Raw genomic sequence first — 56,634 nt, 5'->3', positions numbered from 1 at the left:
TTGATATCATTGATGAAATCAAAGTCGTAGTCGTCACCGTAGCCGATGACGTCCACCACCTTGGACCCGCCGGCCACCAGCTGGACGAGTTTGTCCTTCACCGCGCTGAAGATAGCGGCGGCATCCAGGTCCTCGCTATTGTAGCGCGTCACAATGCCGTTATCCGCCAGCCAGGCCTTGAAGCTCTCGATGTACTGGCCAAAATTGGTCTCATCGTGATAGCCATAGGTCACAAAGATGACCTGGTTCTTCTGAGCTGCCTCCACGATGGAGGTTGCCGCGTAATAGGTGGCGGCCTCATAGGTGGTGTGGTAATCGCCGTTCATCATCACGTCATAGGGGGCGATGTCGTCGGTGGTGTAGTTACCACTCTCCTTGTCCGCATAGGACAGGCCGTAGGCGCCGATGTCCTTGCCGTTCTGACCCAGGCTCCACACGTCGGAGAACACAGGGCCGGGCTTTCCGTCGGCGTAGCGCAGCTCGGAGAAGTCGCTGTTGGAGTTCCACCAGAAACCGTCGTCAGTAGCGCCAGCACTGGGATAGTAGGCCTGGGACATGGCCTGGCCGTCCTCATACCACATGCGGGCAGCACCGTCGGAGAGAATAATCAGGTACTTGTCTGCAGCGGACACGGTGGTGTCTCCATCCAGCATGGCCTGGGCGGCCTCCACGCCGGCCTGCAGGTTGCTGCCGGAGCGGCCCTCCTTGCCGTCATAGCTCTGATCCGTGAGCACAGCCTTGAGAGCAGTCACGTTGGCATCATCAGAGAGGGGCAGAAGCTCCTCGCTGGTATACAGTACGGGCACATACCCGCCGAAGATAACCACGCCGACCTTGACATTCAGGTTTTCATAGGCGCTCAGGGTGTCCAGCAGTTCGGCAGCCGCGGCAGCCAGGGCATCCTCGTCGGTGCTGGTGGAGCCATCCAGAACAAAGGCCACATCCAGATTGCCCTTGGTGCCCGCCGCAGGCAGGGCCAGGGTCACCTGGGACTCGTAATTGGCGTCCAGGTTAGCAGCGGTCTTGGACTTGGAGATCTCCCAGTCGGGGGCCTCGGGGTCGCCGGGCTCCACGGGAGCCAGGCCATGGGCCGCCTTCAGAGCCAGGGTTCCGGTGACAGCCGTGCCGTAGCCGGTGAACTCGTAGGCATACAGGGGAGCGCTGTGGGCGGACCAGCGGTGGTCCGCGCCGTCCTGATACCAGCCGTCAATGTCGTCGGTACAGTCGGGGTCGCCGTCCAGGGCCCAGTCGGCGCCCACTGCGCCGAAGGTGATGGTGCCGGCATCGCGGTTGTAGATATCATCACCAGCAGCATCCGCATGGTTGTTGTACAGCAGCACGGTGTCGGGAATCGTTACGCTTCCGGCATTGCAGATACCGCCGCCGGTCTGGGCCGCATGGTTGTTCATAATCTGAGTATCGTCGGGCAGAATCAGCACGCCGGCAGCGCCGTTGAAAATACCGCCGCCATTGGTGGTGCGCTCGTCGTTGTTGTTGATGCGGAGAGTGACGCCGTTTTCAAAGGTAAACTTGCCGTAATTCTCCAATCCATTGTGCTGATTATTGAGAATGTAAATTTCCGCACCACTCTTTACCAGAGAGACGCCGCTTGCGCTGCTTGCGCGTATACCGGCACCGCCGCCCTTGGCGGCATTCCCGTTGGCATTAATGACGGAAGTACCGTCTACTGTCATATTTCCGGAATACGTAAGGCCGAAAAGTCCGTTGTCATTGCAGTTAACCGTAGAGTTCTGAATTGTTACATTACCGGCGGACAGGCCGTGGCCCGCATTGTTCTGATAGGTAATGGTGGAGTTGACCGCGGTAAAGCTGCCGCCGTTGGAGGCGTTGGAGGTGCAGTTCTGCACCGTGAAGGTGGAATCCTCCACACGGATGCTGGGGCTGTTCACGTAGCCCCGGTTGGTGCCGTCAATCAGGAAGGTGCTGTTGCCGGTCACATTGATGCTGGACTGAGCAGTCTTATCCAGCTGGATGCCCTGGCCGGCGGTTCCCTGCGTACCTACACCAAGAATCTGGAAGGTGGATCCATTGGTTACATTGAGCACAGCGCCCGCATTCATGTAAATGGCATTTCTGGTGTTGGTAGTCCGGCTGTCAAACACGAAGGTCAGACTGGCTCCATTGGTGACATTGAGCGTACCGCTCAGGGACAGCATCAGCCAGGGGGAAGTGCCGTCGGAAATCCACTCCACTTCCACGCCGTCAAAGGTCAGAACCCGGGTGGGATCGCCCAGTCCAAAGCACATCCAGCCCTCGCCATTGCTGGTGAGCTGCTTGTCAATGCGGATCTTGTAACCTCCGGTAAAGGTCAGGGTCTTGTTGAAGCCGGTGTCCAGCTTGCAGTTGGCCAGCAGTTCAATGGTGGCGCCCTCTTCCGCCGCCGCCACGGCCGCGTCCAGGGTGGCATAGGTGGTATCCCCAATCTGAGCCACCGCCTGGGCCTGGTCGGCAACCGTCACTGTCACAGAGAGATTGCCGGCATAGGTGTAGCCCTCACCCAGGGCCGCGGTAAAGGTATACGCACCGGCAATCCAGCCATTATAGCCTCCCTCAGCGGTACAGGACCAGGTGACAGGGACATCCTCAGTCACAGGCTCGGAGGTGAGCTCCACTGTGTTGCTGAGCGTCTCAACCTCAACGGGAGCCTCGGTCTCGACAGGCGCCTCGGTCTCGGCGGGTGCCTCAGTCTCGACGGGCGCCTCGGTCTCGACAGGCGCCTCGGTCTCGGCGGGTGCCTCAGTCTCGACGGGCGCCTCGGTCTCAACGGGCGCCTCGGTCTCGGTGGGCTCCTCAGTCTCGGTAGACTCCTCAACCACCGTCCCGGTCAGCGTAGTGGGCAGCTTCGCCAGAACATCCTCCAGCTCTGTGCCATAGTCTACTGTCGGGCTCTCAGGCAGCGCCACGGATTCCAGCTCCACAGCGCCGGTCTCGGGCTCATCTCCCGCAGCGGCAACCCCCGCGGTAACCATGCTGATGGTCATGCTCGCAGCCAGCAGCATTGCAAATATTCTCTTCAACTTTGTCTTTGCCATGTTCCGTTCTCCTTTCAAATCTTTATGGAAATCGGAATAAATGGCGGCTGGGCTGCCCTGGTTCTCACTTTAGGCCCCTGGCTTTGCGTCCCGCCGTTTCCGGCGGTTTGCCGTTTTCATGTATTCCTCGCTTTACTGTACCCCCGCCGGGTACCTGCATCTCTCCCTTCCAAGGTGCCGTTTCATTTCAGTCCAGCCCTTTTTTACGTCTTTCTCCCAGCCCATTTAGCCGGCTCTCTGTTTATAAAATGTTTTGTCCAACTGCGTCGAAGAAAAAACAGGCATCCCTGTTTTCATTTTCTACCATATCACACGTTGGTTACATTTTGGTCACATCTCATTTTTTCTTCAAAAAAATATTTCGCCCGCCGGGAACCCCCGGCGGGCGAAAATCGTGTCAAATTCAGATGTTGTCAGGCTTTTACACCCGCTCCGCGCCGGTGATCCAGCCGCTGGCCGCCACAATATCCCCCTGATAGAGCACGGCCAGCTGTCCCGGCGTAGGGGCACGGGCAGGGGACTGCATCTCCAGCACCACGCCAGCACCGTCGGCCACGGCCAGGGCGGGCAGCTCCGTTTTGGAGTGGCGCAGCCGTACCGTCACCTCCAGAGGCTCCGGCAGACCGTCCACAGCGAGCCAGTTCATGTCGGCGCAGTACACCCGCCCGGCCATCAGGTCGCTGCCGTCAGACAGCACCACCCGGTCATGGGCCGGGTCAATCTCCGTCACATAGTACTTGTGGGGGCCGGACACCCCCAGCCCACGGCCCTGGCCCAGGGTATACCGGTGGATGCCTCCGTGGCGGCCCAGTACCTTGCCGTCCCTGTCCACAAAGTCACCGGCAGGGGGCACCGTGCCCCGGTGCTCCAGCCAGGCGGCGTAGTCCCCGTCGGGGATGAAGCAGATCTCCATGGAGTCCGGCTTATCCGCCACCGGCAGCTCTGCCTGGCCCGCCATGGCCCGAACAGTTGGCTTTTCGTAATCGCCAAGGGGGAAAATTACCTTTTGTAATATGTTTTGGGGCAGACGGGCCAGCATATAGGACTGGTCGTTGGCGGTCAGGCCCTTGCGCAGCAGCACCCTGCCATCGGGGGCAAGGGCGGTGCGGGCATAGTGGCCGGTGGCCACCTTCTCCGCGCCAATCTCCTCCGCCAGGGCCAGCAGGGCGGGAAATTTCACCGTGGGATTGCACCGGGCGCAGGGCAGGGGGGTGCGTCCCGCCAGATAGTCGGCGGCAAAGGGGCCGCACACCTGCTTCTCCAGCGCGTCCCGGATGTCCGCGGTGTGGAAGGGAATACCCAGCCGGTCTGCCACGGCGGCGGCATCCGCCTGCCCCGTGCCCCCCAGGCCAATGTCCAGATACAGGCCGTGGACCTCGTAGTCCCGGCTCAGCAGCTGTGCCGCCACGGCGGAATCCACGCCGCCCGACAGGCCCAGCACTACCTTTGGCTTTGTTGTCACGTGCTTGCTCCTTTATTTATAAAAATAAAATCAGAACCGGATACTGGGGCTTGTCTCTATCTGTCCGTCGGTCCTGAGCAGGGAGGCCACCGTCTGAGCGGTGTCCTCGGGGATGGTATACCACACGGCCCCCGTGGTGTCCGACGAGGCGTAGCCGTTCCAGGCGTAGGCCAGGCCGCCCTCGTACAGGGCCAGCTCGCAGTCCTCCCACAGGCGGAACACCACCAGAGGCTCACCTTCCGCCTCGGTCTGGGTGACGGTCCAGCCGGACAGCTCCAGGGCGTCCACCAGAGCGCTGCCATCATCTAGCACATAATATACGCCGCCGGTCTTGCCCAGCGCGCCGTCGGTCAGGTTTTCAGCCAGGCCGTCGGGGGTGATACTGTCGTCCAGGGGACGGCTGAACCAGCTCAGCAGGGCCCACACGCCCACGACCGCCAGCACAGCCAACACCGCCAGGGCGATTTTGTTGAACCGCACACCCCGGCGGACCTCCTTTTCCATGCTATCCTCATTCATCACGGCAGTTCGCCTCCTTTTTCCACAGTTTACCCTGAAAATGTGGATAATCTGTGAAGAAATCGTGACGATTTTTTAAGGAGGACAGCAGTGTTTTTCCTCAGCCACGTTCCAGGGCAATCATTAAAGCCGCAATATCCGCCGGGCTGACACCCCCGGGAAACAGGTTTCCCGGGGACCCCCTGAATTCATTTACTCGGGGCGAGTGAATCGCCCCTGCGCCAAGGTTTTGCCCTTTGGGCAAAACGCTTGTACGGCGCAACGCGCCGCCCCACTTTGTGGGGCCCCCGCGTCAGCCCCGCTCCAGAGCAATCATCAGCGCGGCGATGTCAGCGGGGCTGACGCCGGAGATACGGCTGGCCTGGCCCAGGTTCAGGGGACGGATGTCCGAGAGCTTCTGCCGGGCCTCCAGCCGCAGGCCCTGGAGGGACTGGTAGTCCAAATCCGGGGGCAGGGGGCGGCTCTCCAGCCGGCGCATCTCCTCCACCTGCCGCTGCTGCCGCTCGATGTAGCCTCGGTATTTCAGGTCAATCTCCACCGCTTCGGTGACGGCGGCGGGCAGGTCGGGCCGGGCAGGGTCCAGGGGAGTGAGGTCCCCATAGGTCATCCGGGGGCGGCGGAGCAGGTCGGCCAGCCTGGCCCCGTTGGGGGCGGGAGGCTCCCCCTTTTCCGCCAGCAGGGCGTCCAGAGCGGGGGAGGGGGACACGCCGGTGCGCTCCAGCCGGGCACACTCCCGGTCCACAGCGGCGTACTTGTCCAGCATAGCCCGGTACCGCTCCTCGCTCACCAGCCCCACCTCATGGCCCACGCCGGTGAGACGGCGGTCGGCGTTGTCCTGGCGACAGAGCAGCCGGTACTCGGTGCGGGAGGTCATCATCCGGTAGGGCTCCTCGGTACCCTTGGTCACCAGGTCGTCGATGAGCACGCCGATATACCCCTGGTCCCGGCTGAGCACCATGGGCGGACGGCCCAACAGCTTCAAAGCGGCGTTGATGCCCGCCACCAGGCCCTGGGCGGCGGCCTCCTCATAGCCGGAGGAGCCGTTGAACTGGCCCGCGCCGTACAGGCCGGGAACTTTTTTGCACTCCAGGGTGGGCAGCAGCTCGGTGGGGTCCACGCAGTCGTACTCGATGGCGTAGGCCGCCCGGGTCATCTCGGCCTGCTCCAGGCCGGGGATGGTATGGAGCATCTCCACCTGCACCTCCTCGGGCAGGGAGGAGGACAAACCCTGGATGTACAGCTCCTCGGTGTCCAGGCCCATGGGCTCGATGAAGAGCTGGTGCCGCTCCTTCTCGGGGAAGCGGACGATTTTGGTCTCAATGGAGGGACAATAACGGGGGCCCACGCCCTCAATGGTGCCGTCGTAGAGGGGGGAGCGGTCCAGGTTGGCCCGGATGACCGCGTGGGTAGCGGCGTTGGTGTAGGTCAGGTGGCACACGGCCTTGTTGTCCGGGGCGGCGGCCGTCTCAAAGGAGAAGGGCTGGGCATCCGGGTCGCCGGGCTGAAGCTCCATTTTGGAGAAGTCCACACTCCGCCGGTGGACACGGGGGGGCGTGCCCGTCTTAAAGCGGCGGATGGAAAGGCCCAGGGTCTTGAGGCAGTCGGTGAGGGGCAGGGCGGCGGAGAGGCCGTCGGGCCCCGAATCCCGCACCACATCGCCCACAATGGTGCGGCCCCCCAGGAAGGTGCCGGTACACACCACCGCCGCCTTCACGGCGTACACCGCCCCGGTGGCGGTGACCACAGCGGACACAGCGCCGTTTTCCGTGCGGATTTCCACCACCTCGGCCTGCTTGACCCACAGGTTCTCCTGCATCTCCAGGGTGTGCTTCATCACCTTCTGGTATTCCCGCCGGTCGGCCTGGGCCCGCAGGGACCACACCGCAGGGCCCTTTCCCTTATTAAGGATGCGGTACTGGATGCAGGCGGCGTCGGCGGCACGGCCCATCTCGCCCCCCAGGGCGTCGATTTCCCGCACCAGGTGGCCCTTGCCCGTGCCGCCGATGGCCGGGTTGCAGGGCATATTGCCCACCGCGTCCAGGTTTACGGTGAAGCACACCGTCCGCAGGCCCAGCCGGGCGGCGGCCAGCGCCGCCTCGATGCCCGCATGGCCTGCGCCGATGACCGCGATATCAAAGGTTCCGCCGAAATATTCCATGGTTATGCTCTCTTTTCTCTGTTAATAGGTCTTTATGCCCCCGATTTCAGCACGATAACCGGCAGATGGGGCCGGTTGAACAGCCGGAAGGAGATGCCGCCGTTGCCCAGGCCCCGGGACACCATCAGGGTGCCGCCGCCGTCCAGGGGATAGAGCCCGGCGGTGTGGGTGGGGAAGAGGCGGCTGCGGGTGTTGTCAATGAGCCCGTCGGTAAAGGGCAGCCGGATGAGGCCCCCGTGGACATGGCCGCAGAGGGTCAGGTCAAAGCCGCACTGGTCGTACACCTGATAGTACTCGTTCCGGTGGGCCAGCAGCACCACATAGGGGTCCCCCAGAGCTTCGTGAATCTCGTCAGACAGCTCCTGGGGCGTCTTCTGGTCATAGGGGCCGTTGGGGTCGTCGATGCCCGCCAGCACAATGGAGTCCCCGCCCCGCTCCAGGGTCAGGTACTCGTTGGACAGCACCGTCACGCCGTACTCCTCCAGCAGGCTCTTCACCGTGCCCGCCTCCCGGATGGCCCACTCGTGGTTGCCGGTGACATAGAAGGTGGGGGCGATGGCGGTGAGCCCCCTGGCCAGCGGCTCCAGAATCCCCATCTGGTCTGCGTCGTCAATCACGTCGCCGGTGATGGCGATGAGGTCGGGGTCCAGCTCCGCCGTCTTTTCCAGCAGGATTTCATTGTCCTCCCCGAACTCCTTGCCGTGGAGGTCGGAAATCTGTACGATGCGGTAGCCGTCAAACCCCGCCGGCAGGCGGCCGGAGGTGACGGTGATGGTCTCGGTCTGAATCCGGTTCTGTTGGTCGTAAAAGAACAGTCCCCCCGCCAGGAACACCAGGACCAGAACCAGAAAAATTCGCAGTCCTCTGCGCCTGGGACGGGAATTCCGTTTTGCCATGGGATGCCTCCAGAGTGTAAAAATCGCGCTTTGCGCTTGGATTTCAGGTCTGCGGCCGTGCCGCCTTAACGATACAGTATACCACGCCCGGCTGCCCCCACGCAAGAAAAGTCGCCCGAACCCTGACGCCGAACCCTGACGCCCGGCCGCCCATTCCTTCCGGCCCGAAGGAATCAACACGGTTTTCTTAAGGTTTTCCCTCGTTTTTTAAGGTTTTGCTCTCTATCTCAGCCCTGTCAGGCGGAAAATCTCCCCTTTCCAGGCACTTTGCGGGCAAAAAAGTATTGACGCGGAGGCAAAAAGCGTGTATGATACCGTTTGTAACCAGTTTGTAATCATTTCACTCCGTTCTGTAATTTCCGGCTTTTGCTGTTTTGCAGGCGGATTCTTATTTTGACTTTTTGCTATTTTCAAGGAGGTCTGGCTCCGATGGATGAAATTCTTCACTCCCACGGCCGGCAGACAGCACCCGACGCCATCCCCGCCGAAGAGACGGCGGGTGGCGCCCGGGAGGGCGCCCGTGAACAGGGTCGCCGTCCCCTGCTGGATGCCCTGATTACCGCAGGCCGCAAGGTGGGCTCTGTGCTCCACCGGGCGGATGCCGCCGTGGCGGGGCACAAGGCGGTGGGCCCCCTGGCCTTCCTGCTGGCCGCCGGTGTCATCGGCACCGCCCTGGTGGTGGGTACCGTGTACACCCCCAGCTATGTGGTGTCGGTGGACGGCGTCACTCTGGGCGTGGTCACCGAGCCGGAGGTGTTTGAGGACGCCATGGACCGGGTGGAGGAGCGGGCCTCCGACATTCTGGGCTATGACTATACCCTGGACAGCACCGTCTCCTACGAGTTTGCCCTCACTGAAAAGGACAAGCTGTCCAACGTGGGCGACTTCGAGACCTACCTCTTCGACCAGATCGGCGAGGTGATGAAGAGCTACGTGCTCAAGGTCAACGGCGAGTTTATCGGCGCCGCCGAGGACGAGGCTTCCCTCACCGCTATGCTGGACGCCATCAAGGCCCCCTATGTCAATGAGAACACCACCTCCGCCGACTTTGTGGAGTCTGTGTCCATCACCCGGCAGTACACCCCCTCTGATGTGGAGCAGGACCTGTCCGTCATGCAGGCCCGCCTGACCGAGAACACCAACGGCCAGACCACCTACGAGGTCCAGAGCGGCGACACCTTCATGCAGATCGCCTACGACAACGACATGTCCATGTCCGAGCTGGAGGCGCTCAACCCCGATGTGGACGTGAACAAGATCTATATCGGCCAGATTCTCAACGTCCGTGAGGTCATCCCCTTCCTGTCCGTTGAGACCACCGAGACCGTCACCTACCAGGAGGCCATTGCCAGCCCGGTGGAGGAGGTCCAGGACGACTCCATGTACCAGGGCGAGACCAAGGTGCTGGACCCCGGCAGCGAGGGCCTGGCTGAGATTACCGCCGACGTGACCTACGTCAACGGCAACGAGCGCGAGCGCACCGTCACCAACACCGTCACCCTCACCGAGCCCACCACCAAGGTCATCGCGGTGGGCACCAAGGAGCGGCCCAGCTGGCTGCCCAATGGCTACTTTATCTGGCCCGTGTACGGCAATATCACCTCCTACTTCGGCTACCGCTATATCTTCGGCAGCTACAGCTACCACTCCGGTATCGACATTGCCGCCCCCTACGGCACCGGCATCCAGGCCGCTGACGGCGGCACCGTCATCTGGGCGGGCACCGGCACCGGCAGCAACTGGAGCTACGGCAAGTACGTGATTATCGACCACGGTAACGGCTATCAGACCTACTACGCTCACTGCTCCAGCCTGCTGGTCAGCGTGGGAGACAAGGTCTACCAGGGTCAGACCATCGCCAAGGTGGGTTCCACCGGCCGGTCCACCGGCAACCACTGCCACTTCCAGGTGAAGATCAACGGCACCACCGTCAACCCCCTGTCCTACCTGCCCTGACTGTGAACCAGCAAAGTCCCCTGCACCCCATGGTGCAGGGGACTTTTTTGTCCCTGTACCGGAACAATTTCCCTTTTTCCACGTCGAAAAAAGCAGAAAAAACCTCTTGCTTTTTTCGAACATTTGTTGTATTCTATATTCGAACACAGGTTCCATAATTACAGGAACAGCCCCTGGAAAGCGCAGGATAAAAAGTCCGGTTTATCGGACGAATTGTATGCTATGCTGTATCCATCAAAAGCCGGGAGGGACCGCCATGGAGACCATCTATTACAACCTGGACGCATGCCGTCTGACGGTATACGAAATGGCCAGCGGGGAGGCCGCCCCCGCGCCCAGAGATATGCTCTTCCTCCGCACCCAGCCCCGTACCCCCCAGCGGGAGGGGAAGGTGCTGGACTTTGACGCCTGCCGCCGTGCCCTGACAGGGGAGGAGACCCCCTTTGACCTGCCGGAGGACGCTGGGGAGGAGATTCCGGAGGAGGTTCCCGCCGTGGAACAGCCCCGTCAGCGCCGTCCCCGCCGGCTCCACCTGGCCCTGGACGCCGCCGCGTCCCTGGCGGTGGTGGTCATGGCGGCGGTGGTGGTGAGCCAGTTTCTCCGCCTGTTCTGAGGTCGAAACAGGATTTTTTTGCCCCATTTCCCCCGCCGTCCTTGACGGAACCGGGTTTTGGTGATACAATGTCGGGCAGAAACAGGCTTTGACCGGGAGGAGTACGCGGAGACCCGGACCTGAGAGAGACGCCGGCTGGTGAGAGGCGTCCGAAGGTCCCGCGGAAGGCGCCCGTAAGCCGTGGGGAGGAAATGCCCCGCCGGTCCCCCGCCGTTACCGGGTTCGAGTGCGGAGCGGTCATGCTCCGAATTCAGGTGGCACCACGGAGTTTTCATCCGCCCTGAGCATCCGCTCAGGGCGGTTCTTGTTTTTCCGGCCGCCTTTCCACCGGCAAATCACAGACAGAAGGAGTTTGAGTTTTATAATGAAGAACACCGAAAAGACCATGGAAAAAATCGTGGCCCTGTGCAAGGGCCGGGGCTTCGTCTATCCCGGCAGCGAGATTTACGGCGGCCTGGCCAACTCCTGGGACTACGGCCCTCTGGGCGTGGAGCTGAAGAACAACGTGAAGCGGGCCTGGTGGAAGAAGTTTGTCCAGGAGAACCCCTACAACGTGGGTCTGGACGCCGCCATCCTGATGAATCCCCAGGTGTGGGTGGCCTCCGGCCATGTCTCCACCTTCAACGACCCCCTCATCGACTGCAAGGCCTGCAAGATGCGTCACCGCGCCGACAAGCTCATTGAGGACTACCTCCAGGAGACCGGCCGCACCGACGTGAACGTGGAGGCCATGACCCAGGAGGAGATGGTGGCCTTCATCCGGGACAACAACGTGCCCTGCCCCGGCTGCGGCAAGAGCGACTTCACCGACATCCGCAAGTTCAACCTGATGTTCAAGACCCACCAGGGCGTCACCGAGGACTCCTCCACCGAGGTCTATCTCCGTCCCGAGACCGCCCAGGGTATCTTCGTCAACTTCCAGAACATCCAGCGCACCACCCGCAAGAAGCTGCCCTTCGGCGTGTGCCAGGTGGGCAAGAGCTTCCGCAACGAGATCACCCCCGGCAACTTCATCTTCCGCATCCGTGAGTTCGAGCAGATGGAGCTGGAGTTCTTCTGCCAGCCCGGCACCGATCTGGAGTGGTTCGCCTACTGGCGTCAGTACTGCCACGACTGGCTCACCAACCTGAACATCAAGGACGAGAACCTGCGCCTGCGTGACCACGAGCCCGAGGAGCTGGCCTTCTACTCCAAGGCCACCACTGACTTTGAGTTCATGTTCCCCTTCGGCTGGGGCGAGCTGTGGGGCGTGGCCGACCGCACCGACTACGACCTGAAGCAGCATCAGGAGCACTCCGGCAAGGACATGACCTACTTCGACCAGGAGAAGAACGAGCACTATGTGCCCTACGTCATCGAGCCCTCCCTGGGCGCCGACCGCGTGACCCTGGCCTTCCTGGTGGAGGCCTACGACGAGGAGGTCGTGGACGAGGCCAAGAACGACGTCCGCACCGTCATGCGCTTCCATCCCGCCCTGGCTCCCTTCAAGTGCGCCGTGCTGCCCCTGAGCAAGAAGCTAGGCCCCGCCGCTCAGGAGGTGTACGCCCAGCTGTCCAAGTACTTCATGGTGGACTACGACGAGGCCGGCTCCATCGGCAAGCGCTATCGCCGTCAGGACGAGATCGGCACGCCTCTGTGCATCACCGTGGACTTCCAGACCGTGGGCGACGAGAACACCCCCGCCGACCACTGCGTCACCGTCCGTGACCGCGACACCATGGAGCAGGTGCGTCTGCCCATCGACCAGCTGAAGGCTTATATCGAGGAGAAGATCGCGTTCTAATTTCGGGCATAAGAGAGCTGTCTCCGACGGGGTACTTTTCTCCGGCGAAAAGTACCCAAAAGCCGCCGGGGACACAGGGGCGGAAGGGCCCTTTCAGGGCCAAACGCCCCCGTTTCCCCGGACCCCTTTCGGGGATGCGTCCGGCGGCGGTGGTGTCCAACCAGCCACCGAACCTGAAAGCTGTTGCTTGCCGGTTCGGCTCTTCCGTATCGTTACCCCTCTGCCCGAGCAGCGTTACCCGCCCAGACTTGAAAGTCGCTGCGATTCATCGGCGATCTCAATGCCGCCCCAACTCTCTGCGCCGGTATTTCAGTCTGCGCCCGAACAACTCTGAACAACTCTTTTACCTTCCTCCGGAAAGTCCTTTCCAAGTTCCCAAATGTGACCCGCCGCACCGGCGGCCTGCCGGTGCGGCGGGTTTGTTTTTCCTGCCTTGTAAAAACGGAGTCAAAATTATGAAAAAATTGATGCAAAAGCTGGACCCCATCGCCAAAAATCCTGTGCTCACCCCGGTGCTGTGCGTGCTGATGGGGGTGTGTATTGGGGTGCTGTCCCTGTGGTTTGCCTGCGTGGACAACCGCACCGCCATGTTCATCAGCTACTTTACCCACCCCCTTATCGCCCTGCTCAACATCCTGCCGGTGGTATTCCTGTCCCTGCTGCTCTATTTCCTCATCGGCCGGGCCTGGATTTCCTACCTGGTGACGGCGGCGCTGACCATGGGCCTCACCTTCGCCAGCTTTTACAAGCTCACCTTCCGCAACGACCCCATGATGTTTGAGGACATCCTCCTCATCCGGGAAGCGGGCAACATGGCGGGCAAGTACCAGCTCTTCCTCAACAAGAGCATGGTCATGGCCCTGGTGCTGCTGGTGCTGGGGCTGGTGTTCCTGCTGCTCTGCGCCAGAGCCAAAACCTCCTGGAAGCCCCGTCTGCTCTGCGCCCTGGTGACCATCCTGATGGCCTTCCCCCTGTACGCCCTGTACACCGACGCCAACATCTACAACAACAAGACCCGCAACGAGGACCTCATCTCCCCCTGGTCGGCCACCCAGGTGTACACCTCCAAGGGCTTCCTCTATCCCTTCCTGTACAGCATCCGCTCCGCCTCCGACCCGGCCCCCGAGGACTACGACGCCAAGGCCTGCGAGGAGATTATGTCCGGCTACACCGACGCCGACATCCCCGAGGAGCAGAAGGTGGACATCTTCACCATCCAGCTGGAGGCCTACAACGACTTCACCAAGTTCGGCACACCTGAGCTGAACCCGGAGGTATACCGGGTGTTCCACGAGCTGGAGTCCGAGGGCTACACCGGCAACCTGGTGACCAACATCTTTGCCGGCGGCACCATCGACACCGAGCGGTGCTTCCTCACCGGCTACTCCAGCCTGGGCTCCTTCCGTTCTCCCTCCAACTCCTACGCCTGGTACTTCCGTGACCAGGGCTACTACGCCACCGGCAGCCACTCCTGCTATGCCTGGTTCTACAACCGTGAGAACATCAACGCCAACCTGGGCCTGGAGGACTACAAGTTCGTGGAGAACTACTACGGCGAGCTGACCGGCGGCGGCATCGGGTACGACGACGTGCTCTTCCCCGAGATCATCAACCTCTATGAGGAGCACAAGGCCAATGACGACCGGCCCTATTTCTCCTTCAACGTGACCTACCAGGGCCACGGCCCCTACGACACCGACCGGACCTGGTACGGGGACGGCTGGGTGGTGGACGACGGGTCCTACACCCAGGAGGAGCTGAATCTGATGAACAACTATTTCGGCTCCCTGAAGAACACCGGCGATAACCTGGAGATGTTCTTTGACTACTTCCGGGAGAGCGAGGACCCGGTGGTCATTGTCCTCTTCGGCGACCACAACCCCTGGATGGGTGACGCCAACAGCGTGTACAACAAGCTGGGCATTGACCTGGACCTGTCCACCAAAGAGGGCTTCATGAACTACTATGCCACCCGCTACCTCATCTGGGCCAACGACGCGGCCAAGGAGGTTCTGGGCTGTGATTTCCAGGGCGAAGGCCCCGACCTGAGCCCCAATTTCCTCATGACCGAGCTGTTTGACCTGTGCGGCTGGGAGGGTCCCGCCTTCATGCAGGCCACCCGGCCGGTGATGGAGGCTCTGCCCGTCATCAACACCCCCACCGGCCTCTACTTTGAGGACGGAAACCTGACCAAGGACCTGACCGACGAGAACCAGGCCCTGGCCGACCGGTACGACAGCCTCCAGTACTACTGGCGCAAGCACTTTGTGGGATAAAATTACGGCCCGCCGGATTTTGAAATCCGGCGGGCCGTGTTTTATTTCTGCTCTTTCTCCCCGGCAGGGGAGAGGATCTGATATATTTTTTCCGACACCGGCGGCTGACCTCCCGCCGCCTGCCAGCCCGCGGAAAAGGCCAGCCGCACCATGGAAAACAGATAATTCTCCGCCTCGTCGTACTCATGCCGGTCCAAAAACGCAGAAAACGCCGCTTCAAAGTCGTTTGTGTACACTGCAATCACCTCACCACTATTTTACACGATTAAACAATATAATGCAAAGAGAAATCGTGAATCATAGTATTATCTCGTATAGAGGTGATATGGTGAAGCCTTTAAAGAAAAGTGTCAGTATTACACTAGATATGCCTGTTTTGGAACAGATTCAGGCCCTGGCAGAACGGGAAGACCGTTCGTTGTCCAGTTATATCAACCTGGTGCTCAAAGCCCATTTGGAGGACCTGGAGAAGAAGAAACAGCCGTAATGTAACGACAGGCCCGCACTGTAAAAGCAGTGCGGGCCTGTCTGTCGTTTCAGCGCTGGGCGGCGGACCCGCTCGGGCAGAGACTAAATCACAAAGCAGAGACTTGGGGCGGCATTGAGATCGCCAATGAATTGCAAAAGCTTTCAAGTCTGGGCGGGTAACGCTGCTCGGGTAGAAGGGAAACGGCACGCAGGGCACCGAACCGGCAAGCAACTGCTTTCAAATACGGTGGCCGATGAATTGCACCGCCGCCTCGTCCTCGCAAGCTGCGTATCGCTCAGCCCGCCGCAAGCGGCAGGCCTCGTTCACTCCGCTGCTCGTCCTCTCCCCACACGACCCGCTTCGCTGGGCTCGTGCGGGGGCCCCATATTGTCCCCGAAAGGGGGTACCATGGGGCAACGGGCGCGTTTGGCCCTAACAGGGCCCTCCGCGCCTGTTGCCCCATGGCGGCTTTTGGGTACTTTTCGCCGGAGAAAAGTACCTCCCCGAAGGGCCGCTCCCCTCAACATTCTCGGAGAACGGATTTTTCTCCACAAAAAGCCCATACAATGTGGAAAACCAGCCGGGAACAAATTGCTCCCGGCTGGTTTTGTTGTGTATATCCGATTATTCCTCGTCCAGCTTAAGCACGGCCATAAACGCCTCGGTGGGAATCTGGACAGACCCAAGAGAGCGCATCTTCTTCTTGCCCTCTTTCTGCTTCTCCAGCAGCTTCTTCTTACGGGTAATATCGCCGCCGTAGCACTTGGCAAGCACGTCCTTACGCATGGCCTTGACCGTCTCACGGGCGATAATCTTGCCGCCGATGGCCGCCTGAACAGGCACCTCGAAGAGCTGACGGGGGATATTCTCCTTCAGCTTCTCGCACAGACGGCGGGCGCGGCCGTAGGCCTTGTCCTTGTGGGCGATAAAGCTGAGGGCGTCCACCTGGTCGCCGTTGACCAGCATGTCCACCTTCACCAGGTCGCTGGAACGGTAGCCCTCCAGCTCGTAGTCCAGGGAGGCGTAGCCCTTGGTGCGGGCCTTCAGGGTGTCGAAGAAATCGTAGATAATCTCGTTGATGGGCATGGAGTAGTGCATCTCCACCAGGTTGGTGTCCAGATACTGCATGTCCTTGAACTCCGCACGGCGCTCCTGGCACATGGGCATGATGTTGCCCACATAGTCGGGGGGCGTGATGATGGACACCTTGGCGTAGGGCTCCCGGGCCTCGGTAATTTGGCCGGGGTCGGGGTAGTTGTGGGGATTGTCCACCCGGAGCACCGTGCCGTCGGTCTTGGTAATCTCATAGATAACGCTGGGCAGGGTGGTGATGAGGTCCAGGTCAAACTCCCGCTCCAGACGCTCCTGGATAATCTCCATATGGAGCATACCCAGGAAGCCGCAGCGGAAGCCAAAGCCCAGGGCCGCGGAGGACTCGGGCTCAAAGGACAGGGAGGCGTCGTTGAGCTGGAGCTTCTCCAGGGCGTCCCGCAGGTCGGGGTACTTGGAGCCGTCCTCGGTGTAGATGCCGCAGTAGACCATGGCACGGGCGGGACGGTAGCCGGGCAGCGCCTCGGCAGCGGGCCGGGCGGCCTCGGTGACGGTGTCGCCCACCTGGGTGTCCTTCACGTTCTTGATGGAGGCGGTGAAGTAGCCCACCTCGCCGGCAATCAGCTCCTTGCAGGGCTCCATGCCCAGGGGGAGCAGGTGGCCGCACTCGATGACGTCGTAGGTGGCGCCCGAGGCCATCATCTTCACGCTCATGCCGGCCTTGATGGTGCCCTCCATGACGCGGAAATAGACGATAACGCCCCGGTAGGCGTCGTACTGGCTGTCGAAGATAAGGGCCTTCAGGGGTGCGGAGGGGTCGCCCTTGGGGGCGGGGACGTTCTTTACGATGTCCTCCAGCACCGCGTCGATGTTGATGCCCATCTTGGCGGAGATTTCGGGGGCATCGGCGGCGGGAATGCCAATGATGTTCTCAATCTCCTCCTTCACCCGGGCGGGGTCGGCGGCGGGCAGGTCAATCTTGTTCACCACCGGGAGAATCTCCAGGTCGTGCTCCATGGCCAGGAAGGTGTTGGCCAGGGTCTGGGCCTCGATGCCCTGGGCCGCGTCCACGATGAGCACCGCGCCCTCGCAGGCCGCCAGAGAGCGGGAGACCTCATAGTTGAAGTCCACGTGACCCGGGGTGTCGATGAGATTCAGCTCGTAGGTATCGCCGTCGGCGGCCTGGTAGGTCAGCCGCACCGCACGGGCCTTGATGGTGATGCCGCGCTCACGCTCCAGGTCCATGTTGTCCAGCAGCTGGCTCTCCATGTCCCGCTCGGCCACGGCGTTGCACTTCTCAATCAGCCGGTCGGAAAGGGTGGACTTTCCGTGGTCAATATGTGCGATAATAGAAAAATTGCGAATTTTGGATTGATCGGTCATAAACAAAACCTCCGGTAGGGAATCGCCAAATCAAAGCCCAGCGGAGCGGGTTTGATTTGGAAAGGACGAACAGCGGAGCGAGCGAGCTTTCCCCTTCAGGGGGAAGCGAGGGATGCGGAGCTTGTGAGGACGCTATACCTCCAATAGGGGGATACAGGTCAAATAAGAGGGATGCCGCCTTACTTCCGGTCGGTGCGGCGGAAGTTCATGCCCCGGTTAATGCGCTCGCCGGTGTTGTGGATAATCTGGAGGAGCGACTGGTAGGGGCCGGGGTAGTTCTTGGACAGGGCGTCGTGATTCATGGCGGGGAAGGAGCCCTTCTCCTTGGCGTGGAGGGCCAGGGCCTCCACATAGTCCACCTCGGAGCAGATCATGTCCGCGTCGGGCACGCCGGCGCCGAACTGGGCGGAGGGCACGGAGAAGAAGTCCTCGTTCTGGGTCACGTCGGCCCGGTAGAGGTGGCGGAAGAGCTTGTACACCGCGGTACCCAGGTAGTCGGAGGCCGCCCGGATGGCATCCCGCTTGCCCACCTTGCCCAGCAGGTCGAAGAGCACGCTGATGGAGTTGACCAGCAGCTTCTTGGACAGGGTGGCCATGATGCTCCCGTGGAGCACGTTGTCCTTTTCGGCGGAGTAGTCGTACAGCTCCTCGGCGCCGATGGTGGTGCCGTCCCTGGTGAGGGTCCGGCCCAGCAGGAAGTCGGCGGACACGTTATAGTAGTCGCAGGCCTTGATGACAAAGGCCAGGCCGGGCTCCCGGATGCCGTTTTCATAGTGGGAGAGCAGCGCCTGGGAGATGCCCAAATCCTTGGCCACCGCCCGCTGGGACGCGCCCTTCTCCTGCCGCAGGAGGGAGAGGGAACGGGAAAAATCGGAACTCATGCTTGCACACACCTTTTTCATTTCAGACGGGATTTCCGTCTTGTTTCTATATGACAGCCAGTATAGTATACCCTGTTGGAATACAAAAAGTAAAGTATAATTTTGCCCGTTTTGTGGCTTTGACCATTGAGAACCGCCGCAGGGGTGGTGTATAATAAAAGGACATAAGGGAATATTGCCCTATTTTACATGGAATGAATATTGGAGGATGATTCCCATGGAGATGTTTAACAAGCTCATCGAGACCCTGAAGGCCAACCCCAAGCGCATCGTCTTTACCGAGGGCACCGATGCCCGTATCCTGGAGGCCAGCGCCCGTCTGCTGACCGGCAACTGGCTCAAGCCCGTGCTGGTGGGCAACGTGGACGAGGTGAAGAAGGCCGCCGCTGAGCACGGCTTCAACATCGACGGCGCCGAGATCGTGGACCCCGAGACCTACGAGGGCATGGAGGCCATGGTGGAGAAGATGGTGGAGCTGCGCAAGGGCAAGATGACTGCCGACGAGTGCCGCGCCGCTCTGAAGAAGGGCAACTACTTCGGCACCATGCTGGTGAAGATGGGCGTGGCCGACTGCCTGCTGGGCGGCGCTACCTACTCCACCGCCGACACCGTCCGTCCCGCCCTGCAGCTGATCAAGACCAAGCCGGGCAACAAGATCGTCTCCTCCTGCTTCATCCTGGTCCGTGAGACCTCCACCGGCGGCGCCGACGTGCTGGCCATGGGCGACTGTGCCATCAACATCAAGCCCAGCGACGACGATCTGGTTGAGATCGCCCTGGAGACCGCCAAGTGCGCCAAGATCTTCGGCATCGACCCCAAGGTGGCCTTCCTGAGCTACTCCACCAAGGGCTCCGGCAAGGGCGAGGACGTGGACAAGATGCGTTCCGCCTGCGAGAAGGCCAAGGCTCTGGCTCCCGACCTGGCCATGGACGGCGAGATGCAGTTCGACGCCGCCGTGTCCCCCACCGTGGGCCAGCTGAAGTTCCCCGGCTCCAAGGTGGCCGGCTACGCCAACACCTTCATCTTCCCCGACATCAACGCCGGCAACATCGGCTACAAGATTGCCCAGCGTCTGGGCGGCTTTGACGCCTACGGTCCCATCCTGCTGGGCCTCAATGCCCCCATCAACGACCTCTCCCGCGGCTGCAACGCCGACGAGGTCTACTCCATGGCCATCATCACCGCTGCTCTCTCCTGAGCGTCGGAACCTGACCGGAATGAAAATGCCGGACCCCGTGAGGGGTCCGGCATTTTTCTGCTTTTACTAGCCAAAACGGCTTACTGACCCAGTAGTTGAGCCTTCTTCCGGTCAAATTCCTCCTGGGTGATGACCCCCTGATCCAGCAGCTCCTTGTACCGCTTCAGGGCCTCAATGACGTCCTCCTCGCCCTGTCCGGCGGCAGGGGCGGGCTGAGGCTCCTCAGCCGCAGGTGCGGGGGCTCCGGGGGCCTCGGTCTGACTGACGGCGTTGATGGTGTTCTGCATCAGCATGGGCGGCACGATGCCCGCAAAGATGGACAGCAGCACACAGGGGGAGGTGAGCTCGGCGTAAAGCCCCTTGCTGCGGGCCAGGGCGTCCACCCGCTGGGCGCTCTGATAGGTCCAGTAGATGGTGTAGAAGGGGATGAACATGCACAGCAGCAGCTTGGTGGTGGGGTTACGGGAGGGCGCGCCCTCCACCCGGTTCAGATAGCGGGTGGTACGGTAAATCCACACCAGATGGTAGATGCCCAGAGTGAAAATCAGCAGCAGGGCACAGGACATCAGGTCCACATAGCCCTCCGCCCGGTAGGCCATGTACCCGCCGGCGCCGTAGGTCCCCTGGCCGCCCTCACCGGCAGCGCTCATCACCGGCCCCGGTCCGGCCATAAACCGGGCCGCGCACCACAGGGCGGCCGTGCGCACCACCTCGGAGAGGATGGTAAACGGCAGATGAAAATCACCTTCGTTCAGCTCCATCTGGCCCAGCAGGATGGAAATCACCATCAGGCTGGACAGAGTGGCCAGAGCGGGGGGCAGGAACCAGAGCATGCGGCCCTTGCCGCTGACCATGAGAAAGCCCAGCACCACAAAAGCCAGCAGGGCCAGGAGATAGAGGGGGTTCCACAGTCCCATAAACAGCCTGTTCAGGCCCCTTATGTTGTACAGCTTTCCATCAAGAATAAACAGCTTCAGGGTATGGGTCGAGAAGCCTGCAACGCCTCTGGCCAGCAGCGTACAGAGCAGCAGAACGGCAATGACCGCGGGGACTCCGGCTCTGGGCTTACCGATGAACAGGAACACCGCCAGCACCAGAAAGAGGAAGGGCGGCAGCATGAACTGAATCATCTGCGCCGCATCTTCCACCAGCATATCGCCGTACACCAGGTTCACGGCTCCCCAGGACAGGGCCACGACTATTGACAGGATTCCGCCGATTATGGCGGCGGGATTTGCGCTCTTTTTCACGGTTTTCTCCTCCTTTTGACATAAAGCACACACTTACATGTCATATATAGCACAGAGGAGAGGGGGAAACAATATTCCGGCTGCATAGGGTTTTCCGCCCCGCCCGCGCAAAAGCAAAGCCCCCCGGGCGGACACGCTGTCCGCTCCGGAGGGCTGTTTTCTGGGTTTTTGCCGACGGATTAGTCGTCGGGAGTCATATAATAGGGCTTCATCAGGCTGGGCTGCTCGGTGGAGTCCTTCTGGCTGCCCCGGCGGAACATCATATCCGGGGGACCGTTTCGGCGGCCGCGGCTGCGGCGCTTCTTATCCTCACGGCTGCCGCTGTCCTTGGGCTGCTCCTGCCTGGGGGCGGGCTTTTCCGCCTTCTTCTCCTTTTTGGGCTTGGCGGGCGCCTGCTCCCTGGCCTTTTTCTCCTGCTTGGGCTGGGCCTGGGCCTTCTTCTTCCGGGGCGCCTTCTTCTCCTCCTCACGGCGGGGCGCTGCGGGACGGCTCAGGGTCCGGGGCTTGGGGGCCAGCAGACGGGCGGTGGCGTCCAGAATCACGTCGCCGTCCAGGGGATTGGGCTTGTAGAAGTCGGTCCGGGGCTGGCTGGGCGCTGCGGGCATGGTGTCCTCCAGCCGCTGCTGCCGCACGCCCCGGCGGCTCTTCTTTTTGGGCTGCTGGGGCTCCTCCACGGGCGCGGGGGCCTGGACAGCCACAGGGGCGGCCTGCTCCGCGGTCTGGCTCTGGCCGGACTTCTTTTTCCGGCGGCGGCGCTTCTTGGCAGGGGCCTCCGCCGCCTCAGGTGCGGGGACAGGCTCCTCCACCGGGGCGGGCGCGGCCTGCTGTTTGGCCTTGCGGGCCTCGGCGGCGGCCTTGTTTGCCGCGTTACGGGCACGGCGGCGCTCCTTGGCGGCGGCACGGGCCTCGGCGTCGTCGGCGTTCACCGGGCGGCCCTTGGCGTCCCTGGGGGCCTCAAAGACCTCCATGGGCCAGGGGTTGTTCTTGGCCACCGGCACCTTGCGGCCGATGAGCTTCTCGATATCCTTCAGATATTCCTGCTCGCCGAAGTCGCAGAAGGATACGGCGGTGCCTCCGCGGCCGGCACGGCCGGTGCGGCCGATGCGGTGGACGTAGGTCTCGGGCACCTCGGGCAGGTTGTAGTTGAACACGTGGGACAGCTCTTCAATGTCCAGACCACGGGCGGCGATATCGGTGGCCACCAGACAGCGTACCTTGCCCGCCTTGAAGTCGGCCAAAGCCTGCTGCCGGGCGGTCTGGCTCTTGTTGCCGTGGATGGCCGCGGCGGTGATGCCAGCCTTCACCAGGTCGCCGGCCACCTTGTTGGCCCCGTGCTTGGTGCGGGTGAACACGATGGCGTTCTTCACGTCCAGACCCTCCACCAGCCAGGCCAGCAGCTTGGTCTTGTTGCCCTTGTCCACCAGATAGACGCTCTGGTCGATGATTTCAACGGGGGAGGACACCGGGTCCACCGCCACCTTTACCGGGTTTTTCAGCAGGCCGTTGACCAGGTCCATGACCTCGGGGGGCATGGTGGCGGAGAAGAAGAGGGTCTGCTTCACGTCGGGCAGCAGCTTGAGCACCCGGCGCACGTCGTGGATGAAGCCCATGTCCAGCATCCGGTCGGCCTCGTCCAGGACGAAAATCTCCAGCCTGGACAGGTCCACAAAGCCCTGACCCTGGAGGTCCAGCAGGCGGCCGGGGGTGGCCACCAGGATGTCCACGCCCTTCTTCAGCTTATCCACCTGGGGCTGCTGGCCCACGCCGCCGAAGATGACGGCGGAGCGGAGGGGCAGGTGCTTGCCGTAGGCCTCGAAGCTCTCCTGAATCTGGAGGGCCAGCTCACGGGTGGGGGTGAGGATGAGGGAGCGGATGGGCCGTCCGGCGGGGATGTTTCCGCCCAGCCGCTGGAGGATGGGGGCGGCGAAGGCGCAGGTCTTGCCTGTGCCGGTCTGGGCGCAGCCCAGTACGTCACGGCCCGCCAGAGCGGGGGGAATGGCCTTTTCCTGGATGGGGGAGGGCTTCTCATAGCCCAGCTCGGCCAGGGCCTTCAGAATGGATTGGGTCAGGCCCAGTTCACGAAAGGTCATACAACACACAATTCCTTTGTCAAATATTTGCGGAGGGCAGCTCCGTTCAGCCCGCCGGCGTCATGGCCGGGGCACAGACCGCCGCTGCCGGCAGGCCGTCAAAAAGACACCCCCGGATGGTTCAGCAGGGGTGTCTGCGGTCCACATATCACGGCGTACCGGCCGGGGCGGCTCCGCACCGCCCCGTATCTTGATTTAGTATATCACAAAATACAGAATATTACCAGTGGAGATGCGGGGATGCCTTTACCCGCCAGACCCGCTCGGGCAAACGCTGAAATACAACGCAGAGGCTTTGTGCGGCATTGAGAAAGGTCATTGAATTGAAACTACTTACAAGTCTGGGAGGGTAACGCTGCTCGGGCAGAAGGGGAACGGCATGCAGAGCACCGAACCGGCAAGCAACTGCTTTCAGGTTTGGTGGCCGATGAATTGCACCGCCGCAGGACGCATCCTTGAAAGGGGTCCGGGGAAACGGGGGCGTTTGGCCCTAACAGGGCCCGCCGCCCCTGTGTCCCCGGCGGCTTTTGGGTACTTTTCGCCGGTGAAAAGTACCTCCCCGAAGGGCGTTCCTTTTACTCCCCGTCCCGGCGGGCGATAAGGGCCCGGAGCACGGCGGCCACCGTCTCCTCCAGGGTCTGGCCGTCGGCGTCCACGGTGATGTCGGCGTACTTCTCGTAGAGAGGGGAGCGGTAGTTGTACACGTCGGCCAGGGTCTGGCCGGGGGAGAGGGCAATGCCCCGGGTGCTCATGTTGTTGAGCCGTCCCTCCAGCTCCTCCAGAGACACCCGCAGGTACACCACGGTACCCAGCTCCTTCAGGTGGCCGATGGCCCCCTGGCGGCACACCGCGCTGCCGCCCGGTGCAATGACCGTGCCGGTACACTCCACCGAGCAGATGGCCGCCTCCTCCGCGTCCAGGAAGGGCTCCAGCCCCCGCTGGTCCAGAATCTCCTGGAGGAGGGCGCCCTCCCGCTGCTGAATGGTCAGGTCGGTGTCCAGAAAGCCGTAGCCCAGGGTCTTGGCCAGCAGCACGCCCACGGTGCTCTTGCCCGAACCGGGCATGCCGATAAGAATGATATTATCCACTTGCGTCGCTCCTTTTTAGCCGGGCAGGGAGATGGTATCCCGCTTCCGTTCTGTGCTGTAACTGTGGCTGGAGTACTCCATGGTCAGCTCTCCCGCTCCGTCGGGGATGGACAAAATCCCGGTGAGCACGGTGCTCTGCCCGGCGGGCAGCCACACCTCGTTCCAGGTCTGCCGGTCCTCGTCGGCCAGATAGACCGTGTAGTTGGGCTCACAGGTGAGCCACCACTCGTCGTCGTCATAGAAGCTGAAGTAGTTCAGACTGATCCAGGCGTCGTAGTTGCCCACGTTGGACACCTCCACCGTCACCTCCCACAGGCTCTCGCCCTGGTACTCCTCCGACGGCCCCTGCCGTACGGCGGAGGTCACATGGGCGGAGATGGTGGTGTCGTCCCAGTAGTAGTTGTTCGTGGTGGCGAAGAGGGCCACGGCGATGACCACAATGGCCACCGCCACGCCGATGAGGGTAGGCTTCTCCCAGCCGCCGCCGGCCTCATAAATCTGGTTGGAGCCGCACCGGGGACAGGTGTCCCGCCGGCCATGCCAGCTCTTTCCGCATTGGGCACAGTGCTTCTTCACGGTGCTGCCTCCTCCCGCTGGGGCAGGGTGATGGCGTATGTATGAATGGCCTCCACCCGCTCCGTCTTGTCCTTGCCGGTCCGCTCCTCCATGCACAGCGCGGCGCTGTCAAAGCCCTTGGGCACATAGAACAGCATCTGTCCCTCCGCCGGCTCCCACCAGATGAGGTCGTAGGAGACAACGGGGGTAAACCCCATATTCTTGAGCATCTCCAGGGCGGTGGAGTCCTCCAGCAGGGGGATGTAGTGCCCCCCGTCCAGGGCCAGGTAGAATTCCCCGATGGGGTACTCCCAGTCCAGAGCGCTGCCGCCGGTGACGGTCACGTCCACGGCCAGCAGGTCAAAATCCGCCCACCACAGCCGGGAGCTGGGGTCCAGGTCCACCCAGGACACCCCGTTCACCTTCACGGTCAGCTCGCCCACCTGGAAGGTGTCCGACGTCTCGGCCACGGTGACAATGGGTTCGTTCTCGGGCAGGCGGTACCGCACCACGCCCCAGGCGATGAGGGCGGCGCACACCACCAGCCCGATGACAATGAGCAGCCGGAGCACCAGGGTGCCGCCGCTGCGCTGGGCGGGTATGGTCATATCCGGCTGGGGGAAGGGCGCCTCCGGCTCCTGGGCCGGAGGCGTGGAGAACTGAAAATGGCCTGTATTTCCGCCGGTCTCCTCCCGGGGTGCCCGGCGGCCGCACTCGGGGCAGAAGTCCCGCTTGTCCCCGTCGTAGACCTTGCCGCAGTTGTCGCATTTGACTCGTCTCACGGTTGGAATTCCTCCCGTTCTCCGTCCGGCCTGGCCTGACGGCTGATTGCGGTTTTGCGCTGAAAGCAAAGTATAATAGCCGCTTCGCGGCTATTATACCAAATTCCCCCGGGAAATGGAAGTGCCCCCCTCAGCTGAGGAACATATCCACGTCGGCCACGGTGAGGCCCTCCTGGAGGGCCAGGCTCAGGCCGTAGCCGATTACCTTGGAGATGTCGGCCACCTGGCTGTCAATCTCCCTGGGGGTGACGATGACCCCCTTGCCGCTGTCTCCCAGCGCGCCCGGGTCCAGGCCGGGCCGGCCCGCCTCGGAGAGCACGTCGGCGCAGAGAGTGGCCGCGTCCACCACCGTGGGCACCCCCACGGCGATGACAGGCACCCCCAGAGTCTCCTCATTCAGAGCGGCCCGGGCGTTGCCCACCCCCGAGCCGGGGACAATGCCGGTGTCCGCAATCTGCACCGTGCGGCACAGCCGGGACAGGCTGCGGGAGGCCAGGGCGTCCACCGCCACCACCCGGGCGGGCCGCACCGCACCCGCCACTGCCGCCGCCAGCTCGCCGCTCTCCACGCCGGTGGTGCCCAGCACCCCGGCGGCCAGGGCGGACACCGGCCGGAAGGAACCAAAGTGCTCGGGCATCTTCTCCACCAGATGGCGGGTGACCAGCGTGTGCCCCACCGTCAGGGGGCCCACCGCGTCGGGGGTGATGTCCCGGTTGCCCAGACCCACCACCAGCACGCTCTCGCCCGGCTCCAGCTTCAGCAGGGCCCGCAGCTCCGCCGCCACCGCACGGGCCGCCCGGCCAAAGGCGTCCTGCTCCCGGCGCTCCAGGCCGTCCAGCTCCACCGTCACATATGCCCCTTGCGGCTTGCCTAAAGCCCTTGCCCCCTGTTCGTCCAGAATGTCCACCTGGGTCACGGCGAAGCCCTCCCGCTCCGTCTCCCGGGTGCGCACCCCCTTCAGTTCTCCGCCCTGGGCGCCCTCCTCCCAGATGGCCTTGGCCTCCAGCGCCAGGTCCGTTCTCCGTCCAAGCACTTCTTTTTCACCCTTTCTCCAAAATCAGAGACGACGCTGCCCTCTACATATGGTATTTTTTCCGTATGTAAGCACTATTTTTAGCGCCTGAGCCCTGTCTATTCAAAAAGTGGACAAATTTTTTTAATTTATTCTTGCATTTTTCCTCTTGTGCTGGTACAATATAAATCTGCTACGGGCAAACTATGCGTATATGCGTATAGCAGATACGTTAATCGTCATCGGAGGAGGTGTTTGGTTTGCCGAATATCAAGTCTGCCAAGAAGCGTGTGCTGGTCAACGAGGCCAAGGCCGCGCAGAACAAGGCCGTGAAGTCCGCCATCAAGACTAACCTGAAGAAGTTTGAGGCCGCAGTGGCCGAGGGCAACCGCAGCGAGGCCGAGGGCGCTTACAAGGTGGCTGTCAAGGCTGTGGACAAGGCCGTGGGTCACGGTCTGCTGCACCGCAACAACGCCGCGCGCAAGAAGAGCAGCATGACCATCAAGCTCAACAAGCTGGCCTAATCGCGCTAGAAAGAGCGGAATGAAGAGCCGCCTGCTGTATCAGCAGGCGGTTTTTTGTCTCTATTTTTCTGTTTTCATGATGTAATTTGCCTGAAAACGGGGAATATGCTATAATCGTGACCAAAGATAACAGGTTCCGGAGAGGGGAGGCGGTATGATGGAAGCAATCTGGGAGTCCAGTCCGGTGCGGTTTATCCGGGAGATGGTGGACATGTATTTCAGCAAAAACGTGTCCCGCTCCGCCGCTGAGCTGGCCTATTTCCTCATCCTCACCTTTTTCCCGGTGCTCATCTGCGTCAACGGCTTTGTGGGACTGCTGAAGCTGGACCCGGTGGCCCTGCTCAGCGGCATTGAGGAGTTCCTCCCCAGGGGCACCCTGGATGTGGTGGGGGAGTACGTGGGGTATATCAGCACCAACCAGTCCACCGCCATGCTGGTGGCCGGACTGACCGCCACCCTGTTCTCCGCCTCCGCCGCCTTCCGGGCACTGATGAACATCATGAGCGACATCTACGAGCGCAAGACCTACACCGGCATCTTCCAGATTATTGCCAGCGTGCTCTTCTCCGTGCTGTTCCTGGTCACCATCTACCTGTCCCTGGTGGTGGTGGTCACCGGCAGCTGGCTGTTCAACCTGGTGGAGGACTTCTTCCACCTGAGCCCCGGCGACCTGCCCTGGGACTGGCAGTGGCTGCGGTTTCTCATCCTGTTCTGCCTGGTGCTGCTCTTCGTGCTGCTGGTGTACCGCATGTCCGCCCCCAGAGGCAAGCCCCGGCCGCCCCTCCTCACCGGCGCCATCCTGGCCTCCGCCGCCCTGGTGGCCTCCTCCATTCTGTTCTCCTGGTTCATCGGACTCTCCTCCCGGTACTCCCTGGTGTACGGGTCCCTGACCTCGGTGGTCATCCTGCTGCTGTGGCTCTACCTGTGCGGCAACATCCTCATCCTGGGCAACGTGTTCAACTGCGTGTGGTACCGGCGGAAAAAGGTCCGCTACCTCCAGAAGCTGAAAAAAGATTCCTATCCCCCCGGATAATATGGTTTTAAAAGCCCCCGGATCAGCCAAAATCTGGCTGATCCGGGGGCCGTTTTGTTATTCCGTCCCGGCCTGCTCCCGGTACTCCGCCGGGTTCATGCCTGTGAGCCTGCGGAACACCCGGGTGAAATACCGGGCGTCGTGAATTCCCACTGCCTCGGCCACGTCGGACACCCGCATATCCCCCTCCCGCAGCAGCCCCATGGCCACATGCACCCGCTCCCGGGTGATGTAGTCCCGGACCGACAGGCCGGTGTTCTCCCGAAAGCTGCCGCTGAGGTAGTTGGGGTTGACGTTCACATAGGCGGCGATGTCGGGGAGGGAAATGTCCTCCCCGCAGTGGTTCTTGATGTAGTACACCGCGCTGAGCACCGTGCGGCTGAACACGCCCTGCTCCTCCACCGCAGCGCACACCCGCTCCAGCACCGGCCAGAGCCGATCCACCCACTCCTCAATGCGCAGGCAGGACGTCTCGCCGCACAGTGCCTCCAAATCAAGGCCCTTCATCAGTCCCCGGGCGGTGCAGCGGACCTGAAGGGTGTGGCGGCAGAAGGAGAGGGTATCCCGCAGGAGAGCGCGGCTGTACGTGCCCCGGAGAAGATGGAGGAACAGCTCCTCCAGCGCCCCCCGGCACCCGGCCCGGTCCCCCTGGTCCAGTACTGTGGACAGCCGGACGCAGCCGTCCATGACGGTCTGGTAGTCCGCGCCGGTGCGCAGTTCCTCCACCCGCCGGGCGGTGAGTACCTCCGGCTCCATGCGAAAAAAGCTCAGGTCGTTGAGGGCACGGGTCTGGAGATACCCCCGGCGGATGTCCCCAAAGCCGGAGAGGGGCTCCGACAGGGCAGTGGTGTTGCAGTAGCGCCTGTCACCCCGGAACATCTTCTCCTCATAGGTCCGCTGGGCCAGGGCCCCCAGCTCCTCCGCAAGGGCCTCCGGGCCAATCTCCGCCCCGGGACAGGGGCTCATGAGGACGGCAATCTGCTTCTCGTCCTCTATCATCACCATAAAAATGTCCGCCCGCCATTTTCTCTCCCGCAGCAGCTCCACCATCTCCCGGCGGATGCCGCCGTAGAGCTGGAGGTACCGGTCGGCGTCATAGCCGTAAATCCGCCAGTAAATCTCCTTGCGCAGGCCGGTGAGGCAGAACCAGAACCGGTTCAGGTCAAAGTCCAGCTCCACGCCGCACTGGCGCAGAATGGCCCGTGAGCTGCTCTCCGGGTGGTTGTGGAGGCACTCATTGAGGGCGCTGGTGTACAGATAGCTTTTGGAGATGTGGTAGGTCTCCATCCGGTTTTTCTCCTCCAGGGGGCCGAAGTAGAGCTGCTCCATGCTCCCGTCTCCTTCCTTTTCAGCATATCCCTGCTTTCCTGGTCATATCATACAGGATATTCCCCGCTTTGTGGAGAGGAGAGGGGCACTTTTCACACAGTACATGAAATTTGTCCCCCTTGTTAATAATTAAACATTCTCTATAATGGAGGATGAACAGGACCTCTGTGGTCCCATATAAGGAGGAAAGGTACATGAAAAAAGCACTTTCGCTCTCTCTTGCGGCGGCGCTGGCCCTCTCGCTCATTACGGGCTGCACCGCAGACCCCGCACCCTCTCAGTCCGCTCAGCCCAGCGGCACTCCCGCCCCCAGTCAGGAGACCGGCAGCTACACCTATGCCGACACCATCGCCTGGGACGGCCAGTATGACGTGGTGGTGGTAGGCTTCGGCGGCGCCGGCTCCGTGGCCGCCAGCACTGCCGCCGACAACGGCGCCGACGTGCTGCTGGTGGAGAAGGCCCCCGAGGGCCACGAGGGCGGCAACACCCGCTACTGCGGCCAGCTCTTCGTCTACGGCGACGAGGACGAGGAGGCCACCCTGGAGTACTACAAGACCCTGGCCGGACAGCATGAGATCCCCGAGGCCATGCTGGAGGTCTACACCAAGCAGATTGCCCACATGTACGACGTGGTGTCCGAGCTCTTCGGCATCGACAAGAGCCAGTTCGTTGACTGGACCGGCACCGCTCTGGGCGGCATGTCCCCCGAGTACCCCGAGTTCCCCGGCGCTGAGCACATCAGCCTGAACACCCTCCACGACGGGTACAGCGACGGCTTCCTCTGGCAGCAGATGCGCAAGCTGGTTACCGACCGTGCCGAGCAGATTGACGTGTGGTTTGAGTCCCCCGCCACCCACCTGATTCAGGACCCCGCCACCAAGACCATCCTGGGCGTCCAGGTGGAGCGGGGAGGGGAGACCCTCAACATCAAGGCCGACAACGGCGTGATCCTGGCCTGCGGCGGCTTTGAGAACAACCGTGAGATGCTCGCCGACTATCTGGGCATCACCAAGTCCAACCCCATCGGCGGCACCTACAACACCGGCGACGGCATCACCATGGCCCTGGAGGTGGGCGCCGACCTGTGGCACATGGAGGCCTATGAGGGCATCAGCTCCCTGGGCGGCAGCTGCATCGCCCTGCCTGAGGGTGAGCGTGCCAGCATCGCCTCCACCGCCGGCATGACCAAGGGCGCCGTGATCCTGGTGGCCGGCGACGGCAACCGCTTCCTCCGCGAGGACGAGTCCACCCGCCACGGCCACATCGACCTGGGCGACGCCTGGATGAACGTCCGCCGTCCTCTCAGCTCCTATGTCATCTGTGACGAGACCGTCTACTCCTCTGTGGCCGCCACCATCCCTGAGAACGCCCTCACCGTGGAGCACGCCTCCTCCATCGCCGAGCTGGCCGGTCTCATCGGCGTGGACCCCGACGCCCTTACCGCCACCGTGGAGCGCTACAACGGCTATGCCGCCGACGGCTATGACCCCGAGTTCGGCCGCTCCGCCGGGAGCATGTCCCCCATTACCGGCGACAGCTTCTACGCCATTGAGGTGTGCGCCAACATTCTGAACACCCAGGGCGGCCCCCGCCGCAACGAGAACGCCGAGGTGCTGGACGTCCAGGGCAACCCCATCCCCCACCTCTACTCCGCCGGTGAGCTGGGCGGCATCACTGCCTTCCAGTACCAGGGCGGCGGCAACATCGCCGAGTGCATCGTGTTCGGCCAGATTGCCGGCGCCAACGCTGCGGCTGAGAAGGACGCCCTGCCCGCCTATGAGGCTGCCCAGCCTGTGGAGTCCAACATCCAGTACACTCTGGGCGCCATGACCGACCTGGCCGCCTCCACTCAGGCCCCCGAGGTGGAACTGGGCGAGAACGAGTACCTGGGCGTGAGCCACAACGCCATGGGCGGCGACCTGTACGTGAAGGTCACCATGGACGGCGACAAGATTGCCGCCGTGGAAGTGGTGGCCCAGTCCGAGACCGTGGGTATCGGCGACAAGGCCATTGAGACCGTCCCCGGCGCCATCGTGGAGGCCAACTCCACCGACGTGGAGGGCGTCTCCGGCGCCACCATCACCAGCAACGCCATCAAGGAGGCCGTGGAGGACGCCCTGTCCCAGGTCAAGTAATCCAAGCCTCTCTACATCCCGCAGGGGGACAGCAGCCGCTGTCCCCCTGCTTTTCAATTTCTTGTATTCTTCCGCCGGGCGTGGTACTCTGTTGGTACGTAAAAAGGGAGGGATGCGCCATGCCCAAAGCGCCGGTTCTGCCCGCGGCAGGGGAGCCCGGGGACCTTCTGACCCTGGCCATTACGGCTGTGGAGGAAGGGGAGTGCCTGGAGGGCGTGGACTTTGTGGGTCAGACCGTCACAGGGGAGGATTTTGCCGAGCTGGAGCTGTCCGGCTGCCGCTTTGTCCGGTGCAGGCTGACCGGGTGCTTCTTTGCCGCCGCCACCCTCCGGGACGTAATCTTTCAGGACTGCGACCTGTCCCAGTGCCGCTTTACGAAGGCCAGCCTGACCCGCTGCGCCCTGGAGGATTGCAAGGTCCTGGGGGCTGATTTCTCCGGCGCAGCCCTCCGGGATGTGGTATTCTCCCGCTGCCGCCTGGACCTGGCCAACTGCAACGCCGCCGCCCTGCGGGACGTGGCCTTCCGGGACTGCTCCATGGAGGAGGCCGCCCTGTCCGGCTGCCGGGTCAAGGGCCTCACGCTGGAGCGGTGCGTGCTCACCCGGGTGAACTTCTTCCAGACCCCTCTGGCCGGGGTGGACCTGACCTCCTGCACCCTCACCGAGCCAGTGTTCTCCGCCTCCGCCGGGGAGCTGAAGGGCGCGGTGGTGGACCTGTTCCAGGCCGCACAGCTGGCCAGACGGTTCGGGGTTATCATCAAGGAGTAGATACACCGCGCTTTCTGATCAGAAACGGGGTGGATCACCGGAATTTCCGGTGATCTACCCCTCTTTTGTTGCATTATTTCGTCCATTTGGTTTGAAACAACCGTAAACAGGCCAGGCGAGATATATTTTCATATGAGAGTAGCGAAAACAGCCCGGATCGCTGGAAATATCCAGCGATCCGGGCTGTTTTGTTATTTATACTTCCTGCTCTCCGCAACCGCCAACTCGTCACAGCGGTTGTTGTACGGGTTGCTGGCGTGGCCCTTGACCCAGTGGAGGTTGACGGTGTGGCGCTCGCACAGCGAGAGCAGCCGCTCCCACAGGTCCGGGTTCAGGGCGGGCTTCTTGTCCGCCTTTATCCAGCCCTTGGCCTTCCAGCTCCTGGCCCAGCCCTTCTGGAGGGCGTCAATGACATACTTGGAGTCGGAGTACAGCTCCACCACGCAGGGCTCCTTGAGGGCCTCCAGGGCCGTGATAACCCCGGTCAGCTCCATGCGGTTGTTGGTGGTGTGGCCCTCGCCGCCGGAGAGCTCCTTCTTGAACGTGCCGTACATCAGGATGGCTCCCCAGCCGCCCGGACCGGGGTTGCCCGAACAGGCGCCGTCGGTATAGATTGTGACTGTCTTCATAGTGCTCCTATCTCTGCCTTCCGCTGGAGGAAGGCGCTTTACAGGTCTCGGAGGATCTCCTGGCGCTTCTCCTCAAACTCCCGGGAGGTGATGAGGTGCTGATCGTAGAGCCGCTGGAGCTCGGCCAGACGGGCCTCGGCGCTGTGAGCGGCGGGGCCCTCAGAGGGCGGGACAGGGGAGTCCCCCTCGGTCTCCTCGTCGATGCTCCACTCGTAGGAGAAGTACATGCCCTTCTTGTTGCAGGCGCCGTAAATCCCCACGCCCGCAAAGCACAGGGCCATCAGGATCCAGATCAGGCCGAAGGGCCCGGCGTTGGGCAGCAGCTCTGTGACGCCGATATACACAAATCCCAGGGCCACTGCGGCGAAAATCCCGCCGAACACCCGGCTGAAGGTGATCATGCCCTTGCTGGGGCGGACGGTCATGCGTCTGCGTCTGCGGTTCATAGGCTCCTCCTTTTCTCCACAGGTGACAATCAACAAACAGTGGTTTTTTTCCACATCTGGGCCATGTTTTGGGGAGAACCGGGCGGCCGGCGGGGCCGGATGTCCCGCCCAAAGGCCGCCGGAGCCGTTATTGGCTCAGAAATCGCTGTTTTTATTCCACAACAGGCTCAGAAGGCGTGGAAACAGAGGCGTCAACGCCGGGAGTCTCTTCCTCCTGAGCGGCCTCCTCGTCCTCGTGCTCGGTGCGGGCAAAGGAAATGACCTTTACACCTTCATCCAGGTTCATCAGCTTCACGCCCTGGGCGGCACGGCCATAGGTGGAGATGCCGGACACCGCCATACGGATGATGACGCCCGCGTCGTTGATGACCAGGATATCGTCGGCGTCGCTGACCACCTTGACGCCCACCACGGGGCCGGTCTTCTCGGTGACGTTGTAGCCCTTCAGGCCGTAGCCGCCACGGTTCTGGGGACCGTCGGAGCGGATATACTCGTCCATGTCGGTCCGCTTGCCGTAGCCGTTCTCGGTGACCATAAGCACCTGGTGCTCCCGCTTGGCACGGGCGGCGCCGATGACGTAGTCGCCCTCACGGAGCTTGATGCCACGGACGCCGCAGGCGTCACGGCCCATGCAGCGCACGTCGGTCTCCTTGAAGCAGATGGACATGCCGTCGTGGGTGGCGATGAGGATGGCCTGGTCGCCGTCGGTCTCCCGGACGGCAATCAGCTCGTCGCCCTCGTCCAGAGTGATGCAGCGGATACCCGCCTTGCGGGCGGTGTTGATGGCGGAGAGCTGGATGCGCTTCACCGTGCCGTTCCGGGTGACCATGGTGAGATACCGGTCCTCGGGGAACTCCCGCAGGTGGATCATGGCGGTGACCTTCTCGCCGCTCTCCACGGGCAGGATGTTCACCAGATTGGTGCCCTTGGCCATGCGGCCCGCCTCGGGAATCTGATAGCCCTTCTTCCGGTGGACCCGGCCCTTATTGGTGAAGAAGAGGATGAAGTCGTGGGTGGAGGCGGTGAACACCGTGTCCACATAGTCCTCCTCCTTGGTGGCCATGGCGGTGATGCCCTTGCCGCCACGGCGCTGGGTCTTGTAGGTGGAGGCGGGCAGGCGCTTGATATAGCCGCCGGCGGTGAGGGTGAAGACGCACTCCTCCTCCTCGATGAGGTCCTCGATGTCGATCTCGTCCTCCACGTCCTGAATTTCGGTGACGCGCTCGTCGCCGTACTTGTCCCGGATGGCAATCAGCTCGTCCTTCAGCACGCCCCGGAGCATCTCCTCAGAGCCCAGCAGCTGCTGGTAGTAGGCGATGCGGGCCTCCAGCTCCTTGTACTCGTTCTCCAGCTTCTCCCGGTCCAGTCCCTGGAGGGCCTTGAGGCGCATGTCCAGGATGGCCTGGGCCTGGACGTCGTCCAGGGAGAAGCGCTCCATCAGCTTCTCCTTGGCGTCGTCGTACCGGGAGCGGATGATGTGGATGACCTCGTCGATGTTGTCCTGGGCGATGAGCAGGCCCTCCAGCAGGTGAGCGCGCTCCTGGGCCTTCTTCAGGTCGTACTTGGTGCGGCGGATGATGACCTGCTCCTGGTAGGCGATATACTCGTCCAGGATGTGGCGCAGGGAGAGGATACGGGGCTGGAGCTTGCCGCCCGTCTCCACCAGGGCCAGCATGTTGATGGCAAAGGTGGTCTGGAGCTGGGTCTGGGCAAAGAGCCGGTTGAGCACCACCTGGGGGTTGGCGTCACGCTTGAGCTCGATGACGATGCGCATGCCGTTGCGGTCGGACTCGTCCCGGATGTCGGAAATGCCGTCCAGACGCTTGTCCTCCACCTGGTCGGCCATGTTCTTGATGAGCATGCGCTTGTTGACCTGGTAGGGAATCTCGGTGACGATGATGCGGGTGCGGTCCTTGCCGAACTCCTCAAACTCGGTGCGGGCACGGACGCACAGACGGCCACGGCCGGTGGCGTAGGCGGCCCGGATGCCGGACCGGCCCATGATGATGCCCTTGGTGGGGAAGTCGGGGCCCTTGATGTGCTCCATCAGGTCGCACAGCTCGGCCTCGGGGTTGTCCAGCACGCAGATGGTGGCGTTGATGACCTCGGTCAGATTGTGGGGCGGGATATTGGTGGCCATACCAACGGCGATGCCGCTGGAGCCGTTGACCAGCAGGTTGGGGAACCGGGAGGGGAGCACCTTGGGCTCCTTCCGGGTCTCGTCAAAGTTGGGGTCCCAGTCCACCGTGTCCTTCTCGATGTCCCGGAGCATCTCGTCGGAGATTTTGCTCAGACGGGCCTCGGTGTAACGGTAGGCGGCCGGGGGATCGCCGTCGATGGAGCCGAAGTTGCCGTGGCCGTCCACCAGCATGTAGCGCATGGAGAAGTCCTGGGCCAGTCGGACCAGGGCGTCGTAGACGCTGGCGTCGCCGTGGGGGTGGTACCGGCCCAGCACGTCGCCCACGCAGGTGGCCGACTTCTTGAAGGGCTTGTCCGCCGTCAGGTTGTCCTCGTACATGGCGTACAGGATGCGGCGGTGCACCGGCTTCAGGCCGTCCCGCACGTCGGGCAGGGCACGGCCCACGATTACGCTCATGGCGTACTCAATATAGGATTTTTCCATCTCCGGCACCAGGGGAGACACCTCAATGTGCTGATTGGGGTAGCGAATCTCCTCCGGGTCGTATTGGGGCTTCTTGCTCATGAATCTATTTCCTCCTTGTTAGAGGCTCATTTTCTCCTTCTGAGCCAGCCGCAGGCCGCGCCCGCCAAGGAACCCAGCAGGCAGGCCAGGGCGCAGAACAGGGCAAATCCCGTCTCATAGGGATGGTACAGGTTGATGACGCACAGCAGGAACACCAGGCACAGCAGGCCGGACAGCCACAGGGGCGCCAGCCGCAGCCACAGCCGCCTCACCCGGCCCCACAGCAGGGCCTGGAGGGCGGCAAAGGTCAGGAACAGGACCAGCGCCAGGGCCAGGGAGGTGCCATAGGGCGGTGTGACGGACTCCGTGCCGGGCAGGGGAGCGGACAGCAGCTCCATGGTGTTCCTCCTTGCGTGGAATTCTCTTTTTGAACGGCGGGGCCTTTACTCCTCCAGCAGACACCGGATGTTCTCCTCGGTCAGAGACAGGTACTCCGGCTGGATCTGCCGACCGTCCCGCACGTAGACATAGCGCCACGCCTCGTAGACGGAGGCGTCCAGGGGCTCCGTGCTGTCTCCTCCGTCGGTCGCGATATAGTACACAGTGCCGGTGCCGCTGGTATCGGCCTCCTCCGGGTAGCCGTTCTCCAGCGCCTCCCGGCTCCAGGCGTACACCGAGCCCACATCCAGATAGGTGTCCAGATAGCTGTCATAGCGGTAGATGGAATAGGGCCAGAAGGTCCCGCTCATCATCCGCTGGTTGTGAGCCGCGAGGGACTCAACCGCCCCGCTCTCATAGAACACCAGCCTGGGCATCCCCTCCAGCTGGACGCCCACCGCTCCGGTCTCCTCGTCCCAGGAGTAGACAAATCCCCGGACACCGGCCATCATGATATTGTTGTAGAGCAGGATCAGCTCCTCCGCCCCGTCCCCGTCCACATCGCAGACGGCAAACTGGTTCTCCTCCGTGTTGGGATACAGCTCGGCACCGGCGCTGTAATCCGTTCCGTCGGGCAAAATGCGATCCCGGAGCACCCGCTCCAGGGCGGCGGAAAAAGCCTGCCGGGCCCCGGCTTTTTCCACAACAGGCCCTGCCGCTGCGGGTTCAGAGGCATCTGGGGGAGTGGATTCGGGCGCAGGAGTGGAGGAAGCGGGCCCGCCAGGCTCCGCGGCACAGGCTGTAAGAGCCAACGTCAGCCCCAGTGCAGCAAAAAGGGCGCGTTTTTTCATCCTCCACCTCCTTAGTAGTCCAGATTCACTGCGTACTTGGCGTTCTTCTCAATGAACTCCTTGCGGGGCTCCACCTTCTCGCCCATGAGAATGGTGAAGGTGGCGTCGGCGGCCACGGCGTCGTCCAGCTCAATGCGGCGCAGGGTGCGCTTCTCCGGGTCCATGGTAGTCTCCCACAGCTCGTGGGGGTTCATCTCGCCCAGACCCTTGAAGCGGCTGATGTCCACCTTGGCGTTGGGGTTGTCGCCCCGCAGCTCGGCGGAGACCTGGTCGCGCTCCTCGTCGGAGAAGGCCACACGGGTGGTCTTGCCCCGGGTCAGCTTGTACAGGGGCGGCACGGCGGAGTACACATAGCCGTTCTCAATGAGGGGCCGCATGAAGCGGAAGAAGAAGGTGAGCAGCAGGGTACGGATATGGGCGCCGTCCACGTCGGCATCGGCCATGATGATGACCTTGTGATAGCGCAGCTTGGACACGTCGAACTCGTCGCCGATGCCCGCGCCCAGGGCGGTGATGACGGGCTGGAGCTTGTCGTTGCCGTAGACCTTGTCGGCACGGGCCTTCTCCACGTTGAGCATCTTGCCCCACAGGGGGAGGATGGCCTGGAACCGGGAGTCACGGCCCTGGGTGGCGGAGCCGCCTGCGGAATCGCCCTCGACGATGTAGAGCTCGGTGAGCTCCGGGTTGACCTCGTTGCAGTCACGCAGCTTGTCGGGCATGGCGGCGCCGCCCAGGGCGGTCTTGCGCCGCACCGACTCTCTGGCTTTCCGGGCGGCCTCACGGGCACGGGAGGCGGTGAGGGCCTTGTCCAGGATGGCCTTGCCCACCGCCGGATTCTCCTCCAGGAACTCCTCCAGCTTCTCGCTGACCAGGGTGCTCACCAGGGTACGGATGTGGGCGTTGCCCAGCTTGGCCTTGGTCTGGCCCTCGAACTGGGCCTCGGTCAGCTTCACCGAGATGACCGCGGTGAGGCCCTCACGGCAGTCCTCGCCGGACACCTTCTCCTCGTCCTTGAGGATTTTCATCTTCTTGCCGTAGGCGTTGAGCACGTTGGTCAGGGCCTGCTTGAAGCCGGTCTCGTGCATGCCGCCCTCGGGGGTGTGGACGTTGTTGGCGAAGGACACCAGAATCTCGTTGTAAGTGTCGGTGTACTGCAGGGCAATCTCCGCGATGGAGTCGTCCTTCATGCCGGACATATAGATGACGCCGTCGTGGATGGGGGTCTTGTTCTTGTTGATGAAGGACACAAACTCCCGGATACCGCCCTCATAGTGCATGGTGTCCTCCTGCTCCATGCCGGGACGGCGGTCCTGAATGACAATCTTCAGTCCCGCGTTGAGGAAGGCCTCCTCCCGCATGCGGGTGTGGAGGATTTCGTAGTCATAGACCGTGTCCTCAAACATCTCGGGGTCGGGCTTGAACACCACCTCGGTGCCGTGGCGGTCGGTCTCGCCCACGATGGTCATATTTTGGGTGACCTTGCCACGGGAGAACTTCATCTCGTGGATTTTGCCGTCCTTGTAGACGCGCACCTCCAGCCACTCGGAGAGGGCGTTGACCACGCTGGCGCCCACGCCGTGCAGGCCGCCGGACACCTTGTAGCCGCCGCCGCCGAACTTGCCGCCGGCGTGGAGGATGGTGAACACCACCTCCAGAGCGGGCAGGCCGGTCTGGGGCTGGATATCCACGGGGATGCCGCGGCCGTTGTCGGTGACGGAGATGATGTCACCCTCCAGAATGGCCACGTCGATACGGTCGCAGTAGCCGGCCAGGGCCTCGTCGATGGAGTTGTCCACGATTTCGTACACCAGATGGTGCAGACCCGAGGAGGAGGTGGAGCCGATATACATACCGGGCCGCTTGCGCACGGCCTCCAGGCCCTCCAGCACCTGAATCTCGCTGCCGCCGTACTCGTGGTCCACCTGAGTGGCGCTCTGTTCCAGTTCTAACTCGTCAGACATAATAACCTCCGCTTGTTCTTACGCGCTGGGTGTGGCGCCTGGAAACGGGCCTTGTCCGCTCCCACGCGCCACACGCAGCTGCTGTTGGTTTTCAATCTATTCAGTGCTCGGCCATGACCCCGGTGGGGATGATGACGGGGCCGTAGGCCCCGGGGGACAGGTCGTAGGTGGAGAAGCACAGCACAATCTCCCCGCTGTTCACCCAGAACATCATGTCCTCCAGGCTGCGGCTGTCCACCATATCCGCCGCGTCATCCCACCAGCCCGCCTCCGGCTGTCCGGCCATGTAGGCCTTTACAATCTCCCGCAGGGTGGTGGCCAGGGTGTCGGGGTCCTGGCTGGTCAGGCCGGCCAGCCCCAGCTCCTCGCCGGTGGCCAGGTCATAGGTATAGCCCAGATAATCCGTATTGGCCACGCCGCCCATGTACCAGGTCCGGGTCATACACACACTCAGCAGCCCGTCCCCGTTCTGGGTGACCGCCGCGTCCATGGTGTTGAGCCACAGGTCGTCGGCCCGCTTCTCCAGGGGGAGATTCCCGCTGTTGTCGGCGAAAAACTCGTCACAGTGGCTGTTCAGGCTGTCGTTGATGGCCTGAATCTCCGGCGTGTCCCCGGTGAGCTGCACCAGGTCGTAATACCAGGACAGGGCCGTGGAGCCGTCCTTGTTGGCCACCGACCGGTCCTGACGCTCAATGGTGTAATCCGCGCTGTCGGTCTGGGCCACCTTCTGGGCCTGGTTTTCCGCCGGCTGGGCGGCAGCGGGTACGGACTCCTCGGACAGCTCCGCCGTAGGGGAGGGCGTGGGGCTGCTCTGGCCGCCTGGGGCGGCCTGATTTCCTGCGCCGCAGGCGCTCAGCACCAGAGTCATTCCAAGAAAAAGGGCCAAATAGAGCCGCTTCATGTATCTGCCTCCATCTCTTTCTCTTGAGGCTCTGCCGGAGGGTTACTCCAGGCTGTCATCGTCCTCGTCCATAAAGCCGTCCGGGTCCGCGCCCTCCTGGCCCTCCTCGCTGCCCAGCAGCTCGGTGGTGCGCATCCGGCGGGACAGCTTCATCTCCTCCACCTGCCGGTGAAGCAGCTCCTTGACCTCCCTGGGGTTCTTGATGTTCAGCAGGTCCAGGTGCGGGGTGGTCTTGTCCGAGGAGTGGACGCACACGGTGCCCACGCCGAAAATCCGCTGAAACAGGGACCGCTTCAGCTCCAAATCCCGCACCCGGTAGAGGAGCACCTCCTCCTCCTTCAGGTTGAACAGGCCGGTCTCCCGGAAAATCCGGTCCTCGCTGAGCCGGTACCGGGTAAAGGTGATGGGCAGGCCCAGAATCCGCTTCCGGTCCTTCCACAGGTAGTTGATGGGGTCCAATGCCATGCTGTTCACTCCTTTCCCTGGGCTGGGGGGATGCCCCCCCTCACTCAAAGCTGTTGTTCTCCGCCCGGCGGAGCAGGGTGGCGGTGGCCATCTGGGAGAGGTAGACGGTCTGTCCCCGCCCCTTGTCCCCGCACACCACAAAGGACTTGGGGATGTCGTCGCCAACCGGCACCACCCTGCCCTCCTTCTCCGCCCGCTCCAGAAATTTCCGGGTCAGGTGGGAGGAGGAGGTGTTGTCCAGGTCAAACAGGCCGATGACGTCCCGGTAGGGCACCACCACCGACTGTCCCAAATGCAGATACACGGCTCAACCTCCTTTGCCGTCGTCGTCAATGACCCTGGGGTCCCACAGCCGCTTGTACAGCCGCCGCCCCAGGTACAGCCCCAGGAACACCAGCGCCGCCGGCAGGCCGGGCACAAAGAGCAGGGTCTCCAGGGGCGCGCCGCCGGTGTCCGACCAGCCGAAGAACCGGGCGGCCAGCACCGAGAGCGTCACCGCCAGGCACACCAGGGGCGGCGCCCACCGCCACAGCTTCCGCCGGGCGAAGCGGTAAGCCGCATACTCCGCCGCAGCACCCAGGGCCAGCGGCAGCAGGCAGAACAGAATTAAAATGGGCATAGCGCTCCCTTATCCGCCGTTTTTGGCGTCTGTACTTGCCTTTTTCTTGGCTATCAGGCCCAAAACGGCACGTTTGATGTTGTAGACCACCAGGAAAATCAGCAGCAGCTCCACGAAATACAGCAGCCAGTACACCGCCACCGGGCCGACGCCCACGGAGGGAACCAGCTTCACGGCAGAGGCAATCACCCCAGCCACGCCCAGCACCGCCGGGATGGCATACACCGGCTTTTTCCGGCAGAACACGGTGAGCACCAGCTGGAGCAGGCCGCCCACCCAGAAGGGGAGGGACAGCACGAAGATGGCCGCAGCGCCGTACACTGCCAGTACTGGGGCTGCCAGAAGCAGATGGAACATGCCGGAAACCTCCTTTTGTGGGGTTTTCAAAGCCTTCCCCTGGGGGAAGGTGCCCCCGAAGGGGGCGGATGAGGGGAAGACCGCCAATTTGCTCAGAACCTGCGGGGGGCGGTCTCCGACGGAGTACTTTTCTCCGGCGAAAAGTACCCAAAAGCCGCCGGGGACACAGGGGCAGAGGGCCCTTTCAGGGCCAAATGCCCCCGTTTCCCCGGACCCCTTTCGGAGTACGTCCGGCGGCGGTGGGGTTCAAGCAGCCGCCGTATTTGAAAGCAGTTGCTTGCCGGTTCGGCTGTTTGGCGTCGTTACTCCTCTGCCCGAGCAGCGTTACCCGACCAGACTTGAAAGTCTCTGCAATTCAACAACTTTTCTCAATGCCGCACACAGTCTTTGCGCCGTGTTTCAGGTTCTGCTCACACCAGCGCGCCGTTATGGATGCGCAGCACCTTGCCGCCCTCCAGATGCTCCAGCTTTTCGTCCTCGCAGCAGGTGATGAACACCTGTCCGCCCTTGATGCGGTTGAGCACGAAGCTCTGCCGCCGCTGGTCCAGCTCAGAGAGCACGTCGTCCAGCAGCAGCACGGGCCACTCGCCGGTGTCGCCGTAAAAAATCTCACGGGCAGCCAGCTTGAGGGACAATGCCGCTGTACGGGTCTGCCCCTGGGAGGCAAACTGCCGGGCGGCCACGCCCCCCAGCTCCACGGTCAAATCGTCCTTATGCGGCCCGGACAGGCACTGACGGGATTCCAGCTCCGCCCGCCGGTGGCTCTCCTGGTGGGCGATGAGGGCGGACAGAATGTCCTTCACGCCCCCTTCCGGGTCGGTCACCGTGCTCACCGTCTCGTATTTCAGCCCCAGCTCCTCCCGGCCGCCGGAAAACTCCCGGTGGATGGTCGGCGCGGTCTCCCGCAGGCGGCGGACAAAGTGGGCCCGGTAGTGGATGAGGATGGCGCCGGTCTGGGCCATTCTCAAATTGAAGTCGTCCAGCGTATCCAGCAGGGAGGGCTTCTCCTCCCAGTCCCGCAGGATACGGGTCTTCTGCTCGTGGAGGCGGCGGTACTCAGCCAGGGCTGCGGCGTACCGGGGCCGCAGCTGGCAGATGCACTCGTCCAGGAACCGGCGGCGCTCCGCCGCCCCCTCCCGGATGAGCATCAAATCCTCCGGGCAGAAGAACACGGTATTGAGCACCCCCGCCAGCTCACCGGCGGTTTTCAGCCTCACGCCATTGGACAGCAGCTGCCGCCGGGTGTTCCGGCCCAGCCTGGCCTCCAGGGTGAAGTCCCTTTCCCGGGAAAAGACCTCCGCCTTCACAAAGGCGTGGTCCACGCCGAACTGAATCAGCTCCCGGTCGTACCGGGCCCGGCGGCTGGAGGCGGTGGACAGGTAACCGATGGCCTCCAGCAGGTTGGTCTTGCCCTGGGCGTTCTCCCCGCAGATGACGTTGACGTCAGGGGAAAAGGTAGTCTCCAGGTGGGGGTAGTTGCGGAAAAAGTCCAGGGTAATGGACTTTACTATCATACCACGGTCAGCTCCAGGCCGGGCAGGGTGACCACGTCGCCGGGACGGACCTTCTTGCCCCGCATGGTGCACACCTCGCCGTTGACGGACACGTCGCCGGCCTGGATGATGTTCTTGGCCTCACCGCCGGTCTCGGCCACGCCGGAGAACTTGAGCAGTCCCTCCAGCTTGATGAACTCGGTGGTAATCTTCACTTCATGCTTTTCCATTGTCTTTCCTCTCTTCCGGGTGGCCCAGCAGGGCGGCCAGGCGCTCGTACACCTCAGGCAGCGCCTTTTTCAGGGCCACTGGGGCCCCCTTGGCCCGGTCATAGAAAAAGTGTCTGCTCTCTCCCTCCGCCCGGAGGGTGCCGTCGGCGGTGCTGGTGATATCGTAGTGCAGGTCCACCCGGGCGGGGGTGAGCCTGGAGACGGTGACGGCAATGGCCACCGTCTCCCCGAAGGGGGTCATGGACCGGTACTTGCAGTTGACCTCGGTGAGGGCGAAGTCGATGCCCGCCTCCACCGCCTTGTCGTACCCCCAGCCCAGCTGGTCCATCAAATCGGTGCGGGCCTCCTCCATCCAGTAGATGTAGTTGGCGTGGTGGACGATGCCCATGCCGTCGGTCTCGTAGAACTGGACCTTTCTCAGGTAGGGCTTGATTGCAACAGGTTCCACGGTTATTCGCCCGCCTTCAGCCGGACGGGCAGCACCATATAGAGGAAGTTGTCGCCCCCGTCGTCGGGCAGGATAACACAGGGGGACACGCCGGTGGACAGCTCCAGCCGGACCCGGTCGGCGGGAGCGGCCTTGAGGGCGTCCATCAGGTACTTGTTGTTGAAGCCGATCTCCAGGCCCTTGCCGTCGCCGGACACGGGGCACTCGTCCCGGGCGTCGCCGATGGCGGTCTTGGTGGAGATTTTCAGCAGGTTCTCCTCAAAGATGCAGCGCAGGGGGCTCTTGAGCTTGTCGCTGATAATGAGGGAGACGCGGTCGATGGAGGCCAGCAGGGCCCGGGTGTCGCCCTCGATGTGGATGGGGTTGTTGCGGGGCACGGCCTGGCGGTAGGCCAGGAACTCGCCCTCCAGACGGCGGGCCACCAGCATGGTGTCGCCCACCTTGAACATGACGTGGCGGGCGCCCTGGGTGACCGAGGCGGGCTCGTCCACCTGGGAGCAGATTTTCTCCACCTCGCTGAGGGCGGCGCCGGGCACCACGAAGGAGAAGGAGGCCTCGCCCTCCTTCTTGTCGATGGGCTCGTGGCGCAGAGCCAGCCGGTAGCCGTCCACAGACACCACGGTCAGGCCGTTCTCGTCCACCTCGAAGAGGGAGCCGGTATGGATGGGGCGGCTCTCGTTGTCGCTGACGGCGAAGAGGGTCTGGCCGATCATGGCCTTGAGCCGCTCCTGGGTAATGACAAAGGAGTTCTGATACTCCACGGTGGGCAGCTCGGGGAACTCCTCCGGGTCGGTGCCCAGGATGTTGAACTCGCTCATGCCGCACTTGATGTTGACCATATAGTTCTCGGCGGTGAAGATGACGGTGTCGTCGGGCAGCTTGCGGATGATCTCACCGAAGAGGCGGGCGGAGAGCACCAGGGAGCCCTGGCTCTGGATATCGGCGGGGACAATGGTACGGATGCCGGTCTCCAGGTTATAGCCGGTGAGGCGCAGCTCGCTGCCGGCCTCCAGCAGGATGCCCTCCAGAGCGGGAATGGAGCTCTTGGGGGAGACGGCCCGGCTGGAGGTGGAGATGGCGGACTGGAGCAGGGCCTTCTCACAGGTGAATTTCATGGAATGGAACCTCCGTTTCCGTCTCTCCTCTCGGCGCGATCAGGAGAGGAGAGGCTATATAGATTCGTAGTAACCGTAGTAGGGAATGTGGATGTGGAAAAACTGCGGAAGCCTTAGAGCGGGAAGGGGTTGGCCGTCCACAGGGGGTGTGGAGAATTTTTGCCGGTTTCCACACCTTCGGGGAAAGGGGGAAGTTGTCCACATTTGGGTTTTCCACATCTCCACAGAATGTTGATAAAACTGATTGCCCCCTGTAATCGGATTGGTGCAGGAAATCCTGCATTAAAGGGTATGCGGTGGCCTCCCTTTTTCCTTCAAAAAAATGGAAAAAGAGCGGGGGAGGGGTTATTCGTACCGGGCGTTGATGTTGGCGTTCAGGTCCTTGATGATCTCGGCCACCTCGGCGTTGGACTTCATCAGGTTCTCAATGCGCTCGATGGAGTGCATGACGGTGGTGTGGTCCCGGCCCTCAAACTCCTTGCCGATCTCCTTGAGGGACAGGGAGGTCATGCGCCGGATGAGGTACATGGCCATCTGCCGGGCGAGGGCGGTGTCCTTGGTGCGGCCCTGGCCCCGGAGGGCGTCGTTTTCGATGTTGTAGAATTTGCAGACCTCTTCGATGATCACGTCGGCGGAGGGGAGAAACTCGGCCTTCTCCTTGAACATGTCCCGGACGGCCCGGGTGACGGTGTCCACGTCCACGCTCTCGCCCATCAGCTCCTGGAAGGCCAGAATCTTGTTGACGGTGCCCTCAATCTGGCGCACGTTGGAGGTGATGTTCTCGGCGATGTACTGGAGGACGGGTTCGGGCAGCTCCATGCCCCGGCGGATGGCCTTGTTCTTGATGATGGCCACGCGGGTCTCGTAGTCGGGGGGCTTGATGTCCACGGGGAGGCCCCACTCGAACCGGGTTTTCAGACGGTCGTCCAGCCGCAGCATCTCCTTGGGGGGACGGTCGGCGGTAAAGACAATCTGGCGGCCGGCCTCGTAGAGGGTGTTGAAGGTGTGGAACATCTCCTCCTGGGAGCTCTCGCGGCCGGCGATGAACTGGACGTCGTCCATGAGGAATACGTCGGCGGAGCGGAATTTCTCCCGGAACTCCTGGTTGCTGCCCTCACGGATGGCCTGGATCAGCTCGTTGGTGAAGGCGTCGCCCTTGATGTACACCACCCGGAAGTCGGGGCGGGTGGCGTGGATCTTGTGGGCGATGGCGTAGAGCAGGTGGGTCTTGCCCAGGCCGGACTCGCCGTAGATGAACAGCGGGTTGTAGCTCTTGCCCGGGTTTTCGGCCACGGACAGGGCGGCGGCGTGGGCGAACTTGTTGGAGGACCCGACCACGAAGCGCTCGAAGGTGTAGTCCTCGGTGCCGGGGAGGAAGGTGCTGTCCACGGGCTTGGCGGCCTCGGTGAAGTGCTCCAGCTCCCCCTCGCCCAGGACCTCCACCTGGAAGTCGGCGGCAAAGAGCTCGTGCAGTGCCTTCTGGATATTGGGGACATAGCGTTTGCGGATGATGTCACGCTTGAAGTTGGTGGGCGAATGGATGACGAAGCGGTCCTCCTCCAGGGCCACGGCGGTGCAGTCGTCAAACCAGGTGTTGATCGCCGTGGCAGTCATGTCCGCTTCCATGAGGGAGAGAACCTTGGCCCATATATCGGCCGGTGAATTCACGGGTGAAACCCCCTTTTGCAAAAAAATGCGTCTCTTTGAGTATACCAAAAAAATACCTCCCTAGCAATGTTTTTTGCGCCTACACATATTAAAAGAAATAAGGGGATTTGTGGCATTTTTCCGTACACCCACAAGATATAGTAGGATGGAGAAAATTTTCTTGTTTTCCTTCCAAAAATAGTAGTTGACAGGGGATTTTGTTTTCGGTTATAATACCCAGTGCGCTATTATACCCGGTTTTGGGGTGTAAAGGCATGGCAATTGACGACCGCGGCCGGGCTTGCTCCGGCCGTTGTGGAGGGCGGCTCCGGCCGCTTTTTAAACGAACAGGAGGTGTAACACGATGGTTCGTACCTATCAGCCCAAGAAGCGTCAGCGTTCCAAGGAGCACGGATTCCGCAAGCGTATGCGTACCGCCAACGGCCGCAAGGTCCTGGCCCGCCGCCGTGCGAAGGGCCGCGCCCGCCTGACCCACTAAGGTGGCAGCGGAAAAGAAAATAGGGCTTTTTTGAGGGGCGGAGGAGTTGATCCTTCCGCCCCTGCGCAGCATGCGGACAAATTTGTCCTGTTTTCCCCATTCCCCCGGCGGGGGAGGGAGCCATCCCTCCTCCAAACCCGTCTCTTGAAGGAAGGCGCAGCATGGATCACACGGTCTCTCTCAAACTCAATCACGAATTCCGCCGGCTCTACGCCAAGGGAAAGAGCGCCGTGAACCCCTGCATGGCGGTGTACTGCCGGAAAAACCGGCTGGGCTACAACCGGCTGGGCTTCACCACCGGCACCAAGCTGGGCAAGGCGGTGGTGCGCAACCGTGTCCGCCGCCGGCTGCGGGAGATCTACCGCACCAACGAGGAAAAAATCCGCCCCGGGTACGACATTGTCGTAGTGGCCCGGGTCCGGGCCTGCCACAGCCGGTATGCCGAGCTGCAGCGGCAGTTCCTCCGCACAGCGGACAAGCTGGGCCTTCTCAACGGGAGCGGCACATGAAGGGGCTGCTGCTGGGTCTGATTCAATTCTACCGGCGCAGCATATCCCCCATGCGGCCGCCCTGCTGCCGTTTCATCCCCACCTGCTCCGAGTACGCTCTGGAGGCGGTGGAGAAGTACGGCGCGGTCAAGGGCGGGCTGCTGGCCCTGCGGCGTCTGCTGCGGTGCCACCCCTTTCACCGTCAGAAGTCCATTGAGTACGACCCGGTACCGTAAGGTCCGGGCCGCCCTTTTGGTGCCCTGACGGAGAAATTCCCCCGCGTTTCAGCCCCGAAAATTTACTTTGGAGGCCATTCAATGCAAGGAATTCAGCTTCTTCTGACCCCCTTTGTATGGGTCCTGATGCTCTTCTATGAGCTCTTCGACAACTACGGCGTGGCCCTGATCCTCTTCGCCGTTCTGGTCAAGGTCATTCTCTTCCCCCTGTCCATCAAGGCCAAGCGGTCCATGATCCAGATGAACATGCTCAACGGCCAGATGCAGAAGCTCCAGAAAATGTACGGCAACAACCGGGAAAAGTACAATATGGAGCTTCAGAGGCTCTACGAGAAGGAGAAGGTCAACCCCATGGGCGGCTGCCTCTGGAGCCTGCTGCCCCTGGTGATCCTGCTCCCTCTGTACGCCATCATCCGCCAGCCCCTGACCTACCTGATGAACCTGACCCCCGACGCCATCAGCCAGGTGGCCGAGGTGGTCAACTGGAGCACCGAGGCGGTGGCCAAGGGCTGGATCAAGGAAGCCGCCGACTTCGCCAACGTGGGCTACAACCAGCTCTACCTGGCGTCCCTCATTACTCCTGAGAACATCGGCGCCGTCCAGGCCGTGGCCGAGGGCGCCCGCGTCATCAACTTTAACTTCCTGGGCCTGAACCTGGCCCAGATGCCCCAGTGGCAGTTCTGGACCTGGAGCAGCGTGGACTGGGCCCACATCGGCCTGTTCCTCATGCCCATCGTGTCCGCTGGCTCCGGTCTGCTGTTCTCCCTCATTATGATGAAGACCAACGCGGTCAACAAGCAGAGCGAGAATGCCGTGGCCAACTCCACCAACCGCACCATGCTCATCATCTCCCCCCTCATGTCCCTGTGGATCGGCTTTGCCATGCCCGCGGGCCTGTCTGTGTACTGGATCAGCCAGAACGTGCTGTCCATGCTCCAGGAGTTCCTGGCCGGCAAGCTGCTGAAGAAGGACTATGAGAAGGCCGCTGAGATTGCCGCCCGCCGTGAGGCCGAGGAGAAGGAAGAGGAGAAGCGCCGCCGTGAGGAGGAGCGCGCCGAGCGCGCCCGCCGCATCGAGGAGGCCAAGAACAACAAGGGCAAGAAGAAGGGCCCCAAGACCCCCAAGGACCCGGATGAGGCCAAGATTCCCGCCTCTGTCCGTGAGGCCAGCCGTGTGGGCATCCGCGCCTACGCCCGTGGCCGGGCCTACGACCCCTACCGCTTTAGCCCCGACGGCCCCACTCCCTACCGTGATCTGAACGGCGCGGTGGTGGAGAACGCCCAGGACAAGAAGCTGGAGCACAAATCCGAGGTCCGGGAGGAGGCCGCTCTGGAGCAGGCCGCCGACCAGATGATCGTGGACGAGCTGAAGGCGGAGCAGACCACCCAGGCTCCCGCTGAGGCCCCTGCCGAGGCGCCCGCTGAGGACGCCGGCACCACCCAGGCCCCCGGCTTTGAGACCCCTCACTATGACGCCCCCGACTACGACGCTTCCGGCGAGGACGGAAAGCAGTCCTGACACTTTTCCTCGAAAAGGAGAGAAAACAGCCCATGCTGAAATATATTGAGAGCACCGGCCGCAGCGAGGAGGCCGCCATTGAGGCCGCCCTCCAGAAGCTGGGAATGGACCGGGACGACGTATCCGTGGAGGTGCTGGAGCGGGCCAAGACCGGCTTCCTGGGCATCGGCGCCTCCCCGGCCAAGGTGAAGGTGACCTACGAGGCCCCCGACGAGGAGCCCGTGGCAGAGGAGAAGCCTGTGGAGACCGTCCCCGCCGCCCCTGTGGCGGAGGAGGCTCCCAAGGCCGCTCCCCAGGCTCCTGAGGCCCCTGCGGCCGAGGAGCCCAAGGCCCAGCCCGCCGCTGTCACTGTGGACGGCGACGAGCGCGCTGAGAAGATTCACGCCTTCCTCACCGGCCTGCTGGCCCATATGGGCTCCAGCGCCGTCCCCTCCATCACCCTGGGTGAGGAGAACACCTACGAGGTGGAGCTGCTGGGCGAGCACCTGGGCAGCCTCATCGGCCGCCGGGGCGAGACCCTGGACGCCATCCAGCAGCTGACCAACTACGCCGTCAACCATGGCCAGTCCCACCGGGTCCGGGTCCACGTGGACGCCGAGGGCTACCGCGCCAAGCGGGAGGAGAGCCTGGAGCGGCTGGCGCTGAAGGTGGCGGGCAAGGTGGTCAAGTACCGCCGGAACGTGACCCTGGAGCCCATGAACGCCTACGAGCGTCACGTCATCCACACCGCCCTCCAGACCTACCCCGACGTGACCACCTACTCCACCGGCACCGAGCCCAACCGCCGCACCGTGGTGGCTTACAGCCGCGGCGAGCACCGGGGACAGTAAAAAACCACAGAGCATGATAAAAGCGCCGGAGACCATCAGGTCTCCGGCGCTTTTCCTATGGCAGCAGGGATTGCCTGACCGCCGGGCGCGTGGTATCCTATGGTCGATATGCTTTGGAAAGGGGAGAGGACCTTGAAAGAAACGGACCACGGGACGGATTTCTCCGCTCTCCGGGAGGGGTACCGCCTGGCGCGGCGGCAGGAGCGGGACAGAATCGCCGCCTATTTCAAGGCCCTGCCCGACTTTGAGACCAGTCCCCGGCCCGGCGGGGCCGGTATCAGCCGGTACACCTCGGGCAGCCGTTTGGCGCCTCCCTACGACCTGCGGGGCTGGATGTGGGTGTGCGTGAGGCGGGGGGAGACGGAGTTTCTCCTCTCCCTCCAGACCTTTGACCGGGACCCCAACTCGGGCAATCTCCACACCCTCACCGACCGCATCGGGGTATACGCCTGGACCGGGGCCTACTCCTCCGCGGACGCCCAGGAGAGAATGAAGATTACCCCCCTGGAGCTGCCCCTGAGCGGGGCGGACCTGGACACCCTGGCGGAGCTGCTGCGGGCCCTGAGTGACTGTGGGGGCGACTGGGAAGGGGAGGCGTACCGGGCGGTGTGCCAAAAGTATGGCCTGGTGTAGGACAGGATAAAAGCAAACAGAAAACGCGGCGTCTCGCGCTGAGACGCCGCGTTCATTTTTGCATTTGATGCTTATTCCTGGGGCGCGGTGGGAGCCGCTCCGCCCTCGCCCTTAGCCCGGGGCCGGTGACGGCGGTGGCGGTGGCGGGTGGACTTCTTCTCGCCGCCCTCGGCAGCCCCCTCGGCGTTCACAGCCTCGGGCTTGACCTTGGGCTGCTGCTGGGCCTGCTGGGGAGGGCGCTCCTGGCGGGGCTTGTCCCCCTTGGGCTTCTGCTGGGGCTTGTCCCCGCGCTTCTCCTGCTTCTTCTGCTCCTGGCGGGGCTTGCCCTCCTGCTGGGCCTTGGGCTCGGCCTTCTTCTGCTCGGGACGGGGCTTGTTCTCCTGCTTTTTCTGGGGCTTGCCCTCCTGGGCCTGGCGGGGCGCCTGCTCGGCCTTCTCGCCGCCCCGGTTCCGGCTGCGGCTGCGGCTCCGGCCGGACTTTGCCTCGGCCTGCTGCTGCTCGCCCTCAGTACGCACAGAGGCGGTGAGCCCCAGCCCGGTGAGAGCGGTGCCCAGGCTGCTGCGCAGCTTCTCCTCCGGGTCCTCGGGGAGCGGGGTCACCTTGCGCAGCTTGGCCAGCTCCTCCGACGGCGGGGCCACATACCCCTCCGGCCGCTTGCCCTTGCCGTTGCGCACCACGCAGATTTCGCAGTTGTGGAAGCAGCGGGGAGACTCGGGCGCGTCGTCCAGGCGCACCTTCACCGTCTCCCGCAGCAGGTTTACCTGGGACACAGTGCCCACGCCCTCGGGCGTCTCCACGAAGCTCTCGTTCTTGGGCATCCGCTTCACCGCGTCCTCGTAGGCGTCCTGCTCGTACTTCAGGCAGCACATGAGCCGCCCGCAGGTGCCCGAGATTTTGGTGGGGTTGAGGGACAGGCTCTGGGTCTTGGCCATCTTGATGGACACGGGCTGGAAGTCGTCCAGGAAGGAGGCGCAGCAGAAGGGACGGCCGCAGATGCCCAGGCCGCCCAGCATTTTGGCCTCGTCCCGGACGCCGATCTGCCGCAGCTCAATGCGGGTGTGGAAGATGCCGGCCAGGTCCTTTACCAGGGCCCGGAAGTCCACACGGCCCTCGCTGGTAAAGAAGAAGAGGATCTTGTTGCCCTCGAAGTTGTACTCCACCTCCACCAGCTTCATGTCCAGCCCGTGGGCGGCGATTTTCTCCTGGCAGATGTGGAAGGCCTTCTTCTCCTTCTCCCGGTTGCGGGCCACGGTGTCCAGGTCCTTCTCGGTGGCGATGCGCACCAGGGGACGGAGGGGAGCCACCACGCTCTCATCCTCCACCATGGTGTTGCCCTTGACGCACTCGCCGTACTCGATGCCCCGGGAGGTCTCGATGATGACCCCCTGTCCGGCCCGGACCTGGGTGCCTCTGGGGTCGAAATAGTACTCCTTGCCTCCGCTCTTGAAGCGGACGCTGATGATTTCGGTCATAGGTACCTCCAGCGCCCACCTGGGCGCACGTTCAGAATAAACCGCCACGGCGGCGGGAATGGGCCATTACCCCCGGCAGCGGGCGAGAGCGGCGCACAGCCAGCCGGCCAGGTGTCCCGCGCCCACGTTGAAGGCGCAGGAGGTGCGCAGCTGCTCCAGCACGTCCACGGCGGCGAGCAGCGCCCTGGGGGACAGGGCCTGGGCCGCCTTTGCAGCGGCGGCGCGGCGGTCGGGGTCGGCCTCGCCGCAGTCTCCGCCGGTGCGGAGCACCAGGGCGTGGCGCAGCAGAAGAACCCCCTCAGAGAAGAGGTCGGACAGGCTGTCCCGGTCCCACTTCTCCAGGGAGATGCACAATTCCATCAGTGCCAGCTCATCCCCGGCGGACAGCCGGGCAATCAGCTCGGGCGCGGCGGCACGGGCCTGGCTCTCTCCGCCGGAGGCGCCGGCCAGCTCGGCCACGGCACGGCCCAGCAGGCCCTCGCAGCGCTGTGCAGCCCCCACAATGGCCTCCCGGGGCTTGTCCGGGTACCTGCGGGACAGCCAGTCCTCGGCCTCCGCCTCGGTCACCGGCGACAGTGTCACCACCTCGCACCGGGACCGGACGGTCTGGAGCAGGGCGGCGGCGTTGTCGGTGAGGAGGAGGAAGGCGGCGTAGGGCGGCCCCTCCTCCAGCAGCTTGAGCATGGCATTCTGGGCGCTGGCGTTCATGGTCTGGGCGTTTTCCAGAATGTACACCTTGCGCCCGGCCTCGTTGGGGCGGATGTAGGCGTCGGAGCGGAGTGCGCGCACCTGGGCCACGCTGATGTCCTTGCCGTCGTCCCCGATGACGGAGATGTCCGGGTGGATGCCCCCCATGGCCTTGCGGCAGTCGGGGCAGGACAGGCAGGGCTTGTCCCCCTGCCCACGGCATACAAAGGCAGCGGCCAGGACCCGGGCCAGCGTACGCTTGCCAGCCCCGGCCGGGCCGCTGAGAATGTACGCGTGGGACAGGCCCCGGCGGGCGGTCTGGGCCTCCAGCTGCCCCTTGAGGGCGGCGTTGCCCGCCAGAAGGCTCAGGTTCATCAGACGCGCTCGAACCGCTCAATGTCCACCACGAAGATGGTGGCGCCGCCAACCAGCACCTCCACCGGCATGGAGGGGTAGTACCCGTAGCTCATCTCGGTGGTGGTGGGGATCAGCTCCTTGCGGCTGTGGGAGTGCTCCTTGATGATATCAATCACGGCCTGGACCTTCTCCTCGTCCACGCCCACCAGGATGGTCACGTTGCCCGCCATGAGGAAGCCGCCGGTGGTGGACAGCTTGGTGGAGGAGAAGCCCTTTTTGGTCAGGGCCTGAGTGACGGCGTTGGCGTCGTCCCGGTTGATAATGGCAAGAATCAGTTTCATGGTAATCCCTCCTGAAGGAACAATGAGAGAGAGGGCGGGCCTGCCTGCCACACACTTACAGGCAGAGCACCCGGCAGCCCTCTTTTTCCATATTATAACCTATCTCCGACAAATATGCGAGATGTTTTTTCCCGATTTCCTCGCCGGGAGCCACCACGGGCACACCCGGCGGGTAAGGGGCAATCTGCCCGGCGGATATCCGGCCCTCGGCGGCGGCAAAGGGCACGGTCTCGCTTGGGGCGAACCGGGCCTGTCTGGGGGAGCGCACCAGCCGGGGCAGGGGAGGGGGCGGCGGGAAGGGGTTGGCCTCCGGGGGCGGCGGGTTCACCCGGGAAATGGCGTCAGAGAGCCGGGCGAAGTCCTCGGGACCGTCGGCGCAGGTGGGGATGAACACCACGTGGCCCGCGTCCGCCATCTCGGGCCACACCCCCAGCTCCTCCAGAGCCTCCTGGACGGCGAAGCCGTCCCCGGTGCGCAGCACGAAGCGGGTGGGGTCCAGGGGCGCCATGTCCGGCGTCAGGGAGGGGAAGCGCTGCCGGAGCGCCGTCGTCTGTGCCGCGGCCTCCTCATAGGCGGTTTTTCCCTCGCTCTCCATCCAGGCACGGGCCAGGTCCAGGCTGGCCATCAGCACATAGGAGGGACTGGAGCTGCCGTACAGGGACGCGGCGGCGCGCAGGTCGCCGTGGGCAAAGCCGCTGCTTTTCCCCGACAGCAGCAGGGCGGTCTGGCCCAGGGCGGGGAGTGTTTTGTGGGCGGACACCACGGCGATGTCCACTTCCTCCATGCCCGTGTACCCCAGGAAGGGCAGGTGGGCGCCGTGGGCGGCGTCCACGACCAGCTTTCCACCCCGGGAATGGATGATGTGGGCCAGAGCGGGCAAATCCGACAACACACCGTAATATGTGGGCGAGGTAATACAGACAGTCTTGATTTCCGGCCGGGAATCCAGCCATTTTTCCACGTCGCCGGGCTGAACGGGGCCGGTGACGCCCGCCTCCGCCAGCCAGGGCCGGGGCAGAAAGACGGGGTGCAGGTCCAGCAGGGCCAGGGCGTTGTACACCGACCGGTGACACCCACGGTCCAGCAGCACGCTGTCCCCGGGGCGGCAGGTGAGGGTGAGGGCGGTCAGCATGCCCTGGGTGGAGCCGCCGGTGAGAAACAGACACTCCCCCATGTTGAGGGTGTCCCGCCACAGGTCCTCGGCCGCCTTGATGGGCCCGTCTCCGGCGAAGAGGTCGCCGGTGGGGGGCAGCTCGGTGAAGTCCATGGCCGCCAGGGGGGTGAACTCGGAGGCGGGCATGGCGCGGCCCTTGTGGCCGGGCATGTGCATCCGCAGGGGGTCCTGGGCGGCAAAGGCCCGGAGAGCATCGTAGAGGGGGGTGGGTCCCATGGCGTCATCTCCCGAAAAATGTTTCCTCCAGTATAGCAGAACCGGCCCGAACCCGCAAGGCGGCCCCAGATGGGGAGAAAAAGAAGAACGGCAAAAAGCCGGCCTGCGGACAGGCCGGCTTTTTGCCGGGAAAGAAGGAAAGAAGAAACGCGGCCCGATTGGCGGAACTTGCTCAAGGCTCCGTCCGGGCTTGGGAAGAGTCAAGAGAGGTATCATCTCTGTTGACACCCATATAATACCCAATTAAACTGAAATCAGTCTGAAAAAACTGGGAACATTTTGTGAACGGCGGCGGCTAATTTGTGAACATTTTAAAAAGACCGTCCCCCGGTAGGATTTCTCCCACCGGGGGACGGTCTTTTCAGGCGGTTATTCCAGATAAATGCTCTGCAGCCGCTCCAGCTTCCGGCTGTTGAAGCCCATGGGGCCGGTGAGCAGACTGTCCATGGAGCCGAACCGCTGGTCAATCTCATCCAGCAGGTTCTCCAGGCTCCGCCGGTCCACGCCCGCGGTGGCCTTGATGGCGGGCATCAGGGCCTCGGCCTCATCGGGGCAGCTCCGGCGGACGTACTCCTCCACCAGGGCCAGCTCGTGGGCCAGGTACCGGTTGGTGAGGAGGAAGTCCTCCATAATGGCCTCCCGGTCCGCCCCAAGGGCGGAGAGGAGCAGGGCCGCGCCGATGCCGGTGCGGTCCTTGCCGGCGGTGCAGTGGAAGAGGAGGGCGTGCTCCCCGTCGTTTTTCAGGGCCAGGTCCAGGAAGGCCCGGTAGGCCTCCAGACCCCAGGCGGTGAAGAAGAGCTCGCAGTAGGACTTGTCGCTGAAGGTGCCCGACTTGGCCATGGACAGCAGCATGGCGTTGAAGTCGCTGCGGCCATGCTCAGCCACCGACCGGGCCGCACGGCTCATGCCGCCGCCGTTCTCATCCAGCACCAGCAGGTGGTAGAAGGAGGCGCCCCGGAAGGCCGGGTCAGGACGGGCGTTGGCCTCCTTCAGGGTACGGAAGTCCGCCACCCAGGCCAGGCGGTAGTCCTGGGCCAGGATGCGGCGGTCCTCCTCCGTGGCGTCGCACAGAGCGCCGGTGCGCAGCAGCAGGCCCTTCCGCACCTTCTTTCCCCCGGCAGCGGGAATACCGCCCAGCTCGCGGGCGTTTTTCACTCCGGTAAGACCGATGGAACCGGGCAGATGGGACATGAACCGTCACTCCTTTTTCTTTCTGTGGCAGGGCGGGAAAACGAAAGGTTCCCGGGAGGAAGAGGCCTTACTCGGCGGTCTCTTCCTCTTTCTTGGTGCAGACGATGTTCAGCTCGTCCAGCTGCTTCTGGGTGACGAAGGACGGGGCGTTCATCATCAGGTCCTGGGCGTTCTTGTTCATGGGGAAGGGGATGATCTCACGGATGGAGTCCTCACCGGCCAGCAGCATGACCATGCGGTCCACACCGGGGGCGATACCGGCGTGGGGGGGAGCGCCGTAGGTGAAGGCGTTGTACATGGCGGGGAACTTGCTCTTCACGTCGTCCTCGCCCAGCCGCACCAGCTGGAAGGCCTCAATCATAATCTCGGGGTCGTGGTTCCGGACGGCGCCGGAGGACAGCTCCACGCCGTTGCACACCAGGTCGTACTGGAAGGCGGTGATGGACAGGGGGTCCACCTGGCCGTCGGCGGCCTTCTTCAGAATCTCCAGGCCGCCGTTGGGCATGGAGAAGGGGTTGTGGCAGAACTCCAGCTCGCCGCTCTCCT

At 62.9% G+C, this 56,634-nt stretch carries 52 protein-coding genes, 1 riboswitch and 1 other annotated feature (2 of these 54 running past the window's edge); of the genes, 15 read left to right on the top strand and 37 right to left on the bottom strand.

The genetic code is table 11. From position 1 onward, the window contains the following. The 5 genes from ACOX7T_RS04530 to ACOX7T_RS04510 form a co-directional block, all read right to left on the bottom strand. On the bottom strand, positions 1-3,053 hold the 5' portion of the coding sequence (locus tag ACOX7T_RS04530; protein ID WP_433440302.1) for a VWA domain-containing protein. Its footprint begins 910 nt before the window's first position; 3,053 of the gene's 3,963 nt are visible here — the first part of the coding sequence; the start codon lies at positions 3,051-3,053; its stop codon lies beyond the left edge, outside the window. 39 nt (positions 3,054-3,092) lie between these two features. Next, positions 3,093-3,175, bottom strand: a riboswitch (cyclic di-GMP riboswitch). Between the two features lie 299 nt (positions 3,176-3,474). Further along, complete coding sequence (mnmA, locus tag ACOX7T_RS04525; RefSeq protein WP_433440300.1) at positions 3,475-4,515, bottom strand: tRNA 2-thiouridine(34) synthase MnmA; 1,041 nt, start codon at positions 4,513-4,515, stop codon at positions 3,475-3,477. A gap of 30 nt (positions 4,516-4,545) precedes the next feature. Then, on the bottom strand, positions 4,546-5,037 hold the full coding sequence (locus ACOX7T_RS04520; RefSeq protein WP_433440298.1) for a hypothetical protein: 492 nt from the start codon (positions 5,035-5,037) through the stop codon (positions 4,546-4,548). A gap of 289 nt (positions 5,038-5,326) precedes the next feature. Further along, entirely contained in the window at positions 5,327-7,192 is a 1,866-nt protein-coding gene (gene mnmG / locus ACOX7T_RS04515; protein ID WP_433440296.1) for a tRNA uridine-5-carboxymethylaminomethyl(34) synthesis enzyme MnmG, read from the bottom strand. A gap of 32 nt (positions 7,193-7,224) precedes the next feature. After that, positions 7,225-8,088 carry a metallophosphoesterase gene (locus ACOX7T_RS04510; RefSeq protein ID WP_433440294.1) on the bottom strand — a complete coding sequence of 288 codons (864 nt, stop codon included), beginning with the start codon at positions 8,086-8,088 and terminating at the stop codon, positions 7,225-7,227. A 429-nt stretch (positions 8,089-8,517) separates the two neighbouring features. Here ACOX7T_RS04510 and ACOX7T_RS04505 point away from each other — a divergent pair, with 429 nt between their 5' ends. The 4 genes from ACOX7T_RS04505 (at position 8,518) to ACOX7T_RS04490 (ending at position 14,716) form a co-directional block, all read left to right on the top strand. Beyond that, complete coding sequence (locus ACOX7T_RS04505; RefSeq protein WP_433440292.1) at positions 8,518-10,044, top strand: peptidoglycan DD-metalloendopeptidase family protein; 1,527 nt, start codon at positions 8,518-8,520, stop codon at positions 10,042-10,044. Positions 10,045-10,300: 256 nt separating this feature from the next. Then, the gene (locus ACOX7T_RS04500; RefSeq protein ID WP_433440290.1) at positions 10,301-10,657 is read left to right on the top strand and encodes a hypothetical protein; all 357 of its coding nucleotides are present in this window, start codon (positions 10,301-10,303) and stop codon (positions 10,655-10,657) included. A 79-nt stretch (positions 10,658-10,736) separates the two neighbouring features. Continuing rightward, positions 10,737-10,943 (top strand) — a binding site (T-box leader). A gap of 78 nt (positions 10,944-11,021) precedes the next feature. After that, entirely contained in the window at positions 11,022-12,440 is a 1,419-nt protein-coding gene (locus ACOX7T_RS04495; RefSeq protein WP_433440288.1) for a glycine--tRNA ligase, read from the top strand. A gap of 455 nt (positions 12,441-12,895) precedes the next feature. Next, complete coding sequence (locus tag ACOX7T_RS04490; protein WP_433440286.1) at positions 12,896-14,716, top strand: LTA synthase family protein; 1,821 nt, start codon at positions 12,896-12,898, stop codon at positions 14,714-14,716. Positions 14,717-14,757: 41 nt separating this feature from the next. Here the strand turns inward: ACOX7T_RS04490 and ACOX7T_RS04485 are convergent, their stop codons facing one another. The 3 genes from ACOX7T_RS04485 to ACOX7T_RS04475 form a co-directional block, all read right to left on the bottom strand. Further along, positions 14,758-14,952: a hypothetical protein gene (locus ACOX7T_RS04485; protein WP_433440284.1), complete on the bottom strand. Its 195-nt coding sequence runs from the start codon at positions 14,950-14,952 to the stop codon at positions 14,758-14,760. 857 nt (positions 14,953-15,809) lie between these two features. Then, on the bottom strand, positions 15,810-17,618 hold the full coding sequence (gene lepA, locus ACOX7T_RS04480; protein ID WP_433440282.1) for a translation elongation factor 4: 1,809 nt from the start codon (positions 17,616-17,618) through the stop codon (positions 15,810-15,812). A 179-nt stretch (positions 17,619-17,797) separates the two neighbouring features. Continuing rightward, a complete protein-coding gene (locus ACOX7T_RS04475; protein WP_433440280.1) occupies positions 17,798-18,499 on the bottom strand; it encodes a helix-turn-helix domain-containing protein in 702 nt (233 codons plus the stop codon). Between the two features lie 223 nt (positions 18,500-18,722). On the opposite strand from ACOX7T_RS04475, the gene pta reads away from it, so the two are divergent. After that, the gene (gene pta / locus ACOX7T_RS04470; protein WP_433440588.1) at positions 18,723-19,697 is read left to right on the top strand and encodes a phosphate acetyltransferase; all 975 of its coding nucleotides are present in this window, start codon (positions 18,723-18,725) and stop codon (positions 19,695-19,697) included. 80 nt (positions 19,698-19,777) lie between these two features. Here the strand turns inward: pta and ACOX7T_RS04465 are convergent, their stop codons facing one another. The 6 genes from ACOX7T_RS04465 to gpr form a co-directional block, all read right to left on the bottom strand. Next, entirely contained in the window at positions 19,778-20,947 is a 1,170-nt protein-coding gene (locus ACOX7T_RS04465) for a DUF4234 domain-containing protein (RefSeq protein ID WP_433440278.1), read from the bottom strand. 179 nt (positions 20,948-21,126) lie between these two features. Beyond that, positions 21,127-23,037: a DEAD/DEAH box helicase gene (locus tag ACOX7T_RS04460; protein WP_433440276.1), complete on the bottom strand. Its 1,911-nt coding sequence runs from the start codon at positions 23,035-23,037 to the stop codon at positions 21,127-21,129. A gap of 575 nt (positions 23,038-23,612) precedes the next feature. Beyond that, positions 23,613-24,125: a shikimate kinase gene (locus ACOX7T_RS04455; protein ID WP_433440274.1), complete on the bottom strand. Its 513-nt coding sequence runs from the start codon at positions 24,123-24,125 to the stop codon at positions 23,613-23,615. A 15-nt stretch (positions 24,126-24,140) separates the two neighbouring features. After that, positions 24,141-24,701, bottom strand: coding sequence for a hypothetical protein (locus ACOX7T_RS04450; RefSeq protein WP_433440272.1), 561 nt, complete (start codon positions 24,699-24,701; stop codon positions 24,141-24,143). Next, on the bottom strand, positions 24,698-25,462 hold the full coding sequence (locus ACOX7T_RS04445) for a zinc ribbon domain-containing protein (RefSeq protein ID WP_433440270.1): 765 nt from the start codon (positions 25,460-25,462) through the stop codon (positions 24,698-24,700). Before ACOX7T_RS04445 ends, ACOX7T_RS04450 begins: the two co-directional genes overlap by 4 nt. A gap of 130 nt (positions 25,463-25,592) precedes the next feature. Then, positions 25,593-26,495 (bottom strand): GPR endopeptidase, encoded by a 903-nt coding sequence (gpr, locus tag ACOX7T_RS04440; RefSeq protein ID WP_433440268.1) that lies wholly within the window; start codon positions 26,493-26,495, stop codon positions 25,593-25,595. A gap of 239 nt (positions 26,496-26,734) precedes the next feature. Here gpr and rpsT point away from each other — a divergent pair, with 239 nt between their 5' ends. After that, positions 26,735-26,998, top strand: a complete 264-nt coding sequence (gene rpsT / locus ACOX7T_RS04435; RefSeq protein ID WP_433440266.1) for a 30S ribosomal protein S20 — start codon at positions 26,735-26,737, stop codon at positions 26,996-26,998. A 154-nt stretch (positions 26,999-27,152) separates the two neighbouring features. After that, positions 27,153-28,031 (top strand): YihY/virulence factor BrkB family protein, encoded by an 879-nt coding sequence (locus ACOX7T_RS04430; RefSeq protein WP_433440264.1) that lies wholly within the window; start codon positions 27,153-27,155, stop codon positions 28,029-28,031. 57 nt (positions 28,032-28,088) lie between these two features. On the opposite strand, the gene ACOX7T_RS04425 is transcribed toward ACOX7T_RS04430, so the two are convergent. Further along, entirely contained in the window at positions 28,089-29,360 is a 1,272-nt protein-coding gene (locus ACOX7T_RS04425) for a helix-turn-helix transcriptional regulator (protein ID WP_433440262.1), read from the bottom strand. A 194-nt stretch (positions 29,361-29,554) separates the two neighbouring features. Between ACOX7T_RS04425 and ACOX7T_RS04420 the strand changes: the two genes are divergently transcribed. Continuing rightward, positions 29,555-31,495 (top strand): FAD-binding protein, encoded by a 1,941-nt coding sequence (locus tag ACOX7T_RS04420; RefSeq protein WP_433440260.1) that lies wholly within the window; start codon positions 29,555-29,557, stop codon positions 31,493-31,495. A 119-nt stretch (positions 31,496-31,614) separates the two neighbouring features. Further along, positions 31,615-32,262 carry a pentapeptide repeat-containing protein gene (locus ACOX7T_RS04415; RefSeq protein ID WP_433440258.1) on the top strand — a complete coding sequence of 216 codons (648 nt, stop codon included), beginning with the start codon at positions 31,615-31,617 and terminating at the stop codon, positions 32,260-32,262. Positions 32,263-32,453: 191 nt separating this feature from the next. Here the strand turns inward: ACOX7T_RS04415 and rnhA are convergent, their stop codons facing one another. The 16 genes from rnhA to dnaA form a co-directional block, all read right to left on the bottom strand. Then, positions 32,454-32,891, bottom strand: coding sequence for a ribonuclease HI (rnhA, locus tag ACOX7T_RS04410; RefSeq protein ID WP_433440256.1), 438 nt, complete (start codon positions 32,889-32,891; stop codon positions 32,454-32,456). Positions 32,892-32,929: 38 nt separating this feature from the next. After that, entirely contained in the window at positions 32,930-33,337 is a 408-nt protein-coding gene (locus ACOX7T_RS04405; protein ID WP_433440254.1) for a hypothetical protein, read from the bottom strand. Between the two features lie 151 nt (positions 33,338-33,488). Further along, entirely contained in the window at positions 33,489-36,041 is a 2,553-nt protein-coding gene (gyrA, locus tag ACOX7T_RS04400; protein ID WP_433440252.1) for a DNA gyrase subunit A, read from the bottom strand. 26 nt (positions 36,042-36,067) lie between these two features. Continuing rightward, on the bottom strand, positions 36,068-36,379 hold the full coding sequence (locus ACOX7T_RS04395) for a hypothetical protein (protein WP_433440250.1): 312 nt from the start codon (positions 36,377-36,379) through the stop codon (positions 36,068-36,070). Between the two features lie 45 nt (positions 36,380-36,424). Continuing rightward, the gene (locus ACOX7T_RS04390) at positions 36,425-37,063 is read right to left on the bottom strand and encodes a hypothetical protein (RefSeq protein ID WP_006570978.1); all 639 of its coding nucleotides are present in this window, start codon (positions 37,061-37,063) and stop codon (positions 36,425-36,427) included. Between the two features lie 158 nt (positions 37,064-37,221). Then, positions 37,222-39,171: a DNA topoisomerase (ATP-hydrolyzing) subunit B gene (gene gyrB / locus ACOX7T_RS04385; RefSeq protein ID WP_433440248.1), complete on the bottom strand. Its 1,950-nt coding sequence runs from the start codon at positions 39,169-39,171 to the stop codon at positions 37,222-37,224. A gap of 100 nt (positions 39,172-39,271) precedes the next feature. Beyond that, positions 39,272-40,072 carry a hypothetical protein gene (locus ACOX7T_RS04380; RefSeq protein ID WP_433440246.1) on the bottom strand — a complete coding sequence of 267 codons (801 nt, stop codon included), beginning with the start codon at positions 40,070-40,072 and terminating at the stop codon, positions 39,272-39,274. A gap of 42 nt (positions 40,073-40,114) precedes the next feature. Further along, the gene (locus ACOX7T_RS04375; RefSeq protein WP_433440245.1) at positions 40,115-40,537 is read right to left on the bottom strand and encodes a PH domain-containing protein; all 423 of its coding nucleotides are present in this window, start codon (positions 40,535-40,537) and stop codon (positions 40,115-40,117) included. 40 nt (positions 40,538-40,577) lie between these two features. Continuing rightward, a complete protein-coding gene (gene remB / locus ACOX7T_RS04370; RefSeq protein WP_433440243.1) occupies positions 40,578-40,841 on the bottom strand; it encodes an extracellular matrix regulator RemB in 264 nt (87 codons plus the stop codon). A 3-nt stretch (positions 40,842-40,844) separates the two neighbouring features. Then, positions 40,845-41,156 carry a Tat pathway signal protein gene (locus ACOX7T_RS04365; protein ID WP_433440241.1) on the bottom strand — a complete coding sequence of 104 codons (312 nt, stop codon included), beginning with the start codon at positions 41,154-41,156 and terminating at the stop codon, positions 40,845-40,847. A 9-nt stretch (positions 41,157-41,165) separates the two neighbouring features. Continuing rightward, complete coding sequence (locus ACOX7T_RS04360; protein WP_433440239.1) at positions 41,166-41,513, bottom strand: hypothetical protein; 348 nt, start codon at positions 41,511-41,513, stop codon at positions 41,166-41,168. Positions 41,514-41,923: 410 nt separating this feature from the next. Beyond that, a complete protein-coding gene (gene recF / locus ACOX7T_RS04355; protein WP_433440237.1) occupies positions 41,924-43,027 on the bottom strand; it encodes a DNA replication/repair protein RecF in 1,104 nt (367 codons plus the stop codon). After that, positions 43,024-43,236, bottom strand: a complete 213-nt coding sequence (locus ACOX7T_RS04350; protein ID WP_294551961.1) for an RNA-binding S4 domain-containing protein — start codon at positions 43,234-43,236, stop codon at positions 43,024-43,026. The genes recF and ACOX7T_RS04350 overlap by 4 nt, the downstream gene beginning before the upstream one ends. After that, the gene (locus tag ACOX7T_RS04345) at positions 43,223-43,684 is read right to left on the bottom strand and encodes an acyl-CoA thioesterase (protein ID WP_433440234.1); all 462 of its coding nucleotides are present in this window, start codon (positions 43,682-43,684) and stop codon (positions 43,223-43,225) included. The genes ACOX7T_RS04350 and ACOX7T_RS04345 overlap by 14 nt, the downstream gene beginning before the upstream one ends. Positions 43,685-43,686: 2 nt before the next feature. After that, complete coding sequence (gene dnaN / locus ACOX7T_RS04340; RefSeq protein ID WP_433440232.1) at positions 43,687-44,799, bottom strand: DNA polymerase III subunit beta; 1,113 nt, start codon at positions 44,797-44,799, stop codon at positions 43,687-43,689. A 345-nt stretch (positions 44,800-45,144) separates the two neighbouring features. After that, positions 45,145-46,467 carry a chromosomal replication initiator protein DnaA gene (dnaA, locus tag ACOX7T_RS04335; RefSeq protein WP_148319915.1) on the bottom strand — a complete coding sequence of 441 codons (1,323 nt, stop codon included), beginning with the start codon at positions 46,465-46,467 and terminating at the stop codon, positions 45,145-45,147. 343 nt (positions 46,468-46,810) lie between these two features. On the opposite strand from dnaA, the gene rpmH reads away from it, so the two are divergent. The 6 genes from rpmH to ACOX7T_RS04305 all read left to right on the top strand — a co-directional run bounded on the left by rpmH (position 46,811) and on the right by ACOX7T_RS04305 (position 50,650). Beyond that, the gene (rpmH, locus tag ACOX7T_RS04330; protein ID WP_006570963.1) at positions 46,811-46,945 is read left to right on the top strand and encodes a 50S ribosomal protein L34; all 135 of its coding nucleotides are present in this window, start codon (positions 46,811-46,813) and stop codon (positions 46,943-46,945) included. 161 nt (positions 46,946-47,106) lie between these two features. Then, entirely contained in the window at positions 47,107-47,454 is a 348-nt protein-coding gene (gene rnpA, locus ACOX7T_RS04325; protein WP_433440229.1) for a ribonuclease P protein component, read from the top strand. Continuing rightward, entirely contained in the window at positions 47,451-47,669 is a 219-nt protein-coding gene (gene yidD / locus ACOX7T_RS04320) for a membrane protein insertion efficiency factor YidD (RefSeq protein ID WP_433440227.1), read from the top strand. Before rnpA ends, yidD begins: the two co-directional genes overlap by 4 nt. Before the next feature lie 81 nt (positions 47,670-47,750). Then, positions 47,751-49,187 (top strand): YidC/Oxa1 family membrane protein insertase, encoded by a 1,437-nt coding sequence (locus ACOX7T_RS04315; protein ID WP_433440225.1) that lies wholly within the window; start codon positions 47,751-47,753, stop codon positions 49,185-49,187. A 32-nt stretch (positions 49,188-49,219) separates the two neighbouring features. Beyond that, positions 49,220-50,017, top strand: a complete 798-nt coding sequence (gene jag, locus ACOX7T_RS04310; RefSeq protein ID WP_433440223.1) for an RNA-binding cell elongation regulator Jag/EloR — start codon at positions 49,220-49,222, stop codon at positions 50,015-50,017. A gap of 132 nt (positions 50,018-50,149) precedes the next feature. Then, positions 50,150-50,650, top strand: a complete 501-nt coding sequence (locus ACOX7T_RS04305; protein ID WP_433440221.1) for a hypothetical protein — start codon at positions 50,150-50,152, stop codon at positions 50,648-50,650. A 71-nt stretch (positions 50,651-50,721) separates the two neighbouring features. Here the strand turns inward: ACOX7T_RS04305 and ricT are convergent, their stop codons facing one another. The 6 genes from ricT to aspS form a co-directional block, all read right to left on the bottom strand. Next, positions 50,722-52,122: a regulatory iron-sulfur-containing complex subunit RicT gene (gene ricT / locus ACOX7T_RS04300; protein WP_433440219.1), complete on the bottom strand. Its 1,401-nt coding sequence runs from the start codon at positions 52,120-52,122 to the stop codon at positions 50,722-50,724. A gap of 66 nt (positions 52,123-52,188) precedes the next feature. Beyond that, positions 52,189-53,184, bottom strand: coding sequence for an ATP-binding protein (locus ACOX7T_RS04295; RefSeq protein ID WP_433440217.1), 996 nt, complete (start codon positions 53,182-53,184; stop codon positions 52,189-52,191). After that, positions 53,184-53,507, bottom strand: a complete 324-nt coding sequence (locus ACOX7T_RS04290; RefSeq protein ID WP_294551928.1) for a cyclic-di-AMP receptor — start codon at positions 53,505-53,507, stop codon at positions 53,184-53,186. Before ACOX7T_RS04290 ends, ACOX7T_RS04295 begins: the two co-directional genes overlap by 1 nt. A 55-nt stretch (positions 53,508-53,562) precedes the next feature. Continuing rightward, complete coding sequence (locus ACOX7T_RS04285; RefSeq protein ID WP_433440214.1) at positions 53,563-54,897, bottom strand: aminotransferase class I/II-fold pyridoxal phosphate-dependent enzyme; 1,335 nt, start codon at positions 54,895-54,897, stop codon at positions 53,563-53,565. A gap of 369 nt (positions 54,898-55,266) precedes the next feature. After that, the gene (locus tag ACOX7T_RS04280) at positions 55,267-56,088 is read right to left on the bottom strand and encodes a tyrosine-protein phosphatase (RefSeq protein WP_433440212.1); all 822 of its coding nucleotides are present in this window, start codon (positions 56,086-56,088) and stop codon (positions 55,267-55,269) included. Positions 56,089-56,155: 67 nt separating this feature from the next. Further along, positions 56,156-56,634, bottom strand: the final stretch of a protein-coding gene (gene aspS, locus ACOX7T_RS04275) for an aspartate--tRNA ligase (protein WP_433440210.1). It continues 1,321 nt past the right edge of the window; the window shows 479 of its 1,800 coding nt (coding positions 1,322-1,800); its start codon lies beyond the right edge, outside the window; its stop codon occupies positions 56,156-56,158.

The organism is Pseudoflavonifractor sp. (assembly GCF_050943825.1).
Classification (GTDB): domain Bacteria; phylum Bacillota; class Clostridia; order Oscillospirales; family Oscillospiraceae; genus Pseudoflavonifractor.
Note: the sequence above shows the minus strand (reverse complement) of the source record. Positions and strands in the feature narration are given on the sequence as shown.

What these genes read in the sequence shown, in the direction of transcription:
- mnmG (WP_433440296.1), bottom strand. Translation starts at nt 7,192, where the DNA reads ATGGAATATTTCGGCGGAACCTTTGATATCGCGGTCATCGGCGCAGGC.
- ACOX7T_RS04510 (WP_433440294.1), bottom strand. Translation starts at nt 8,088, where the DNA reads ATGGCAAAACGGAATTCCCGTCCCAGGCGCAGAGGACTGCGAATTTTT.
- ACOX7T_RS04505 (WP_433440292.1), top strand. Translation starts at nt 8,518, where the DNA reads ATGGATGAAATTCTTCACTCCCACGGCCGGCAGACAGCACCCGACGCC.
- ACOX7T_RS04500 (WP_433440290.1), top strand. Translation starts at nt 10,301, where the DNA reads ATGGAGACCATCTATTACAACCTGGACGCATGCCGTCTGACGGTATAC.
- ACOX7T_RS04495 (WP_433440288.1), top strand. Translation starts at nt 11,022, where the DNA reads ATGAAGAACACCGAAAAGACCATGGAAAAAATCGTGGCCCTGTGCAAG.
- ACOX7T_RS04490 (WP_433440286.1), top strand. Translation starts at nt 12,896, where the DNA reads ATGAAAAAATTGATGCAAAAGCTGGACCCCATCGCCAAAAATCCTGTG.
- lepA (WP_433440282.1), bottom strand. Translation starts at nt 17,618, where the DNA reads ATGACCGATCAATCCAAAATTCGCAATTTTTCTATTATCGCACATATT.
- ACOX7T_RS04475 (WP_433440280.1), bottom strand. Translation starts at nt 18,499, where the DNA reads ATGAGTTCCGATTTTTCCCGTTCCCTCTCCCTCCTGCGGCAGGAGAAG.
- pta (WP_433440588.1), top strand. Translation starts at nt 18,723, where the DNA reads ATGTTTAACAAGCTCATCGAGACCCTGAAGGCCAACCCCAAGCGCATC.
- ACOX7T_RS04460 (WP_433440276.1), bottom strand. Translation starts at nt 23,037, where the DNA reads ATGACCTTTCGTGAACTGGGCCTGACCCAATCCATTCTGAAGGCCCTG.
- ACOX7T_RS04430 (WP_433440264.1), top strand. Translation starts at nt 27,153, where the DNA reads ATGATGGAAGCAATCTGGGAGTCCAGTCCGGTGCGGTTTATCCGGGAG.
- ACOX7T_RS04425 (WP_433440262.1), bottom strand. Translation starts at nt 29,360, where the DNA reads ATGGAGCAGCTCTACTTCGGCCCCCTGGAGGAGAAAAACCGGATGGAG.
- ACOX7T_RS04420 (WP_433440260.1), top strand. Translation starts at nt 29,555, where the DNA reads ATGAAAAAAGCACTTTCGCTCTCTCTTGCGGCGGCGCTGGCCCTCTCG.
- ACOX7T_RS04415 (WP_433440258.1), top strand. Translation starts at nt 31,615, where the DNA reads ATGCCCAAAGCGCCGGTTCTGCCCGCGGCAGGGGAGCCCGGGGACCTT.
- rnhA (WP_433440256.1), bottom strand. Translation starts at nt 32,891, where the DNA reads ATGAAGACAGTCACAATCTATACCGACGGCGCCTGTTCGGGCAACCCC.
- ACOX7T_RS04405 (WP_433440254.1), bottom strand. Translation starts at nt 33,337, where the DNA reads ATGAACCGCAGACGCAGACGCATGACCGTCCGCCCCAGCAAGGGCATG.
- gyrA (WP_433440252.1), bottom strand. Translation starts at nt 36,041, where the DNA reads ATGAGCAAGAAGCCCCAATACGACCCGGAGGAGATTCGCTACCCCAAT.
- ACOX7T_RS04395 (WP_433440250.1), bottom strand. Translation starts at nt 36,379, where the DNA reads ATGGAGCTGCTGTCCGCTCCCCTGCCCGGCACGGAGTCCGTCACACCG.
- gyrB (WP_433440248.1), bottom strand. Translation starts at nt 39,171, where the DNA reads ATGTCTGACGAGTTAGAACTGGAACAGAGCGCCACTCAGGTGGACCAC.
- ACOX7T_RS04380 (WP_433440246.1), bottom strand. Translation starts at nt 40,072, where the DNA reads ATGAAGCGGCTCTATTTGGCCCTTTTTCTTGGAATGACTCTGGTGCTG.
- ACOX7T_RS04375 (WP_433440245.1), bottom strand. Translation starts at nt 40,537, where the DNA reads ATGGCATTGGACCCCATCAACTACCTGTGGAAGGACCGGAAGCGGATT.
- ACOX7T_RS04365 (WP_433440241.1), bottom strand. Translation starts at nt 41,156, where the DNA reads ATGCCCATTTTAATTCTGTTCTGCCTGCTGCCGCTGGCCCTGGGTGCT.
- ACOX7T_RS04360 (WP_433440239.1), bottom strand. Translation starts at nt 41,513, where the DNA reads ATGTTCCATCTGCTTCTGGCAGCCCCAGTACTGGCAGTGTACGGCGCT.
- recF (WP_433440237.1), bottom strand. Translation starts at nt 43,027, where the DNA reads ATGATAGTAAAGTCCATTACCCTGGACTTTTTCCGCAACTACCCCCAC.
- ACOX7T_RS04350 (WP_294551961.1), bottom strand. Translation starts at nt 43,236, where the DNA reads ATGGAAAAGCATGAAGTGAAGATTACCACCGAGTTCATCAAGCTGGAG.
- dnaN (WP_433440232.1), bottom strand. Translation starts at nt 44,799, where the DNA reads ATGAAATTCACCTGTGAGAAGGCCCTGCTCCAGTCCGCCATCTCCACC.
- rpmH (WP_006570963.1), top strand. Translation starts at nt 46,811, where the DNA reads ATGGTTCGTACCTATCAGCCCAAGAAGCGTCAGCGTTCCAAGGAGCAC.
- rnpA (WP_433440229.1), top strand. Translation starts at nt 47,107, where the DNA reads ATGGATCACACGGTCTCTCTCAAACTCAATCACGAATTCCGCCGGCTC.
- yidD (WP_433440227.1), top strand. Translation starts at nt 47,451, where the DNA reads ATGAAGGGGCTGCTGCTGGGTCTGATTCAATTCTACCGGCGCAGCATA.
- ACOX7T_RS04315 (WP_433440225.1), top strand. Translation starts at nt 47,751, where the DNA reads ATGCAAGGAATTCAGCTTCTTCTGACCCCCTTTGTATGGGTCCTGATG.
- jag (WP_433440223.1), top strand. Translation starts at nt 49,220, where the DNA reads ATGCTGAAATATATTGAGAGCACCGGCCGCAGCGAGGAGGCCGCCATT.
- ricT (WP_433440219.1), bottom strand. Translation starts at nt 52,122, where the DNA reads ATGACCGAAATCATCAGCGTCCGCTTCAAGAGCGGAGGCAAGGAGTAC.
- ACOX7T_RS04295 (WP_433440217.1), bottom strand. Translation starts at nt 53,184, where the DNA reads ATGAACCTGAGCCTTCTGGCGGGCAACGCCGCCCTCAAGGGGCAGCTG.
- ACOX7T_RS04290 (WP_294551928.1), bottom strand. Translation starts at nt 53,507, where the DNA reads ATGAAACTGATTCTTGCCATTATCAACCGGGACGACGCCAACGCCGTC.
- ACOX7T_RS04285 (WP_433440214.1), bottom strand. Translation starts at nt 54,897, where the DNA reads ATGGGACCCACCCCCCTCTACGATGCTCTCCGGGCCTTTGCCGCCCAG.
- ACOX7T_RS04280 (WP_433440212.1), bottom strand. Translation starts at nt 56,088, where the DNA reads ATGTCCCATCTGCCCGGTTCCATCGGTCTTACCGGAGTGAAAAACGCC.